Consider the following 57671-nt stretch of genomic DNA (forward strand, 5'->3'; position numbering starts at 1 on the left):
TTTCAAGGTTTTGCGGCGGTCATGGCCCAGGGGAGACGCCCGGTCCCATTCCGAACCCGGAAGCTAAGACCTGGCACGGCGATGGTACTGCACCCGACAGGGTGTGGGAGAGTAGCACACCACCGCATCAAAACGTTATAAGCCCGGTGATCGACACGATCACCGGGATTTTTTTATGTATACCTGTCTTTCCCGCTGATCCTTTGTCGTATCGGGTGGGGTCCATTCGACCACATTGGTCGAGGATTCTGGTTTGTACGAAACATATTCGGTTCTCTTGAATAGCGGCAAACTACCGGTTCAAGGAGGACACCATGACTCAGAACAACGATGATCATCGTCGAATGCGGCTGTTCCGATTGCTGCGGGGGCGAGATCGTGAACGGCAACGGCAACGAAGAAATCTGGTTACCGGATTGCTGCTCGTTATGCTGACGTTCATGGGATTCGCTGCTTTCCCGTACGGGGATCTTGCATATGCGACGATGGGATGCGGGATGGGGTTCGGCTGGCCGATCATGGTTGAAGGGAATCCGAATCTTGTTCAACGGTTTGACAATCCACCGAAACCTTGGCTTGCCGGACATCGCGGCCTTGATCTTCAAGCGTCATCGGGAACGGAATTGTTTTCGCCGTCATCGGGGATATTGACGTTCGCCGGACAGGTCGGTGGGAAGAATGTGCTGACCATCGATCATGGGGATGGAATATCGACAACCTATGAGCCAGCAACGACGATGTTGCCGGTCGGAACGATATTACGGAAAGGGGAGTCCTTCGGCAGGGTCGATGGGCATTCCGATCATTGCGACGGGAATTGTCTTCACTGGGGGCTGCGCCAAGGGAAGCGGCAGTATCGGAATCCCGAGCACGCGGTCAGGCCGCAGCGTATCGCGTTGAAACCCGTAGATGACAATTCATGAGCGTATACATACGAAAACGGCTGTGATGCATTTCCGCAATAACGGGCATCACAGCCGTTCCCATGTACGATCACGAAACGATTTCAGGAAAATCAGATCTGCTCGTAGGGGGTCACCGCTACGCCGCAGCGCTGGAATTCCTTGACATCGATGTAGCCGGTGTAGGCCATCGCGCGACGGAGCGCGCCGATGTAGTTCATCGTGCCATCGGTGCGGTCGCTCGGCCCGAATAGGATCTGGTTCATGTCGCCGACGGTGCCGACATGGTAGCGGCATCCGCGCGGCAGTTCGGCGTGACGGGCTTCGGCTCCCCAATGTTCGCCATGGCCGGGGGCCTCGGTGGCACGGGCCAGCGGCACGCCCAGCATAACGGCGTCCGCGCCAAGAGCGAAGGACTTGACGAAATTGCCGGAGGTTCCCATGCCGCCATCGGCGATCACGTGCACGTAACGGCCGCCGGATTCGTCCATGTAGTCACGGCGCGCGGCAGCCACGTCGGCGATGGCGGTGGCCATCGGAGCGTGCATGCCGATCGTCGTGCGCATGGTGGAGACAGCGCCGCCGCCAATGCCCACCAGCACGCCTGCGGCACCGGTCCTCATCAGGTGCAGTGCCGCCTGATAGGTGGCGGCGCCACCGACGATCACCGGCACGTCGAGTTCATAGATGAACTTCTTCAGGTTCAACGGCTCATGCGTACGAGAGACGTGCTCCGCGGAGACCGAAGTGCCACGGATCACGAACAGATCAACACCGGCCTCGATCACGGTGGAATAGAACTCCTGCGTACGCTGCGGAGTCAAAGCACCGGCCACGGTGACCCCGGCCTCACGAATCTCATGCAGACGCTGCGTGATCAGGTCCGCCCTGATCGGAGCCGTGTACAACTGCTGCATGCGAGCCGTGCTCTCCTCGGCGGGCGCTTCGGCGATCTCCTTGAGCAGCGGCTCGGGATCGTCGTAACGAGTCCACAGACCCTCGAGATCAAGCACTCCCAGGCCGCCGAGCCGTCCAAGCTCGATCACGGTCTTCGGGCTCATCACGGAGTCCATCGGTGCACCGATGACCGGAATGTCGAACTCATAGGCATCGACCTGCCAGGAGGTGGAAACATCCTCGGGATCGCGGGTTCGGCGGGAGGGGACGATGGCGACATCATCCAGCGAATAGCACATGCGGCCGGACTTTCCCAGGCCGATTTCAGTCTCTTGAGTCATGCATCCTAGGCTAATGCGGCGTAGCGACGGAAAAGTGCGAATCTTACGATTTATGGACGTTTCCGACGAACGAAACATGAATCCGGTATGAAGGACACTGTCATTGTGACCCAATCAATGATCGTGCCTTGAGTAAAAGGAGCAACGTTCATGGCGAAAATCAAAGTCGAAGGCAAGGTCGTCGAACTCGACGGCGACGAGATGACCCGCGTCATCTGGAAGGACATCAAGAACCGTCTGATCCTGCCGTATCTTGACGTCGATCTCGACTATTACGACCTCGGCATCGAAAACCGCGACGCCACCGATGACCAGGTGACCATCGACGCCGCCAAGGCCATCCAGCGCGAACACGTGGGCGTCAAATGCGCCACCATCACGCCGGACGAGGCCCGCGTGGAGGAATTCGGACTCAAGAAGATGTGGAAGTCCCCCAACGGCACGATCCGCAACATTCTCGGCGGTACCATCTTCCGCGAGCCGATCGTCATTTCCAACATTCCCCGACTCGTACCCGGTTGGACCAAGCCGATCGTCGTCGCCCGTCACGCATTCGGCGACCAGTACAAGGCCACGGACTTCCGCGTTCCCGGAGAAGGTCGTCTGACCATCACCTTCACCCCCGCGGACGGCAGCGAGCCCATCGAACACGTCGTCTTCGACTATCCCGGCTCCGGCGTGGCCCAGGTCCAGTACAACCTCGACGAGTCGATCAAGGGCTTCGCCCGCGCATGCTTCAACTACGGCCTGCTCCGCCACTACCCGGTATACCTGAGCACCAAGAACACCATCCTGAAGGCCTACGACGGACGATTCAAGGACCTGTTTGCCGAGATCTTCGAAACGGAATACAAGGAACGTTACGAACAGGAAGGCCTGACCTACGAGCACCGTCTGATCGACGACATGGTGGCCAGCTCCCTGAAATGGCACGGCGGCTATGTATGGGCGTGCAAGAACTACGACGGTGACGTACAGTCCGACACCGTCGCCCAAGGCTTCGGCTCCCTCGGCCTCATGACCTCCGTGCTCATGACCCCCGATGGGCAGACCGTCGAAGCCGAAGCCGCCCACGGCACCGTCACCCGCCACTACCGTCGCTGGCAGAAGGGCGAAAAGACCTCCACCAACCCGATCGCCTCCATCTACGCCTGGACCGGCGGCCTCAAGCACCGCGCCAAGCTCGACGGCACCCCGGAAGTCGCGCACTTCGCCGAAACCCTGGAACACGTCATCGTATCCACCGTCGAATCCGGCCGCATGACCAAGGACCTCGCCCTGCTCATTGGCCCCGACCAGCCATGGCTCGACACCGAAGGCTTCATGGACGCCCTCGACGAGGAACTCGCCAAGGCCCTCGCCTAGGACACACCCGACCAGCGACCCCGCTGATCAGCACGACACCAGAATGCCGGTCGACAGACAATGCCGACCGGCATTCATTGTTCCGAGTCGGGAAAATGCCCTAGAATGCCCATAGCCAGCTTTGACAGACACGGGATGACCCGGGTCCTACCGAAGGAAGTGATGTTGTGCGCGGAAGGAACGATTGGGGTGCGAAAATCATCGCGCTGCTAACCGGAACGGCAATGCTATGGTCTCTCACAGCCTGCGGCCAACAACAACCCGACCCCACACCAACCACCACGGCCTCCACAACCACCGACACCGGACAGGCCGCAATCCTCCTGCCCAACGACGGCATCACCCTCTCACAGAGCACCCCGCTGAACAAATGGACCAAACTCAGCGCCGCCCTCGAAAACGCTCTGAACGACGACGGCTTCTCCGACAAGGACATCACAACCGTCAAATCCAAAACCCTCGACGACCAAACCAAAGCCGTCACCGACTACATCGACAACCGTGACGACAACCGACCCGCAACCATCATCATCGCACCCGTCGCCCAGCCCGACGACACCACCCGCCAATACGGCGACTACATCACCCAAACCCTACGGACATCCACCGACGACACCACCGGCGACGACACCACCCAGGCCCAACAGGCAGCCAGCCTCTCCCAGGCCCTCGCCAAAGCCAAAGACGACGGAATCCACGTGATCCTCGTATCCAACACCATCGACGGCTACACCCCCGACGCCTACGTCGGCATGTCCACAATCCGGGAAATCGCCCACACCCAGGCATCCCTGCTCGCAGACAAACTCGTCCTCTCCAAAGCCACTAAAGACAACCCCAAAAGCATCGAAATCCTCCTCCCCTCCAACGGCGACGACACCGCCGACCAGGAAGCCTTCGCCGGCATATGGGAAGTCCTCGGCCCCTACTTCGCCACCGGAGCCGCCGTCAGTCCATCCGGCCTCCTCAACACCACCAGCGACGAAACCAGCTGGAACCAGATCACCTTCACCGGAACCGACAAAGACTCCGCACAAGCGGCACTCACCACCCGACTGAAAACCGACACCCACACCCATCAGCCCATCGACGGAGTCCTCGCCATGAACGACCTGGTCGCCTCAGGAGCCACGGCCGCGCTCGCGGACCTCGGCTATGAGGGAACCGCGGCCGACATCAACCCGAAGATCACCATCGGCGGCATCGTCGACAACATCGCCGGCAACAAGGATCTGAAGAAGGAAAAGGTTCCCGAGCCCCAGAAGACGGAATCCGAGCAGACGGAGGAGCCGGACGGCGCTGAAGACACGTCCGGTGATGATCAGAGCACTCCGGTCGTGGATGATCCGGCATGGCCGATCGTGACCGGATACGGCGCCTATCCGTCGAATCTTGCCGCGGTGGTCAACGGCCAGCAGTGGAGCACCGGTCTGGAACGTCGTGACGACTATGCGAAGGCCATCGCCACAGCGAGCGTAGCCCTGAACGACGACAGAAAGCTGACGTCGGTGAAGGACCTGTCGTTGTCCGGCACCACCGAGATGAACGGCACGCAGGTGCCGACCATTCATCTGTCGCTGCAGAGCGTGTCCGCCAGCAATCTCAAGAGCGCTCTGATCGACGCGGGGTACATCAGCGCCGCCGACGCCGGGCTCTGATCGTCGATTCATTACTAGACGTCGTGTTGTTCGGTAATGAATCGACGGTCCGAAGCGGGTGTTGACGGCGCGCCGGCGCCCGCGAAAATGTGATCTTGCGGACAAAGCACGGAAATATCCTGAGATTTATCCACATTTTATGAAGCGCGAGTTGACCGAGACCGGCAAAGGGGGCAATCTGTGGACGAAGGGGGATGCACGGGCAGTTCCGCTTGCGTGTAAATCCCCCTATAAAGGAGGACCGAGATGAAGGGCAAAGAGCCTGATTCGGCAGAGCAATTCAATTCACGCTTCAATGAAGAAGACATGGCGTTTTCGTTTGTCGTTCCGAATTTCTATGGGGAGAATGCGGAGGGCGGCGTCCGTATGAGGGTAAGCCGCCTCGTGCCGAAGGACATCGGCATCCAGGAAAGCATGGATCTCGCGGTCAAGGCGTGCCGGCTGGCATGTCTGGGAGCCGATGTCATTCGTGGCCGTCTTCCCGGACGTATGCTGGAACGCTTCGTCACCAATGACAGCCTTGACCGCATTCTGTACTTCTCGCAGCTCGTGCAGGGCGACGCCAACGAGGGGCCGCTGCACCGGCATATGCCGTCGGTGCCGACATATCTGTTCGGCACCGTGGTCAACCGCGACTGCTTCGATGCGTGCGTCGGCCTGTCGGTGGGGTATGACGACTACCGGGTGAGTCTGGTGTTGCGCCGCAGGGGCGGTCGCTGGCTGTGCACGGTGCTGGACTTCGGCTGATCGGCTTCCTCTCCTCGATCCGGTTTCCTTGCACGAAGATGCGGCGCCATCGACGCCGGTGAAGCTATGATGGTGCCTATGCTGCGTGAATATTCGGTGGATGTCATTCATCCCACCACGGAAAAGGACACGATCTATTCGCTGCTTGCCCACAGGGTCGAACGGGATCCGGATGATCTCATCGCCCAGTGGCAGGATGAGTCACGACAGTGGCATGATGTCAAGGCGGGGGAGATGCTCGATGCGGTCCGTGGGGTCGCCAAGGGCCTGATGGGTCTTGGCGTTCACCCCGGGGATCGCATCGTGATCTATTCGCCCACCTGCTACCAATGGGGTGTCGTCGATTTTGCGTGCGCGGCCATCGGCGTGGTCAGCGTGCCGATCTACGAAACCGATTCCGCCAAGCAGGCGGCGAACATCATCGAGGATGTGGAGCCGCGAATCGCCTTCGCCGGCGATCATGAGCACGCGCAGACGCTGGAGCTGATCCGCAAGGATCACGATTCGTTGGGATACGTGTTCAACTTCAAGGCCGACGGCGTTGCCGCGATCTCCGACTTCGGCAAGTCGGTGAACGACGATGATCTCGACGAGGCCATCGCCCGCGTCAGGGCGGACGATCTTGCCACGATCGTCTACACGTCCGGTTCCACCGGCAAGCCGAAGGGGGCGATGCTGTCGCATCGCAACTTCACCCACACCGTGCTCAACGGCTATGAGGTGCTCAACGACATGCTCTACCAGCCCAGCAGGCTTTTGCTGTTCCTGCCGCTGGCGCACTGCTTCGCCCGGTACATCCAGTACGTGGCGATCGGTTCCCATGGCGTGGTCGGCTATATTCCCGGCGCCAAGCATCTGCTGGCGGATCTGCGCGGGTTCAAGCCCACCTATCTGCTCGGTGTGCCCCGAGTCTTCGAAAAGGTGTACAACGCCGCATCGCAGAAGGCCGGAACCGGTATGAGCGGCCGAATCTTCGCCAATGCCGTCAACCATTTCGTGCAGTGGTCGAAGCAGGAGCAGGAGAACGGGCATCATTCGGTGGCCGACCGGATCCGTCATGCGTTCTACATGAAGACGGTGGGCTCCTCGATTCGTTCCGCGCTCGGACCGAACCTCAAGTATCTGGCATGCGGCGGCGCTCCGTTGAACATCGATCTGGCGCATTTCTTCAACGGCTTCGACGGCATCACGTTCATTCAGGGCTACGGCATGACCGAGACCGCGGCGCCGTGCATGGTGAACTTCCAGGATGCGAATGAGATCGGTTCTGTCGGCCTTCCCGGATGCATGGAGGTGAAACTGGCCGATGACGACGAGCTTATGATCCGTGGCGCGAGCGTGTTCTTGGGCTATTACCGTCAGCCCGAGCTCACCGCCGAGGTGCTGCAGCCCGACGGATGGCTGCACACCGGCGATCTCGCCCGTATCGACGACCGCGGCTTCACCTTCATCACCGGCCGCAAGAAGGACATCATCATCACTGCGGGTGGCAAGAACGTCTCTCCGGCTCCGCTGGAGGACACCATCGCCACCTGTCCGATCGTGTCTCATGCCGTCGTGATCGGAGATGGTCGTCCGTTCATCTCCGCGTTGATCGCATTGGATCCGGACATGCTCGCCTCGTGGATGGAATCCCAGGGGCTCGATGGCTCCATGACCCCGGAGGAGATCGCCGACAGCGATGCTGTACGCGCCTTCGTCCAGCAGTACGTGGATCAGGCGAACGCCACGGTCTCCCGTGCCGAATCCGTACGCAAGTTCGTCATCCTCGATCGCGACTTCAATCAGGATGACGGCACGCTCACCCCGAGCATGAAGGTTGTTCGTCCCGCGGTGCTCAAGCGGTATGCCGAGGTGATCGACAAGGTGCTGTATGCCCCGAAGTCCGGTTCGCGTCCCCAGCCGACCGCGTCCGCCCAGTTCCTGGAGAGGGTGCAGGAGAACGCGCTGCCCCGCATCAAGGAGGCCGGCGAGCGTCTGGAGCCGGTCATCGATCAGGCGAAAAGCATGGGCGATTCCCTGAACGTCGTGTCGAAACGACTCAAGTCGTTCGATGAGGACCAGGAGGCCCGGGCGGGGGAGTCCGGTACGCTGGAGGATGGCGAAAACGCCGACAAGACGAGTGACAAGGAGTAATGCCCCGTGGCTATCAGGCAGATCAGAGTGGTTCCCGACCCGGTTCTCCGCACCCCGTGCGATGAGATCACGACCATCACTCCGGCGATTGAGAGACTGGTGACGGATCTGCTGCAGACCGTGGACGATCCCGGACGTGCGGGTCTGTCCGCCAACCAGATCGGTGTGAGCCTGCGTGCGTTCTCATACAACATCGAGGGCAGGATCGGTTATGTGCTCAATCCGGTGCTCGAGGAGACGAGCGGCGAACAGTACGGCGACGAGGGATGCCTGTCAGTTCCCGGCCTGTGGTACAAGACCCGTCGCGCCGACTACGCCAGGGTCACCGGCATCGATCTGGACGGCAAGCGCGTGGTGCTTGAGGGCAAGGGGCTTATGGGCCGCATGCTGCAGCATGAGTGCGATCATCTTGACGGCCATGTCTACCTCGATCGTCTGGAAAAGGAGGAACGTCGCGAGGCGTTGCGACTCATGCGCTCCAGGTGACATTCCAGCGTGTCTCATGATATAATCGTGACTTGCGTGTCATTTTGGTCATCCGTGTAGTCGCAGACGTGGATGACCTCCCAAGTATTCCCTAACCGGCACGTGATTACGCGCCATGTCGGCGACGGCCTGTGTCGGTCGGCTTCCCGTTGGAAGTTGCACGCAGGCGCGCATGGCCAGGAAAGAACCGACAAGAAAGGTATATCATGGCACAGATCACCATGAGCCAGATGCTCAAGGCTGGCGTTCACTTCGGACACCAGACCCGCCGTTGGAACCCCAAGATGAAGCAGTACATCCTGATGGAGCGCAACGGCATCCACATCATCGATCTGTTCAAGTCCCTCGATCTGATCGACAAGGCCTACGACTTCATCAAGCAGACCGTCGCCCACAACGGCACCGTGCTGTTCGTCGGCACCAAGAAGCAGGCCGCCGAGGCGATCAGCGCCCAGGCCACCCGCGTCAACATGCCGTACGTTTCCGAGCGCTGGCTCGGCGGCATGCTCACCAACTTCCAGACCGTGAGCACTCGCGTGGCCCGTATGAAGGAACTCGAGGAGATGGACTTCTCCGACGTTCACTCCTCCGGTCTGACCAAGAAGGAGCTGCTGCTCCTCGAGCGCGAGAAGGACAAGCTGGTCAAGCAGCTGGGCGGTATCCGCAACATGAACCGTACCCCCTCCGCTCTGTTCGTGGTCGACATCAACAAGGAATCCCTGGCCGTCGAGGAAGCGCACAAGCTGCACATCCCCGTGGTCGCCCTGGTCGACACCAACACCGATCCCGATCTCGTGGACTACCCGATCCCGGCCAACGATGACGCCATCCGCGCCGTTGAGCTGCTCACCTCCCTGATGGCCGACGCCGTGGCCGATGGTCTGCTGGAGCGTTCCGGCAAGGCCGGCGCCAAGGCCGACGGCAAGGCCGACGCTCAGCCGATGGCCGAGTGGGAGACCGAGCTGCTGAAGAAGGAGGGCGCCGAGGAGGCTCCCGCCGCCGAGGCCGCCGAGGAATCCAAGGCCGAGTGACCTGACTTCAGCCGTCCGCCGAAAAGGGGACGGCTGATGTTTATGATGGTAGCGACCGTGATAACACGGTCGCCTATGTACTGAGGAGACAACAAGCTATGGCAAAGATCACTGCCGCTCTCATCAAGCAGGTTCGTGAAGACACCGGTGCCGGCATGATGGACGTCAAGAAGGCTCTTACCGAGGCTGAAGGTGACGTCGCCCGCGCCAAGGAAATCATCCGCGCCAAGGGCATCCAGGCCGCCGGCAAGCGCGAGGGCCGCAAGGCTCAGGAAGGCACCATCGCCTCCACCGTGGTCGATTCCGCCAACGGCCAGGTCGGCTACGCCGCCGAGCTCAACTCCGAGACCGACTTCGTGGCCAAGACCCCGAAGTTCGTGGAGTTCGCCGATGGCATCCTCGCCGACGCCGTCAAGGCTGAGGCCGCCGACGCCGAGGCGGTGCTGGCCGCCCCCGCCGAGGATGGCACCGTCAAGGAAGCCATTGAGGAAGCCGCCGCCCTGTTCGGCGAGCACGTCAAGCTCGGCCAGTTCGCCAAGCTCGAAGGCCCGCACGTGGAGATCTACGCCCACAAGAAGTCCGCCGAGATGCCGCCGAGCATCGTGGCCATGATCGCCACCGACGAGGCCGGTGCCGCCGTGGCTCACGAGGCCGCCCTGCAGATCTCCGCCATGGATGCCAAGTGGCTGACCCGCGAGGACGTTCCGGCCGACATCGTCGAGTCCGAGCGTCGCGTGGCCACCGAGAAGTCCCTGGCCGAGGGCAAGCCCGAGAAGATCGTGCCGAAGATCGTCGAGGGTCGTCTCAACGCCTTCTTCAAGGAGAACGTGCTGCTGGAGCAGCAGTTCGTCAAGGATCCGTCCAAGACCGTCGGCGACCTGTTCAAGCAGGCCGGTGGCCAGGCTCTGGCCTTCGCCCGTCTCGAGGTCGGCAAGGGCGCGGAGGCCTGATCCTTCGCACGCGGCAACATCGCGACCGTCGGATGCCGGTGATCCATCGACAACCGTCCGGTGAATGAGAGGACGATTCCGTCTTGTGCGGGATCGTCCTTTTTCGTAGTGTCGGTACCGATGATGTCAGCGTTCACGGTTACGATTAAATACGGTTTTTGCACAGACGAAAGGTGTGGTATGTCTGACAACTGTTCCCATGACACGCATAGCGGCGGTCAGAACGGACGCAGGGTTCTTCTCAAGCTTTCCGGCGAGGCATTCGGCGGCGGCCATGTGGGCATCGATCCCAAGGTGGTCCGTCGTATCGCTTCCGAGATCGCCGCTGCCGTCCGACAGGGCGTGCAGGTGGCGATCGTCGTGGGCGGCGGCAACTTCTTCCGTGGAGCCCAGCTGCAGCAGGCCGGTATCGACCGTTCCCGCGGCGATTATATGGGCATGCTCGGCACGGTGATGAACTGCCTCGCGCTGCAGGACTTCCTGGAGCAGGAGGGACAGGCCACCCGAGTCCAGTCCGCGATTCACATGACCCAGGTCGCCGAGCCCTATATTCCGCTGAAGGCCATCCGCCATCTCGAGAAGGGTCGTGTGGTGATCTTCGGCGCCGGCGCCGGCATGCCGTACTTCTCCACGGACACCGTGTCCATCCAGCGCGCCCTGGAGATCCACTGCGATGAGGTGCTGATGGGCAAGAACGGTGTGGATGGCGTGTACACCGCGGATCCGAACAAGGATCCCGAGGCCCGCATGTTCACCAAGCTCAGCTACAATCGCGCGCTTGTCGACAATCTGGCGGTGATGGACGCTTCGGCGCTGTCCATGGCCAGGGACAATGCCATGAACATTCGCGTGTTCGGACTCGAGGGCGCAGGCAACGTCACCGCGGCGCTCACCGGTCAGCCTCTGGGCACGCTGGTCGGCGCGGTGGACTCCGAGACGAAGTAGTCCTCGTTCATAAAGATTTCAATTGTACGCCTATGGCGTACCGGCAATAAGGAGACAACATGGCAACCATCGTTGATCAGGCGACCACGCAGATGGGCAGGACGGTCGAGTCCACCAAGGAGAACTTCGCGGGCATCCGCACCGGCCGTGCCAATCCGGCGCTGCTCAATGGCATCGTGGTGGACTACTACGGCGCCCCGACTCCGCTCAAGCAGATGGCGACCATCGGCGTTCCCGAGCCCCGCACCCTTGCCATCACCCCGTTCGACGTGTCCCAGGCATCCGCGGTCGAGAAGGCGCTGCGTGACTCCGATCTCGGCGTGAACCCGAACCGTGACGGCAACGTGATTCGCGTCACGCTGCCCGAGCTGACCGAGGATCGTCGCAAGGAATACGTCAAGCTCGCCAAGGGCAAGGCCGAGGACGGCAAGGTCGCCATTCGCAATATCCGCCGCAAGACCAAGGAATCCATCGAGGCCGCGGTCAAGGACGGCGATATGGGCGAGGACGAGGGCAATCGTCTGCAGAAGGAGCTCGACAAGGCGACCAAGAAGGTCACCGACGAGATCGATGCCCTGTTTGCCGCCAAGGAAAAGGAAATCCTCGAGGTCTGATCGTCTCGACACGCTGCAATGAGCACATCCAAACGCAAGGAAGAGGCCGAGGAGGCCATCGACTCCATCAACAAGCGCACCGGCAGGAACATGCCGCAGGCCATCGGTACGGGAGCATTGCTCGTCGTACTGATCCTGGCCAGCCTGTTGATGAGCGTCGATGTCTTCGTCGGCCTCGTCGTCGTCTTCATGATCCTGGCACTGTGGGAGCTGCGCGTCGATTTCGCGACGGTGGGCATCCGCATCCCGGTGTTGACGCTGTGGCTGGCGTCCGCCGTGACGCTGGTCTCCACCTACGCGTTCCCCAACCACATCGCCGCGATGTCGGCGACCGTTTCCGTGGCTCTGGTCGTCGTGGCGCTTACCGCCTCGACCCGGCTGAGCATGGTAGGACGCCGGGTGTCCATGGCGGTCGCGTCGAAACTGTCGAACGCGGACGCGCAGATGCGTGAGTTCTCGTCATTCAATGTCGATGCGGAGTCCCATCAGGTCGCCCGTCTGACGAATGTCAGCGTCTCGCTGTTCACCATGATGTATGTGCCGTTCCTGGCGTGCTTCATCGTTCTGCCGCTGACTTGGGAGCATCCGGTGGCCCACGCGTTCTTCCTCGTGTTCGTCCCCTCGCTGGGCGACATCGGCGGACTCGTGTTCGGAGCATGGCTGGGCCGGCACAAGCTGTCCCCACGCATCTCCCCGAAGAAGTCAGTGGAGGGTCTGCTGGGATCCATCCTGTTCTGCTTCCTTGGCTCTCTGGTCATCTTCCTGATCACCTATGATCAGGCGGTCTGGACGAGCCGCTGGTGGGTGACCGTGCTGCTCGGTGTGCTGGTCGGCGTGGTGGGCACGTTCGGCGATCTGTGTGCATCCATGCTCAAGCGTGATCTTGGCATCAAGGACATGGGACACCTGCTCAAGGGGCATGGCGGCGTACTGGACCGTGTCGACTCCATTCTCATGGCCGCTCCGTTCATCTGCATCACGCTGGCCGCGACCGGCCTGTGATAGGATGTCCGGTCGGTAAAACGCATATAGGTGATAAGGCGAATAGGGGAGAGCATGAACGAGGAGATCGAGACCGGCATCACTTCCGGTGGCGCCGAAGGCGCGTTCAGGGACATTCTGTCCAAGGACCATGCGCGACGAGGCAAGCCGCCCGTGCACTTCGCGGACATGACGCAGGACGAGCGCATCCAAACGGCCAAGGCGCTCGGTCTGCCGAAGTTCCGCGTCAAGCAGCTGGCGAACCATTACTTCGCGCACTTCGACGTCAACGCCGAGGAGTTCACCGATTTCCCGGCCGCCAAGCGGGGTGCGGCCGCGGAGGCGTTCTTCCCCACGCTGATCACGCCGATGCTCCAGCAGAAGGCCGATCAGGGCATGACGGTCAAGACCCTGTGGAGCCTGTTCGACGGTTCCCGTATCGAATCCGTGCTCATGCGATACCCCAACCGCGCCACGTTGTGCATCTCCAGTCAGGTGGGCTGCGGCATGGGCTGCCCGTTCTGTGCGACCGGCAAGCTGGGCCTGACCCGCAACATGTCCACCGGCGAGATCCTCGAACAGGTGCGTGTGGCCGCGGCCCAGATGCGCGACGGCGAGATCGCCGGGGGACCGGGGCGTCTGAGCAACGTAGTGTTCATGGGCATGGGCGAGCCCATGGGCAACTACCGTTCCGTGCTGTCCGCCGTCCGGCAGATCAGCGCTCCGGCGCCGGAAGGATTCGGCATCTCCGCCCGCAACATCACCGTCTCCACCGTGGGCGTGGTCCCCGGCATCAGGAAACTGGCGGCAGAGGGGCTTCCCGTACGTCTCGCGGTGTCGCTGCACGCGCCCAACGACAAGCTTCGCGACGAGCTCGTGCCGATGAACCGCCGGTTCAACACCACGCAGGTGCTTGACGCGGCGCACGACTACTATCTGGCGACCAAACGCCGGGTGAGCATCGAATACGCGCTGATGCGCGGCATCAACGACCAGGCCATCCACGCAAGACAGCTCGCGAACCGGCTCAACCATTACGGTGACGACTGGGCTCATGTCAACCCGATTCCCCTGAACCCGATCGAGGGATCCAAGTGGACGGCCTCGGACCCGCAGGACGAGCGCACGTTCCTCGACATCCTGCACCGTGCCGGCATCACGGCCACGCTACGCGACACCCGAGGCTCCGACATCGACGGCGCATGCGGGCAGCTCGCCGCCAAGACCATGGAACGGCACGCATGATCCCGGCGCGATGACGCGCACCATCCCGGCGGTTTCACCATGTGGGCATGAGCCCGGTGAAACCGCCGAACCGTCTGAGAGTGACGTTAACCTGTTGCCCAGTGCACACGATTACAAGCGCAAAGGGGTAAACATGTCGCTGGCGGTGAGAGTGATTCCATGTCTTGATGTGGATGCTGGACGTGTGGTCAAGGGCGTCCATTTCGAAAACCTGCGAGATGCCGGAGACCCGGTCGAGCTCGCCGCGGAATACTATCGGCAGGGTGCCGACGAGCTCACGTTCCTCGACGTGACGGCATCCAGTTCACACCGGCAGACGATGTACGACGTGGTCCGTCGTACTGCCGAGGAGCTGTTCATCCCCCTCACCGTGGGCGGAGGCGTGCGTACGGTCGACGACGTCGACATGCTGCTGCGCTGCGGCGCGGACAAGGTCGGCGTCAACACGGCCGCCATCAACAATCCGCAGATGATCAGCGACGTTTCCACCCGGTTCGGACGCCAGGTGCTGGTCCTGTCGGTGGACGCCCGCCGCGAGCGCGGCGAACGGCACACCAAGTCCGGATTCGAAGTGACCACGATGGGCGGTCGCAAATCCACGGGCATCGACGCCTTGTGGTGGGTCAGGCGGGCCGAGGAGCTCGGCGCCGGCGAGATCCTGCTCAACTCCATGGACGCCGACGGCACACAGAACGGCTTCGACCTCGAGATGATCGAAAAGGTCCGCAACGAGGTATCGATCCCGATCATCGCCAGCGGCGGCGCCGGCAAGGCCGAGGACTTTCCACCGGCGATCAAGGCCGGCGCCGACGCGGTACTCGCCGCATCGGTCTTCCATTTCGGCCAGATCACCATCAGCGACGTCAAGAAGGAACTCGCCGCCCACGGCTACGAAGTCCGATAACCAGCCGATATCCGTCCGTGATGTGCGACGCCGGACGTCGCATGGCAGACGATAGACGGACAGATACAACACACGATATAGAACGACAGTGCAGGACATGATGCAGGAACAGCGCAACGACTACGACAACACCACCAGCCTCGACCCCAGGATCGCGGCACGACTGAAAAAGGACGCCAAAGGACTGGTGGCCGCGGTAATCCAACAATACGACACTCGGGAAGTGCTCATGGTCGGCTACATGAACGAGGAGGCGCTCCGCCGCACCCTGACCACCGGACGCGTCACCTTCTGGTCCCGCTCCCGTCAGGAATACTGGCGCAAGGGCGATACCTCCGGACACCGCCAGTACGTCAAGAGCCTCGCCCTCGACTGCGACGGCGACGCCATCCTCGTCGAAGTCGACCAGGTGGGAGCCGCCTGCCACACCGGCAAACGCTCCTGCTTCGAGGAAGGCGGCCAGCTGCCCGTCGTCATCGGCGAGCGCGACCAGGACGACAACAACGAGGAGGCTCAGGCATGAGCGAGAACACCAACAGCGTGAAGAACCTGCACTGGGGACAGACCTGGCCGGATCGCGACACCTTCCACCGGCTCGCCGCCGAAGGCTACCGCGTGATCCCCGTGGTCCGCCGCCTGCTCGCCGACTCACTGACTCCCGTCGGCTTCTACGAACGTCTCGCCGCGGGGCGCAGCGGCACCTTCATCCTCGAATCCGCCGAATACGGCGGCTCCTGGAGCCGATACTCCTTCATCGGCGTCAACTCCATCGCACAGCTGCGCTCCAACAACGGCCAGGCCGACTGGCTCGGCACCGTACCGCTCGGCGTCCCCACCGAGGGCGACGTACTCGACGTGGCCCACGCCACCCTCCGACTCCTTACATCACCCCGAATCGAAGGACTGCCCAGTCTGACCAGCGGCCTCGTCGGCAGCGTCGGCTGGGATGCGATCCGCCACTGGGAGCCCACGCTGCGCGCCCAGGCCCCCGACGAAACCGGCCAGCCCGAAACCGTGCTCGCGCTCGCCACCGACATGGCCGTCGTCGACCACGTGAACGGCTCCGTATGGCTCATCGCCAACGCCGTGAACTTCGACGACCAGCCCACACGGGAGAGCGACGCCTACAACGACGCCGTACGCCGTCTCGAACACATGCAGCGGGACGCGGCCACCCCCACGGCCAACGAATCCAAGGTCAACGTCCTCGACCCGACCGTCCCGCAGCCCGAACTGCGCTTCCGCACCGCCAAGAGCGACTACGAGCACGCCGTCGAAACCGCCAAACGGCACATCGTCGACGGCGACGTCTTCCAGGTCGTCATCTCCCAGAGGCTCGACATCGACTCGCCTGCCGACCCCTTCGACGTCTACCGCGTGCTGCGCACCCTCAACCCCAGCCCGTACATGTACTTCTTCGCCCTGACCGACGCCCAGGGACGCGACTTCAACGTCATCGGCTCCAGCCCCGAAACCCTCATCAAGGTCGACGACGGCCACGCCATGACCTTCCCCATCGCAGGCTCCCGCCCCCGCGGCGCCACACCCGAGGAGGACGCCCGACTCGCCCGCGAACTGCTCGAGGACCCCAAGGAGCGCAGCGAGCACATCATGCTCGTCGACCTCGCCCGCAACGACCTGTCCCGGGTATGCGAACCCAGCAGCGTGGAGGTCGTCTCCCTCATGGACATCAAACGGTTCAGCCACATCATGCACATCTGCTCCACCGTCACCGGCAAGGTCCACAAGGACATGACCGCCTTCGACGTCTTCACCTCCGCCTTCCCCGCAGGAACCCTGTCCGGAGCCCCCAAGCCGCGCGCCGTCGAGATCATCGACGAGATCGAACCCGCCGACCGCGGCATCTACGGCGGCACCGTCGGCTACTTCGACTTCTCCGGCAACATGGACATGGCCATCGCCATCCGCACCGCCTTCCTGCGCGACCACGAGGCAAGCGTCCAGGCCGGCGCCGGCATCGTCCTCGACTCCGTGCCTGCCAACGAATGGCAGGAGACACGCAACAAGGCCGAAGCCTCCGTCGAAGCCGTGCAGATCGCCGCACAACTCAAAACCGTTAAATAAGACAACCGCACAGACCCCGGCGCAAACTGTGCTATAAGAAGGGTGACAACAAGCAAGCTCGCTAAAGGAGAACCATGTCGGTACTGGACGAATTGGTGGCGGGCGCACTGGAGGACCAGCAGTCCCGCGAGCGCACCGTATCGCTAGAAGCAGTAAAGAAGGCCGCGCTCGCGGCCCCTGCTCCGATCGACGCGACACGATGGCTCAAGCGCGCCGACGGCATCCCCGTGATCGCCGAGATCAAGCGAGCCTCCCCGTCCAAGGGACATCTGAGCGACATCCCCGACCCGGCCGCGCTCGCCCGCGAATACGAACGCGGCGGCGCCAGCGCCATCTCCGTGCTCACCGAGGGACGCCGCTTCCTTGGCTCCCTGGACGATCTCGACCAGGTCCGCGCCGCCGTGCACATCCCCGTGCTACGCAAGGACTTCATCGTCACCGACTACCAGATCTACGAGGCCCGCGCCCACGGCGCCGACCTGGTGCTGCTCATCGTCGCCGCACTCGACGACGACACGCTGCGTCACCTGCTCGCGCTCGCGCACGATCTGGGCATGACCGTGCTGGTGGAGACCCATACGCGTGAGGAGATCGCCCGCGCCGTGGCCGCCGGGGCGAAGGTGATCGGCATCAACGCGCGCAATCTCAAGAACCTTAGGGTGGATGTGCGCAAGTACGACGAGCTGGCCGCCGATCTGCCGGACGACGTGATTCGCGTCGCCGAGTCCGGTGTGTTCGGCGCGGTGGAGGTCGAGGACTATGCGCGTGCCGGCGCCGACGCGGTGCTGGTGGGCGAGGGCGTGGCCACCGCCGACGATCATGAACTTGCAGTGGAACGACTAGTGAAGGCAGGAGCAAGAGTGAAAGCATCCGAAACCACTCCGTTGAGCGAACATCAGGGACCGTGCTGGGGGCAGTTCGGCGGCCGATACGTGCCCGAGGCGCTGATCACCGCGCTGGACGAATTGGAACGCGTGTATGAGGAGGCCAAGGCGGATCCCGAATTCCACAAGGAGTTCATGACGTTGCAGCAGCGGTACGTGGGCCGTCCCAGCCCGCTGACCGAGGCTCCGCGCTTCGCCGCGCTCGTCAGGGAGAAGACCGGGCTCGACGCGCGCATCTTTCTTAAGCGTGAGGATCTGAACCATACCGGTGCGCACAAGATCAACAACGCGCTGGGACAGGCCCTGCTCGTCAAGCGCATGGGCAAGACCCGCGTGATCGCCGAGACCGGTGCCGGCCAGCATGGCGTGGCCACCGCCACGGTGTGCGCGATGCTCGGCCTGAAGTGCCGCATCTACATGGGGCAGATCGACGCCCGCCGTCAGGCGCTCAACGTGGCCCGCATGCGCATGCTCGGCGCCGAGGTCGTGGAGGTCACACTCGGCGATAAGATCCTCAAGGACGCGATCAACGAGGCGCTGCGCGACTGGGTCACCAACGTCAAGGACACGCACTACCTGCTCGGCACCGTGGCGGGACCCCACCCGTTCCCGGCCATGGTCCGTGACTTCCAGAAGATCATCGGCGAGGAGGCCAAGGAGCAGCTGCGCGACTGGTACGGCATCGACCACCCCGATGCGGTGTGCGCGTGCGTGGGCGGCGGATCCAACGCGATCGGCGTGATGAACGCGTTCCTCGACGACGATCGCGTGAACCTGTACGGCTACGAGGCGGGCGGCAATGGCCCCGAATCTGGCAGGCACGCCATTCGCTTCGCCCCCGGCACCGGCCAGCTCGGCATGTTCCAGGGCGCCAAGAGCTACCTGCTGGAAACCGACGAGGGTCAGACCCTCGACACCTACTCCATCTCCGCCGGACTCGACTACGCGTCCGTCGGCCCCGAACACGCCTGGCTCAAGGAGATCGGCCGCGTCAACTACAGCTGGGCCACCGACGAGGAGGCCATGAACGCGTTCCGCGATCTGAGCCAGACCGAAGGCATCATCCCCGCCATCGAATCCTCCCACGCCGTCGCCGGCGCCTACAAGGCCGCCGCCGATCTCAAGGCCAAGGGCTACGACAAGGCCGTGATGATCGTCAACATTTCCGGCCGAGGCGACAAGGACATGGCCACCGCAGGCAAGTGGTTCGGATACCTTACCGACGACCAGGCCGCAGCACTCGACGTCACCGGCGCCCACGGCAACACCGTCGCCTGAAGACCAGACAAGGCTAGACAAGGAACGTGAACATGACCAATACAGCAACCACGCCATCAGGACAGCCGTTGGGCATCAGCCACAAGCCCAGCGCCACCGAAACGATGTTCGACAAGCTCGCCGGCGAAAACCGTCCGGCCTTCATCGGATACCTGCCCTACGGATTCCCGAACCCCGACACGTCTCTCGACGCGCTACGCACCATGGTCGAACACGGAGTCGATGCCGTCGAAATCGGCCTGCCGTACTCCGACCCGGTCATGGACGGCCCGGTCATCCAGGCCGCCAGCCAGATCGCCCTCACCAACGGCGAAAGCATCACCAACGTGTTCAAGGCCGTGGAAACCGTGGCCAACGCCGGCGGCGTCCCCCTGATCATGAGCTACTGGAACCTCATCTACCATTACGGTGTGGAACGCTTCGCCACCGACTTCGAAAACGCCGGCGGCGCCGGCCTCATCACCCCCGACCTCATCCCCGACGAGGCAGGGGAGTGGATCGAAGCATCCGACCGCCACGGACTCGACCGCATCTTCCTCGTCTCCCCGGACTCCTCCGACGAGCGACTCGCCATCGTCTCCCGCAACGCCCGAGGATTCGTCTACGCGGCCTCCCGCATGGGCGTCACCGGCGAACGCGCCACCATCAGCTCCTCACCCGAACAGCTCGTCGAACGCACCCGCAAGGCAGGAGCCAAGCACGTGTGCGTCGGCATCGGCGTCTCCACCGCCGACCAAGCCGCCAAGGTCGGCGCCTACGCCGACGGCGTCATCGTCGGATCCGCACTGGTGCACACCCTGCTCAACGACGACAACAAGACCGCCCGAGACACCGCCGAAGGCCTCAGCCTGCTCGCCGCCAAGACGGACGAACTGGCCGAAGGCGTACGCAACGCCCGATAGGCGAACCGACAATCAACGACAACACCGTGCGGCGGCCGTGGACATCCTACGGCCGCCGCACACGTATGAGCACCATCAACAGACCAACAGGACAGACACGATGAACCTGGCGTATATCCCATCCCCAACCTTCTCCGAATTCCACCTCGGACCACTCACCATCCACATGTACGCGATCTGCATCCTCATCGGCATCTGCCTCGCCGTCTGGATCCTCACCACACGATGGAGGCGATACGGCGGCACCTTCGACCAAGTACTCGACACCACACTCGTCGCCGTCCCCAGCGGCCTGATCGGCGCCCGCCTCTACCACTGCGTCACCACACCCAGCGCCTACTTCCCCCCAACCGGCAACCCCATCAACATCATCAAAGTCTGGGAAGGCGGCATGGCCATCTTCGGCGGCATCATGTTCGGCGCGCTCGCCGCGTTCCTCTGGTGCCGACACAAGCACTACCCATTCGCACTCCTCGCCGACGCGCTCGCACCCGGCCTCATGGTCGCACAGGCCGTAGGCCGCCTCGGCAACTGGTTCAACCAGGAACTGTACGGCAAACCAACCACCCTGCCCTGGGGACTCGCCCTCAACGACGCCGACGCCATCGGCAAAACCCAGGTATGCTACGACGGCCAGCCATGCCCGGTGGGCACGCTGTTCCACCCCACGTTCCTATACGAGATGATCTGGAACCTGATCGGCGCCACGCTGATCGTGCTGATCGGCCACCGCCTGACCGGCGTGCTCAAGGCCGGCCAGCAGTTCGCCATGTACCTCATGTGGTACGGCGCCGGCCGCACCTGGATCGAAATGCTGCGCATCAACTACTCGACCATCATCCTCGGCCTGCGCATCAACGTATGGACCGCGATCCTCGTATTCATCCTCGGCGCCGCACTATTCACCCTGCTATGGCGGAAAGGCGCCGACACCAAGGAACTCTCCCGCCATCTGACAGCCATCACCACCGACGAACGCGAACGCATGGAAGCCGAACAGACCGCCAGCACGTCAGCGAAAAACAGCCGCTGATGCCAAATACCGAGAAGAAACACCATCACGGACGACCACTCGTCGCTCAACATCCCTAGAATGGGCCCTATGACGATTCAAATTGCACCAAGCATTCTGTCCGCTGATTTCTGCAATCTCGAACGCGATCTCAACGCGATCGCCAACGCCGACCTGGTCCACGTCGACGTCATGGACCACCACTTCGTACCCAACCTCACGCTGGGCGAACCCATCGTCAAGCGCATCTGCGAAGTAAGCCCCCTGCCCGTCGACGTACACCTCATGATCGAAGACCCGGACCGCTGGGCCCCCGAATTCGCCAAATGCGGCGCCCAGTCCGTAACCTTCCACATGGGCGCCACCCACGCACCCGTCCGCCTCGCCCGCCAGCTGCGCGACATGGGCTGCAAAGCCTGCTTCGCCGTCCGCCCCGCCGAACCCGTCGAACCTTTGTTCGACATCCTCGACGAATTCGACATGATCCTCATCATGACAGTCGAACCCGGCTTCGGAGGCCAGAAGTTCCTCGCCAACCAGATGGCCAAAACCCGCCGCCTGCGCGACGAAATCACCCGCCGCGGCCTCAACACCCACATCCAGGTGGACGGCGGCGTCAGCCGCAACACCGCCCACATCGTAGCCGAAGCCGGCGCCGACGTACTCGTGGCCGGCTCCGCCGTATACGGCGCCGACGACATCGCCGCCGAAATCGACCTGATCCGCTCCAACGCACAGGCCGCATACCGAAACTGAACGACACCCAACCGGGCATCGTCCACACGGCCGACGGACACCAACACCGCCGGCCGACCACCATAAAGGAGAACCCCAAGTTATGAAGACCTTCGATTCCTTGTTCGAAGAACTCAGCGCCAAGGCCGCAACCAAGGCCGAAGGATCCCTGACCGTCGAGGAACTAGCCAAAGGCACGCACTTCATCGGCAAGAAGCTGGTAGAAGAAGCAGGGGAAAGCTGGATCGCCGCCGAATACGAAGGAGCCGATCGCACCGCCGAGGAACTCAGCCAGCTGCTGTACCACATCCAGGTGATGATGATCGACCGCGGCATCAGCCTCGAGGACGTCTACAAGCACCTGTGACCCTCAACCCAACACGCGCCACAACGCACCAACACAAAGGAGATCGATTCCAATGCTGAGAATCGCCGTTCCTAACAAGGGAATGCTGTCAGAACCATCATGGAACCTGCTGCAAGAAGCAGGATACCGACTGCGCTCCAATTCCCGCCAACTCGTCGTCGAAGACCCGGACAACGGCATCGAACTGTTCTACCTACGCCCGCTCGACATCGCCGTATACGTCGGCCGCGGCACCGTCGACGTCGGCATCACCGGACGCGACCTGCTCCTCAACTCCGGCACCGAAGCCATGGAAACCATGGCACTCGGATACGGCGCCTCCACCTTCCGCTTCGCCGCACCAAACGAATCCGACATCACCGCGCTCGCCGACATTGACGGCAAGCGCGTCGCCAGCTCCTACGACAAGCTGGTCCACGATTACCTGGAGAGCCGCGGCATCCACGCCGACATCATCCACCTGGATGGTGCCGTGGAGTCCTCGGTCCACCTGGGCGTCGCCGACCTCATCGCCGACGTGGTGTCCACCGGCACTACGCTGCGCAACGCGGGACTGCGTATTTTCGCGGATCCGATCCTCCACTCCGAGGCGATCCTCATTCGCTCTCCGCGACTTGCCGAAGGCAACGACGAGCTCAAGATCCTCTCCAGGCGACTCAAGGGTGTGCTCACCGCCCACAGCTACGTGCTCATGGACTATGACATTCCCGTTGAGAAGGTCTCCGCGGCCGTGGCCATCACCCCGGGATTCGAATCCCCGACCGTCGCTCCGCTTCATGATTCCCAGTGGGCCGCGGTCCGTGTCATGGTGCCGCGTGCACAGGTAAACAAACTCATGGACGATCTCTACGAGGTGGGCGCACGAGCGATCATCGTCACCGCCATTCAGGCGTCCCGAATGTGATCACGACTCCATGAGCCGACAGCCAACACACACCAATGCGGAGGAGGAAGCGTTCAGTCCGGAGCCCCAGAACATCATCTGGACCGTGCCGAACGCCATCAGCTTCCTCCGCATTCTCTCCATACCCGTCATCGCCGTACTGATCTCCAAACGTTACCTTGTTTGGTCGCTCATCATTCTGGCCGTCTCCTCGGCATCGGACGGCGTCGACGGCTACATCGCCAGACGGTTCAATCAGGTCAGCCGCATCGGGCAGATTCTCGATCCCATCGCCGACCGACTGCTCATCATCTGCTCCATGCTCGCTCTTGGATGGGCCGATATCCTCCCATGGTGGCTGCTTATCGCCGTGGGATCGCGGGACCTTGTCATGCTGATCGAGGTGCTCATCCTCTCCAACAACGATTACGGCCCATTGCCGGTGCATTTCGTCGGCAAGGCGGGAACCGCGCTCCTGCTCATGTCCGTCCCAGTGCTCATCGTCGCCGACCTTGCCGTCACGCCATTCTTCATGGTGCTGCACTTCATCGGCGTCGCTGGCGCCGTATGGGGTGCAGCGCTCTACTGGACCGCCGGCATCATCTACATCACCCAAGGCGTCGGTCTCCTTGACACCGCACGCACCACCGCCGAAAGCCGTCATGTCCATGTCCGGTGACCGCGCCCCCATATCCTATCCGACAGACACCGGGAATGCGCCGATACACCGTCGGTCGGCGCACTCCCGTTCCGTCTTCGGTCTGATCAATCGCCACGCCATCCACGACGACACCCACGTCGTTGGACGATCACGCCGACGCCGTGTCGTCGACGAATCACTCCACCTCATCGATGACCTCACCAACCGGCCGATAGACCCGCTTTTCGAGGATTCCACGCTGGTCGTTCAGGAACAATCGCCGGCCATGATCTGGATCACCAAGATCCTCACATTCATCTTCTGCGTCATCGTCGGCGTATCCGGCTGCGTCATCGTTCAGGAACTGCATATGAACACCAGGCAGAAGGTGCGTCAGGAACTCGCCAGCCAGGTCGCCTCGCGAACCGCCGAACAGCATCAACTCGAATCCGACGTCGCCTCGCAACGCTCCCAGATCGATACCCTCACCCAAACCCTCAACACCGGCAACGAGGACTCGCAGACCACCAGAGACGCCATTGCCAATGGCACCATCGCCGTTCAGGGCAGCGGCATCATCGTCACGCTCACCGATCCCATCGCCGCCGAAGACCAGAAAGGCGACCTGCCCCGAGACAGCAACGGCCATGTCATCCGCGTCGTCTCCGACACCGACCTTCAGGCCTTCATCTCCCAACTCTGGGCGGCCGGCGCCGAAGCCATGGCCATCAACGACGTCCGCATCGGTGTTCAATCATCCGTACGCGTCGCCGGACAAACCATTCTCGTCGGCGTCACCTCCATACAAAGTCCGTACAAGATCCAGGCCATCGGGGATCAGAACGCACTGGCCTCCGCCGTGGGCAAGCAGAACAACGCCGACCTGTACCAAGCGCTGGGCGATGTCGGCATTTACCCGAATGTTTCGAAGTCGTCTAAGCTGTCATTGAAGGCCTCGGGAGCTCCCGACCTCAAATACGCGAAAGGGGTGAAGTAATGCCGGCAATCATCGGGCTCATCGTGGGCATCGTCGTGGGCATATTCATCAAACCGGACGTGCCCATCGCCCTGCAGCCGTATCTGCCGATCATGGTGGTGGCGGCCATCGACGCGCTACTCGGCTCGGCGCGAGCATATTTCGAACGAAGCTTCTCCGATCGTGTCTTCGTCATCTCCTTCCTATCCAACGTCGTCACCGCGGCGCTGCTGGTGTTCCTCGGCGATCAGCTCGGCGTGGGCTCTCAGTTGACCACGGCCGTGATCGTCGTGCTGGGCATTCGTATCTTCTCGAATGTGTCGGCCATTCGACGCTTCATCTTCCGAGGCTGATGCCGATGAAGCAGATTCAGCATGACGATGGGGGAAAGGCCTCGCAGAAGCCGGCGTTCAAACGATTCTGGCATCAGGAGATGGCCGATGAACTCAACGACGACCTGTCGACGGGTACGTTCCCCCAGGTCAAGAAGAAGCCGCCGAAGACCAGACGGTCCGGCCGGGCCAAGATCCTGACATCGATACTCATGACCCTGCTGTGCGCCCTGCTCGGATTCGGCTATGTCACTCAGCTGCAGAACTCGCAGTCATCGTATTCCACGCTCAGCGAGGACGAACTGGTGCGACTGCTCGACGAGACAAGCAAGCAGATCGACAATCTGGAAAGCCAGAAATCACAGCTGTCCGAACAGCTCAAATCCATCCAGTCCGCGGCCGACAAGCAGAAGGAGGTCGAGCGTGTGGCCAAGGAGAACGAGGAGAGCAGCGGCATTCTATCCGGCAGGCTTCCGGCACAGGGGGAGGGGGTCGTCATCACCATCGGGCAGAAGGACAAGCACATACCCGCATCCACCATGTTCACGCTGATCGAGGAGCTGCGCAACGCCGGGGCCGAGGTCATGGAGTTCGACGGAGTGCGGGTCGTGACCTCCACGTCACTGCTCGACACCGAAAACGGTCTCAACTGCAGCGGTCAGAACGTGGAGCCGCCGTATGTGATCAAGGCCATCGGCGATCCTTCGTCATTGCAGAACGCCGTGCAGATCGCCGGCGGTGTCGGCTCGCAGCTGCGCGTGAAGTACGGTGCCGGCGTGACCGTCAAACAATCCGACAATGTGCAGATCGACTCAGTGAGACAATCAACCGACTATAAGTACGCCAAGACTGTAGAATAGAACCATGACTGATCCGATTCCTACCGCCGGAGAAACCACCATCATCGGTATCCCGGCCATTCATATTCCGATTACCAGCACGGGGGACAGGCCCCTGACCCAGCAGGATCTGGACACCATCGCCCGCCTGAGCGACGACTCCGCACTGCTGATCTCCACCCGTGGCGCGGTGTCCGGATCCCGTTACCTGCTTGACGAGGACACCGTCAACGTGGGTCGTGATCCGCGCGCCGACATCCTGCTCGATGACTCCACCGTCTCCAGGGCACATGCCGTCTTCCATCGCGTCAACGGCCAGTTCACCGTCCAGGACGCCGGTTCACTCAACGGAACCTACGTGAACCGCCAGCGTGTGGACGAAGCCGTGCTGCACAACGGCGACGAGATCATGATCGGCAAGTTCCGTCTGGTCTTCTTCACCAAGTCGGCCGTCGTGACCGCCTGACCCAGTCGTCAGCCGATCTTCGAGGATCGAGAAACCCTGCCGTGTCGATTCGGCCGATGAATCGACACGGCATTGCTATATTCGGTGCGTTCCTACATGATGATCTAAACTGGATAATGCAGTCCGATTCAGCATCACGTGGAAGGGGCTTCAATGACCGAAGACTCCACGAACACCAGTTCCGCGATCCGATTCCGTCTGCATAGATCAACGAACGAACGGATGGAGGCGGCTCCTCGTCATGCCGTTCAGGGATATCTTTTCGAGATGGCGGGGGAGACCGCATGCAGCGGGGGATACCGGGGGAGTACTGCGGCCAAGGTGGCGGGAATTTCCCTTCGACAGCTTGACTATTGGGCGCGTAAACAGATCGTGACCCCCTCCATCAGATCACTCGGGCCGACTGCGCCGTCGTCGCATGGTGGCATGCAGGGTCTCTATGTCTTCAGGGATGTGGTGATTCTGGCGGTTTCCAAAAAATTGCTGGACGCCGGTGCGAGCCTGAGGAATGTGATCACGGTCATTGACAGCCTGAAACGGCATACGACCGATGATCTGTATGACATCATCATGGCGTGCGACGGCGAGACCGTATACGAATGCACGACGGACGAACAGCTGATGCGGCTGATTCATGATGGACGGACGATCTTTGGCATATCGGTGGGAACGGTATGCCGTCAGGTCGGTGAGGCATTAGCGTGCGAGGAATTCGTGGTGTCCGGGACGGAACCGAACTCCGTATCGGGCACCACATCATCCGCAACGGCGATGGAATCGTGCGAACCATTGGACGAGTTCACTGCACGGCGTTTGCGTAGACAACGGGAACTGCGTACGGAACAGGCCCGTAATGCTCGACTGCCGCAAGCCCAGAGGGAAGGACTCGAGGCATAGATATGACGGATATGCGTGACGATCGGGGATGACTCCAATATATAATCTGACATAATGTACATTATCGGTACGATAGATATCATGATGAACCTACGAAAAACGCGCTCATGCGATGTGGTGTCATGCACCATGATGAGCGCGTTTCTTTGTGTCAGATGTTGACGTATACGTCGACGCGTACCGGATGCACCGGTCGAATGAAATGATCAGTCGGCGAAATACTTCGTTACCGCGTCGAACAGCTGGTCGACGGTATCGATGATCAGCGTCGCCTTGTGCTTCTCGAGCTCGTTCGGCTCGGCGTAGCCCCAGCGGCAGCCGATCGATCCGATGCCCGTCGCCATGGCGCCGTCCATGTCGGTCCAACGATCGCCGACCATGACCGCCTTGTCGCCGGCCGATTCGTCGTAGCCGATATGCTCGAAGCAGTATCGGATCACCTGATCCTTGTCGAGACGCGACGTGTCCATGCTGGCGCCATACACGCCGTCCACCATGCCGGTCAGATGGAAATGCTCGCATACCGGAATGGCCTGCGGTTCGGGCTTGCAGGTGGCGATGGCGAGGTAATATCCGGCTTCGCGGAGCTTGGCCAGCTGCTCGGGAATGCCGGAATACACGGTATTGAACAAGCGTCCCGGAACCTTGTTGCCCGGCTCGTTCGGATCGTCGAACACCGCGGCGTCGGAATAGTAATGGCGATAGATCCTTACGGCACGATCAAGCTCATCCCCCGCCGGAATGCCATTGCGCTGGAAGGATTCCATGATCGACGGACCGATGAACCGATGCAGCTCATCATTGTCGGGCACCGGACGTCCCAGCTCTTCGAACGCCTTGGTCACCGAGGCGATGATGCCGGGATCGGACTTGGTCAGGGTGCCGTCAAGATCAAGCAGGACAACGCGTGACGGATGGCTGAGCATGAGAACTTCCTCTCTGTTTCAATTTGTTCATCGATTTGACATTGGTATGTGGCGTATGCGGAACATCGTCGCAGTGATCATCTCGGTGCTATGGGATTTCATATAACGATCCTGCTATTTGACGATAATCACGACAATGCCCGACCACAGTGATCGTGGCCGGGCATTGCAGTCCGCTTATTCGTAATCCGGGATCCAGCCCTCACGGTGCATCTTCAGACGCTTGTCGAGCAGCTCCTTGAGCTCCTCCTCGCTGCGGCGTTCCAGCAGCATGTCCCAGTGGGTTCGCGTCGGCTTGGCGATCTCATTCGCCTCGGCATCCTCAGCGCCCTCACGGTGGGCGGTCTGACCGCAACGGCACTCCCACTCGGCGGGAATCTCCGCACCCTCGGCCAGCGGCAGAATCGTCCTGTGGCCCTTCGGGCAGACATATGCCACATCGTTACGCGCGGCGAAATCGACGTTGTCGTCCGATTCGAGTGATTTGGCACCGATGCTCATACCACGAAGCGAGCGTTCAGCCATGCTAGTTCCTCCTGTACCTGTACAACCGTATCCACGCTACAAAACAGTGCAGACCTTGATATTATTCCCGGCCTTCCCCGAGGACGGTCCCGTCAGTCAACGCCCGAGTAGGCGACGATGCCGCGATTGATCAGATCCGCGGCCTGACGCGCCGTCGTGGCCACGTCCTCGCCGTCGACAGCGAGATACGGACCCGTCTGCGCCACCTGACCGAGAATGTCGGCCAGACGCTTGCAGGTACGGACGAAATCACCGCCGGTCATATCGCTATTCTGCAACACGACGGACAGATCACTGCCCTTGGCCCATTCGTAGGCGATGTCGACCATGCCGAAATCCAGCTGACGTGGCGCGTCGAGACCGGCATCCTCGCAGATGACGTTGATTCGCGACCAGACCCGCTTGGCCTGCATCGCCACCTGCTCCAGATTTCCGGGATAGCGACGAGGCTCCCCCGAACCGCCACGTCGAGCCTCGTAGACGAACGCGCTGCACAACGCGGCGACCTCGGCGGGCTTAAGATCGGCAAACAGACCGGATACCAGGCACTGCGCCAACACCAGATCAAGCTCGCTGTACAGGCGACGCAACAACTGTCCACGTTCGGTCAGCACGTAATCGGCGGGACGATCATCGAGAGGCTCCCCCGTGGCCGAAGACGCCGCCACGCCCTCCAAATACCCCAGATTCTCAAGAATCATGCAGATCGCATCGAATCGGCGTGCAACCGAACCGGTTCTTGAGTCATACCGGTGCTGCACACGCTCCAGTTCACGACTCTCCCTCATCCAACGATGTCCCCAACGCATATGCTGAGCCAGATCCGGACAGGAACGGCAAGGATGATCACGATCCTTCTCGCGAAGCTCCGCGATACGGCGATCCAGATCACGGAACGCCTGGGAACGTTCCTGCTCGGAACGGAAGTTACGGTGCTTGAGCGCCTTGCGCTCACCACGCTCCAGATCGGTCAGACGCATCCGCACCTGCAGAAAATCACGGAAGTCTCCCCTGTCGCAGACGAACGCGCGTTCATATCCATCCAATGCGGTGCGTAACGTAACGATCTGCGACTCCAGCGTTTCGGCGGACTCATTGGCCTCCCACTGCGCGAAGGAATGATCCAACGTGGCGCGCGCCGTCCGATAATCACTCGAATCCAGCAGATTCACCGCCATGTTGAACGTCGGGCGGAAACTCGAATGCAACGGGTACACGCGCTTCGACGACAATGCCGCCGCCGTAGCCGCCTGAAAATCACGATGATCCACCACCACCGCATGGCCAATGGAATCGATGCCTCGTCGGCCCGCACGGCCCGTCAGCTGGGTGAACTCCCCCGGCGTCAGCGGCACATGACCGGTACCGTTGAACTTGTCAAGCTTCTCCACCACCACGCAGCGCGCCGGCATATTGATGCCCAACGCCAACGTCTCGGTGGCAAACACCACCTTCACCAGACTCTCTTCGAACAGGCGTTCGACGATCTGGCGAAACAGAGCGATCATACCCGCATGATGCGGCGCGAACCCCTCCTCCAACGCAAACCGGAAATTGGCGAAATGCAACGTGCGCAACTCATCACGAGTCAGCTGCCCATCGACCATCTCATCCACGATCTGACGGATACGACGGGCCTCCTGCGGCGTGGTAAGCTCCAGACCGGCATTAATGCACTGCTGAACCGCCATATCACAGCCATTACGGGAGAAAATGAAATATATGCCGGGCAGCAGATCGAGATAATGCAGCTCATCGACCACAGCCCACCGTTTCGGCGTATACCGTTGCGCACGAGACTCACGACGGTCAGAATGCCCGCCACGACCCCGACCATGGGACCCGCCACGACCCCCGACACGTCGTTCCGCAATACGATCCAACTCCGAAATCCGCGACACCAGATCCGGATTCAACTGCGTACTCGTTGCCGAACGATACAGGTCATAGATCTCCGGTTCATGACGCTCATCCCGCTGCACCATCACATGCTGCTCCAACGGCACAGGACGCCGCTCCGACACCACCAAAGCGGTATCGCCCCTTGTCGACTCTATCCACGCGGAGAAATCCTCCACATTGGACACCGTCGCGGAAAGGCCCACCACACGCACCTGCCGGGGAAGATGAATGATGACCTCCTCCCACACCGGTCCACGGAACCGGTCGGCAAGATAATGCACTTCATCAAGCACCACATATCGCAACGCGGTCAGCGTCGTGGACTGCTCATACAACATATTGCGCAACACCTCGGTGGTCATCACCACGATGTCCGCCTCGGAATTGATCGATGTGTCACCGGTCAGCAGGCCGACCCTGTCCTGACCATACAGTTCAACCAGATCATGATACTTTTGATTGCTCAGCGCCTTGATAGGCGTGGTATAGAACGCCTTGACATTGCGCTCCTGAGCCAGAAACACGGCGAAATCCGCGACGATGGTCTTACCCGCACCGGTAGGCGCGGCAACGATCACATTATCCCCCGCCTCCAAGGCGTTGATCGCATCAAGCTGAAAATCATCAAGCGGGAAATCAAGCGTCTGCGCAAAACGGTGCGCCGCGCTCGCGGAATGCTTCTGGCGCTCGCGGAATGCCTGATACCGTGCAGCGGGACTGTCGGGCTGCTGCATCGTGTTGTCGGCCTCGTCGGTGCCGCTGCCGTGCTTGTGTCGATGACGACGTGCCATCAGTGTTCCTCCCCCGTATGGCGATTGTCTTCGATGGTGTTCCAGCGCTCTCGCACCATGGGAGGTACGAGTAGCCGAAGTGCCTTGCCGTGTGCATCCACAGTGACCGGCAACATGCCGATGCATTCGCCGTCCGACATCAGCACCGGTGGGGTCTTTCCCTCATCGATGGCGTCGATCGTGATCGAACGGATACGCCGATAGCCGATCACCGGTTCGTTGAGATGCATGCCGCGATACGCCTTGGCGAGAATTCGCAAAGCTTCGGAGGCGGTGGGAAGCCATTTGGCCCACAGCATTTCCAGCAGCCCATCGGCGAGATCGGAATCCGGCGACGCCTGAATGCCACTGCCGATATACGGCGCATTGGCCACGGCCAGCAACGGTGTGAGCAGATCATGGTCGTTGACGGAATGATCCTCGTTCGTGACCGAAACATGGAATCCGTAGTTGCCTACGTGTGATGCCTCACGGATGCCGGCCTCCAGATAGCGAAGCGTACCAAACGGCAGACTCGACTGGTTCGCTCGATCATTGATGGCCGCGTCGATAGAACAGTTCAGCATGCCGGCAAAGAACGTATCGATGCGGTGTCCGCCATCCTCCGGGGAATAGGCGTGTCCGAGATCCAGCACGATCGTCGAATCATAGGAGAGCGCGGCTGCGATGCCCTCGGCGCTGGTTTCGATACGGCCGATCGGCAGATCAAGTCCTCTGGCGAAATCATTGCCCGAGCCGCATGCGATGATGCCGAGCGGCACGTCACAGTCGGCCACGGCGTTGACGCCGATCGATACCATGCCGTCGCCTCCGACGACGATCAGGGCCGCGGCATAAGTGATCGCACGACAGGCATTCTCCAGCGATTCCTCACGGCTATGGCCGGTGATGTCCACCACACCGAAGCCGTGCCGTCCACAGGACTCTCTCAGTGCGGAGATGGCATGGGAAGCCGCACGTGATCCATGTCCGTTGTTCGCTGCGGGATTGGTCAGCACTGCGACGATGCCACGACGATGCGACCGGACCTTCCCGGTGTCGTGGTCAGCGACCGAGGTCATTGAACGTCTTCCAGCGCTTCCAAACGGTAGCATGCCTGCTCCTTGTTTCCTCCTGATGCCTGATCACCGCGGAATGGGCATCGGCGTATCGATCGGCCGATACCTCAAGCGGCAGAATAAACGACGGCGCCTCGGCATCCCCCGTCGTCGGTTCCTGATCAAGACGCGCGAATATATCGGCGATGCGACCGCCCGTCTCATTGACCGCGTGCAGCGCCGCCAATGCACGTCGAACCGCATATACGGATCCCGTGATCAGCATCGCGAGCAGAAAGATCACCAGCAGTACCCATACCCATCCCGGCATTCGTGCGTCTCCTTACTTCAAGGCCAAAACCAAATTGGCCCATCATTCAGACTACTTGGTCCTCCTGATGGGCGTGATGTCGTTCGTCACTGGGCCGGCGATGACGATTGCGTGGACGATGCATTATCGCCCAGCGACAGCTCTCTGGTGGCCCGAGCCGTGATCATGGAACGCAGTGTTCCCGGTGACACCGCCACGATATGACGGGCATGGGCGATGCAGAACGCGACGAACCACGAATCGGACGAGACCGTCAGATACACCTTTTCGCCATTGCCGCACTTCTCCACACGAGCATCCTGCAACGAATCGATGAACGGCAGATCAGGCTTGTCGGTGACGAACGACGCCGCAGTACCGTTGTCGAAGCTCCACTGCCGCAGTTCCGAGATCGGCACATCGGGCACTTCGATCGGCTGATCGGGCTTGACGACGTCGGCGCGACTGATACGGGCCAAGCGCAGCACCTGCCAGTCCCGGTGCCGCTGATCGGCGACATCCGCAGCCGGAATGTTGAACGACGATTCGGTGGCACCCTTCCACACGGCCGTGTAGTACACGCCCTCGTCCACGAAGATCTTCGCCGGAGCGACGAGCTTCTCCCTGACGCGGCCAGCGCCGTCGGTGTACTCGATATTGAGCAGCGACTTGGAATGAATCGCACTGTCCACGGCCTGGAAGCACTGCGGCTCCATTTCGTAGCCGGTCAGCGACAGCCACGGGGTCTCCCCCGGTTCGGTATGTTCACGCAGCCGGGCATACAGGGAACCGGCCTGACGTCGCGACTGCGGCGGCAGGAGCGGCGAATGGGCAAGATAGCTCACCGAGGCGGTCAGCAGACTCAGATACTGGGGTGAGATGCCGGCAAGGCGTTCCAGTCCCAAGGAATTGGTGGCGCTGATAATGCCTTCGGCCTCGAGCAGGGACCAGTCGATGTCGAAGAACTGGCTGCCCGCCATTTCGCCGTCATCGGAAACCGTGGTCAGCGTGCCGATATCCTTGCGGATCACGGCGACAGACTTCTTCAGCTCGTCCTCGTTCTTGGCATGACCGATAAAACGTTCCGCCAGATCGGTCATGGGAAATTCCTCACCGATATGCGCGGAAAGGAACAGCATGAGACGCAGTCGACGATCCACCTCAGAACCGGTCTGGAACGACGCGCTCAACGCCTTGCGCCCCTTCGACTTGCTCTTGGCGTCCTCGGTCTCGGCATTGTGATCGTTCGCAATGGCCAGATCGCGCCTGGCCTGAATCGCCTCCTCGGGATGATCGGCCGACCCCAGCTGGGTGGCTGCATGAAGACGGCGATTGAACGCGTCGGCAGCCTCCTGAGGGCTGACGATCGAGGAACCGGGATGCTCAAGCACGAACATCGCAAGATCATCGGAATCGGTGTAGGCCACGTTGATGTGCTCGCCGTCCACGTCAACGGTCGCGGCGAAGCGGCGGGAATCGATGACCTTCACCAGCACGTCAGGAATCGTCTGCGTGCCCAGACCGGGCGCAATGGAGTCCAGACCAAGGCCGGGAACCGGCATCTGCGGTACGCGCGGTGCGGTTCGAGAAACCTTGGTGTTCTCCTGGGACTCCATGCGCTGCGAGGCGGATGACAGCGAGATTGACTGTGCGAGATAATTGGCCGCGGCGAGAACCGGAAGATCCTCCTGCTCGAACCGCATGCGAATCCTGGGCTCGTCACCGAGCTGCAGGCGGTACGACGCGAAATCCTGTCCTTCGGACTTCGACGAGTACTCCGGCTGCCGGGACTCGATGGCGATGCCCATAGCCGCCAATTTGGCGCGATCTCGCTGGAACTGCTTGGCGAACGCCGCCTTGGCCGCCTGATCGGCCAACTCACCATATGAATCGGCATATGCCTTGACTCGTTGGGCGATTTGGCGAGAAGTCAGCCATTGGGGGAACGCCGATGAAAGTACGGCCAGCACATCCAGCTCATGCTTGCCCCATTTATCGGAGAAACGGCGCCTTCCGTTTGAAGCTCCCTCAGCCATCTGTCCTCACGTCTCGTTAACGTTGATAGTTGTATGTAGGCGCAAGAGCGCCTGTAGACATTCTACGGGTATTTCTTCGTAAAACCATGGTTTTTATGAAAAATTACCCTAATGGGCGATTTCTCGCCCATTGTCATTTACAACCAGTCGTCCGGTTCGACGCCCAGAGGCCCGATGAATTCGCCGTTTGGCACGTACGCCGGATCTCCCTTGTCTTCGAGCAATGCGTCCGAGAAGCATTTCACATTCTGACCGAACGTCCAGTCGCCCTTGACGGTGAAGGACTTGGCTGCGGCCAGGGACGGCACGCCATAGGGGAAACGCTCGTCGAAATCGGCGATGTTCTTGTAATAGCGAGGATCAAGGTCGACCTCGGGGAAGATGTAGTTGCCATCCTCCATCTCATAGGAATCCGTCAGGTGGAAGCGATCGGAACGCATGATGAACAGATCGTTGGTCGTCTTCACCGGAAGGAATCGAGGACGGTCCACCTCGATGCAGGTGGCGCCATCGAACAGCGAGATGGCGGCGCCCATGGCGGTCTCAAGCTGGATGACCTTGGTGGTGGAGGAATCGGTGGGGTCCACGGTCTTGCGATTGCGGATGACCGGCAGCTCAAGCACGCCGTTGGTGGCGGCCAGCTTCTCACGAAGATCACGCACACGCACCCAGATGTTGTTGGTGTTGAAATACGGGTGCTTGGCGATATTGGTGGCATCCGCCTTGTCATCCGGGTGCACCTGGCTCATTTCGCGCAGCGAAAGACGACCGGTCTTCTTGTCGCGCACGATGTGACCGCCCTTGCGGTCGGCCGGAGTCTTATGCGCCACTTCGACCATGAACGGGGCTCCGGACTGGGCGAATGCGCCTGCCAGCGTGGTGGACGGGCGGGCACCCAGATTGTCGGAGTTGGAGATGAACAGGTATTCGATGCCATGCTCCAGCAGGGAGTCCAGCAGACCGGATTCCCACAGCGTGGCGAACACATCACCGTGTCCCGGCGGACACCATTCGAGTTCGGGATTCTCCGGATGCTCGACGGGGGCGCCGGTGGCGGCATCGATCTTCGGTTCCACATGCTGGATGATCTCCATGGGAATGTCGTCCTGGTGGAAACGACGGTTGTGATGCAGCACGGCCATGGATTCCTTCGAGGTGCGGAAGGAGTTCATAAGCGTCAGCGGCAGCTGCACGTTCTCGCGGGTGCGTGCCGTGATGACCTGTCCCAGAATAATGTCAAGGAAGCGCATGCGCTTCGCCTTGTGACGGCGGACGGGCAGCAGCGACTTCGGGCCGGCCAAACCCATTGAGGTTCCCAAGCCGCCGTTGAGCTTGAGGAATGCGGTCTTGCGGAACGCTTCGAGCGCCTTGTCGTGGTCGATGGTGTGATGGATGTCGCGTACGGCCGGAATGTCGGTCAGAGGCTCAACGTCCTCCTCGCGGATCCACTCGGACTGATCGGCCTGCCATGTGCGGTAGAGTCGCTCGAACTGCGAAATGGCGATCTCGCTCATGCCATGTTCGCGCATCTTGGCGGCGGACAGGCTAAATGAATCGTTGGACACGGTTCCCCTTTCGTTTGGACACAGGATTTTATTTTATAGGACAAAAGCGAATAAGGGGGTATGGATTGCCAAAAAAGATGGTTGTCGTTCACCGTCCGTTGGTTTTGAATGAATGACGACGTGGATGGAATGCCGTGTCGAGGATCGGACGGCTGCCCGGCAACGGACTCGTGGATGAAACAAAAAAGCCCGGAATCATTCAGATTCCGGGCTTCCTGGTCGGACCGGCGGGATTTGAACCCGCGACCCCTTGACCCCCAGTCAAGTGCGCTACCAAACTGCGCTACGGTCCGATGTTGCCGTGGCAACGAGTAGATAATCTAGCACATCATTTCCGAAGGTGCAAAATCGTGTGTCGCTGTCGGAGTGTTGCAAGGAATTGCAACGTTTTCCTGTCATGGATCAGACTCCGAACCGTATGAGTTCGCTGGCTACCATGCAGATGGTGTCGTCGATCAGCACGCTGTTCACCGCCCTCTGATCGAACATCTCATCGACCCATACCCGATAGGCGTCGTAATCCGGGTCGTCCGGCAGCGGACTGTGGGAATGCGAGTCCATATACGCCCGCCAGGATTCCTTGGTGTAATGCATTGGATTGGGAAATGCGCGAACCGTAGGATTGCGAAAGAACAGGGACTTCGTATCCGAGAAGTGCTGGATGCTGCCCGTGATGACATCCCCGTATTCGTCGCGCCGTTCCCTCCTCATCGCTGAGTCGAAAGACGTGACGTTGTATAGCGAAATCAGCAGATACCGTCCGTCGCGCGCAATACGACGACATTCAACGGCGAAGTCATCGGGGTTGAACCAGTGCATTGCCTGCGCCACCGTGACCACATCCACGCCATGTACAGGCAGAGCGGTGTGAGCGGCGGTGCCGGATACCACGGTCACGTTGTCGAGTCTTCGCGTATGGTCGATCAATTCCGCGCGCATGTCCGCATCCGGTTCGACCGCGTACACCGGCAGGCCAAGACGGGCCAGCGGAACGGTAAGTTTGCCCGTGCCGGCGCCGATATCCGCGATCGTCGTCTCGCTGTCGTCGATCGCAGAAGGCTCCTGCCGGATCAACTCGTCGATGTATCGGATCGCGACCGCAGGATAGTCCGGTCTTCCGGCATCGTACGCCTGCGCCTTGCCATGAAATTTCGTGTTCCCCATGCACTCCAGCATAGGAGCGATCGCTTGTCATGATCCGTTGATAATCGGGTTTCCGAAGTGGGATTGACGACATTTTGCCGGCTCCGCTGTTGTCTGCGCCGGGGTCTGATTGCCGTGGTCTGGTGTCGGAGGATACAGGAATGCCCCCGTACATGGCATGACGCATGAACGGGGGCATTCTCCTGCGGCTGACCGCTACTTGCGGCGCTTCTTCTCCCTGATCTTGACGGAGATCTGGATCGGTGAGCCTTCGAAACCGAACTCCTCGCGAAGGCTGCGCTCGATGTAACGGCGGTAGCCGTGCTCAAGGAAGCCGGTCGCGAAAATCACGAAACGCGGAGGACGGTTCGACGCCTGCGTGGCGAAGAGAATACGCGGCTGCTTGCCGCCGCGCAGAGGATGCGGATGCGCGGCCTGCAGCTGGCCGAGGAACGAATTGAGCTTGCCGGTAGGCACGCGCTTGTCCCAGGAATCCAACGCGGTGCGCATGGCCTTGGCCAGACGGTTGGTGTGCCAACCGGTCTTGGCGGACAGGTTGACGCGCTGCGCCCACGTCACACGGTCGAACTCGGTGGCCCACAGACGCTCGACGCGCTGACGGCCGAAATCATCGAGCGCATCCCATTTGTTGAACACCAGCACGACGGCTCGTCCGGCGTCCACCGCCTGACTCATCACCTTGAGGTCCTGATCCGAAATCGGCTGGGACACGTCGAACAGCACCAGGGCGAGTTCGGACCGTTCCAACGCGGCCTGGGTGCGAAGCGTCGAATAGTATTCGGCGCCCGACAGCTTGTGCAGACGACGCTTGATACCGGCGGTATCGATGAACAGCCAGTCCTCACCGTCCACGGCCACGATCTCGTCGACAGGATCGCGAGTGGTGCCGGCCAGATCGTTGACCACGGCACGGTCCTCGCCCGCCAGACGGTTCAGCAGGGACGATTTGCCGACATTCGGACGGCCAACCAAGGCGACACGGCGCAGATGCGACGGCGTAAGCAGACCGGAGGTCTTTTCAGCCTTCTTCAGCTTGTCCAACGCGGCGTCGAGCAGGTCTCCCACTCCCCTGCCGTGCATGGCGGACACCGAATACGGCTCGCCCATGCCCAGCTTCCAGAAATCGGCGGCAAGATACTCGTTGGCCTGCGAATCGACCTTGTTGACGGCCAGCGTCACCGGCTTGCCGGACTTGCGCAGCATTTTGACGATACGCTCATCGCTGGCGGTCATGCCCACCAGACCATCGACTACCAGCACTACGGCGTCGGCCATCTGCACGGCGATCTCGGCCTGATTGGCGATCGACGATTCGATGCCTTCGACGTCCGCTTCCCAGCCGCCGGTGTCAACCAGTTTGAAATCGGTTCCGGCCCATTCCGCATCGTAGCTGACGCGGTCGCGGGTCACACCGGGGGTGTCCTCCACCACGGCGGCGCGACGTCCCAGAATACGGTTGACCAGCGTGGACTTACCGACGTTCGGGCGTCCCACCACGGCCAGTACGCCCACGGCCTTGGGGCCGGTCTCGCGTCCGCCTTCGTGGAACGCGCCGTTGATCAGGCTTTCGTCCTCGGCGTCGAGCTCATAGTCGGCGAGATTCGCAGCATAGCTCTCATATGCCTGAGCCTCCATGGCGTCCTCGACCAGCTTGACGAGCACGTCCAGCGTCTCTCCGAAATCCAGATCGGAGTTGTCGACGGTGGTCACGCCGTCCGCGGCGCTCAGGAAGTTGGTGACCTTCGAATCGGCGCGGTCGCGGGCGGCCACGTCATCGACGCCCACACCGCCTTCGGCATGTTCGGACTGGGCCGACTGTGCGGCACGGCGCTGGGCGCGCACCTCCTCACGAGCGGTCAGCAGTACGCGAACCTCCGCGTCGGGAGCCACCACGGTGGTGATATCGCGCCCTTCGGCCACAATTCCGGCGCCGTTCGAGAAGGAATCGGGGCCATCTTCACCGGCGATGAACGCACGCTGCGCGGCGATCAGCAGACGACGGACGGACGGGATCGAAGACACCACCGAAACGTGCGACGACACTTCGGCGGAACGGATCTCCTCGGCGATGCTCTCGCCATCGGACAGCACATCGGGGTCATCCGGGTCCACGGAAATATCGAAATGGTCATCGGTGAAGAACCGTCCCACGGTGGCGGTGATGAGATCGGCATCCGGCTGTTCCGCATCAAGATCCACGCCCTGATTCAGACACCACCACGTCGCTGCGCGATACATGGCGCCCGTGTCGAGATACGCGAATCCGAAGTACTTGGCCAGCGCCTTGGACGTGGACGACTTGCCTACGCCGGCGGGACCGTCGATCGCAACGCGGATCACAGGCCGACCTCCTTCTCCAGGGACTTCACTTCGGTGGCGGACAGTACACGGTACGAACCGGGCTTGAGCTCACCGAGCTTGATCGGGCCGATCTGCGTGCGGATCAGACGACGGACCGGGAAGCCGATCGAGCCGAAGATGCGACGGACGATGCGGTTGCGCCCGGAATGCAGCACGACGCGCACCATGGTGAATTCGCGGTTCTGATCCAGGATCGAGCACTTGTCGAGCTTGACCCAGCCGTCGTCGAGCTTGACGCCGGTACGCACCAGACGTCGGCAGACATTGCCGCCAAGACGTCCTTCAACGGTGGCGATATAGGTCTTCGCCACCTCATACTTGGGGTGCATGACGTGCTGCGACAGCTCGCCGTCGTTCGTCATCAGGATCAGACCCTCGGAATCATAGTCGAGCCTGCCCATGTGGAAGACGCGCTCGTACTTGTCACCGATGATGTCACGCAGCGTCCAACGGCCCTTCGGGTCGCTCATGGTGGACAGCACGCGCTTCGGCTTGTTCAGGGCAAGCGTCACATGATGGTCGTCGATGTGGATGCGGGATCCGTCGACGAGAATCTTCTGACGCTTCGGATCGACTCGGGTTCCCAGCTCGGTCACCAGTTCGCCGTCGACCTCCACACGGCCTTCGGTGATGATCTCTTCGCACTTGCGACGGGATCCGAAGCCCGCCTGGGCCAAGACCTTCTGCAGACGAATGTTTTCGGAATCTCGATCGGAGCGACCGGATGATTTCTTGGAGGATGAATACTGTTCTGGCATCGTTCTCCCAACGTGGCCTTTCATAACTTGCATATCTACTGCTGTTTTCACAGATGATTCTCAGGAAATCACAGTGGTTACATTCTATCGGTACGCCTGAACCACTGGTAGCATATGAGACGTTTTGTCGGACTATCAAAGGACTTTCATGTCACAGACAACTCCGTCGGCACCCGTGCAGGAAACGGTGCCGGACACCGAGGACACCATCGTCGAACAGCCCGTTTCCGCGGTCGGCTCCCCCGTACCATCGGCCGACGCCATTCCGGCACTGAGCGCCTCCCCCATTGCCCGCGCGCTCGCCGAGTTTGCAGGTACGTTCTTCATCTGCTTTGCCATCTATGCCGTCAGCACCTATGGCACCGTGCTGTACGGCATCAACATTCTGCTCATCGCCGCGGTAATCGGCGTGGCCTATGCCGCTGCCACGGCCGCGTTCTCCCGTTTTTCGGGAGCGCACTTCAACCCCGCCATCACTCTGGCCGCAGCACTGACGTCTCGGATCTCCTGGCTCGACGCCCTGCTGTATCTGGTGGCTCAGGTGCTCGGCGGCATTGCTGCAGGCGCCGTGATCATCGCGATTCTGCCGACCACCGAGACGGTGGCGGCCAAGGCATGGCTCACCTATACGATCAACGGTTTCGATACCACGTCCCTGTCCTACCTGTCGAACAGCACACTGCAGCAGGCCGGATTGAGCTTCGGGTCCACCATGGCCATCGTCGTCGAGGTCGCCATGAGCCTGCTGGTGGTCGCCGCGGCCATCGTGACGATGCGCGAGGACGGCACGCCGTCGACCAACCGTACGACTGCCGTCGGTCTTGCCTATGGCGTTGCCGCAGCCGTCACCTATCCCATCACCGGAGCCGGTCTCAACCCGGTGCGATCCACCGGCATCGCGCTGTTCGCGCAGGGCAAGGGCCTGACCGTCGAGCCGCTGAGCCAGCTGTGGCTGTTCTGGATCTGCCCGCTGCTCGCCGGTGCCGTCGTGGCTCTGGTCATGCTGCTGAGCTCCACGTTCTCCGAAATGCTCGCCAAGAACGCCATGGCCAAGACGGCCGCCGCTGGTCTTGACTCCGTCGAGAACGTCGACGATGCGCCCGCTGACGACCAGTCGGAAGAAGCCGTTGCTGCCGTCGATGCTTCGGAAGCCGCCGACGCTTCCGATTCGACGTCTGCGACGAGCGAATCCGCGGATTCCGCCGAGTCCTCCGCAAACGAGTCGGCCAAGTAAAGCAATTCCAATCGCAAAAAGGGCTTGCACGATATTCTCGTGCAAGCCCTTTTTGCGTTTATCGGCATGGATCCGAACGGAAGATCACAGCAACACAATCGCCGCCCACGACGCCATCAGCCCGATCCCCAACGCGAATCCGAAGAAGGAATCGAAGCCGACGGATCGAATCTTCCACGGACTTCGCTCACGAAGCACCAGACGTACGGTGGCACAGACGATCGACGCTGCTGAAATAAGCAGCGTGGCCGCCAGCAGATGACCGAATGCGGCCAACACCGCGGAGACAAGCACGCAGGCCGCAACCCCCCATTCGAAGGGAGGCTTGCCTTCATGTGCCTCCGACACATACGGATGCGACTCCGCCCGAACTCCGTTCGGATCCTTCCGTGGTTTCACCTTCATACCTTGCCGAATCCCGCCGATCAGTGGAAGAAGTGACGGGTGCCGGTGAGGTACATGGTCACGCCGGCCTTCTTCGCAGCCTCGATCACCTCTTCATCGCGAATGGAGCCACCGGGCTGCACAATCGCCTTCACGCCGGCCTTGATCAGGATCTCGGCACCATCGGCGAAGGGGAAGAACGCATCGGATGCGGCAACGGAACCGGTGGTACGATCCGCGCCGTCGGCCAGCGTGTTCGCACGCTCGACGGCAAGGTTGCAGGAGTCCACACGATTCACCTGACCCATGCCGATACCGACAGTGGCCTGATCGTGAGCGACCAGAATGGCGTTGGACTTCACGCAGCGAATGGCACGCCAGGCAAACACGAGATCCTTGAGGGTCTCGGCATCGGCGGGCTCACCGGAGACGAGCTTCCAAGCATCCGGATCATCGCCGACGGCGTTGATGAGATCCGTGGACTGCACCAGCAGACCGCCGTCGATCTGACGGATCTGACGCTTGGCCTTCGGCGGCTCAGCCACCTTAAGAATGCGCAGGTTCTTCTTCTTGGTCTGCAGCAGCTCCAGAGCCTCGGGCTCGTAATCAGGGGCGACGATGACCTCGGTGAAGATCGGGCGAACGCCTTCGGCCATTTCCAGCGTGACCGTGGAATTGGCGGCGATCACACCACCATAGGCGCTCATCGGATCGCAGGCGTGCGCCTTCTTATGAGCCTCCGCCACGGTGGCACCGAGAGCCAGACCGCAGGGGTTGTTGTGCTTGACCACGGCGACGGCGATCTGCGGGGCGAAATCCCACACCGCACGCCACGCGGCATCGGCATCCACGTAGTTGTTGTAGCTCATCGGCTTGCCACCCAGCTGCTCGGCATGGGCGAAACCGTTACGGTTCAGCGGATCGAGGTACAGCGCGGCCTGCTGATGAGGGTTCTCGCCGTAGCGCAGCACGTGGGTGCGATCCCAGGTCTCGGTGAACGTGGCCGGGAACAGCTTCTCGTCGATCTGCGGTTCGTCGTTCGCCTCGTCCTTGATGAGGGACTGCGGCTTCGGCCACTGCTTGGACGTCCACTCGGTGATGGTGGCGTCATAGGCGGCGGTGTGGGCGAATGCCTTGGCGGCCAGGTAACGACGCTCCTCAAGCGTGAATCCGGTGCCGTTCTCCACGCGCTCGGCTACCAGGGCGTAATCGGCGGGATCGGTGACGATGGCCACGGTGGCATGGTTCTTGGCCGCGCCACGGACCATCGACGGGCCACCGATGTCGATCTTCTCGATGGTGTCCGCCTCATTGGCTCCGGAACGCACGGTGTCGGCGAACGGGTACAGGTTCACGACCACCAGGTCAAAGGGCTTGATACCAAGCTCGGCGAGCTGGTTCACATGCTCGGGGTTGGTCATATCGGCGAGGATACCGGCGTGAATGTGCGGATCCAGCGTCTTGACACGACCGTCAAGGCTCTCGGGGAATCCGGTGACCTGCTCGACGGGCGTGACGTTCACACCGAGTTCAGTGAGCTTCTTGGCGGTGGAACCCGTGGACACGACTTCGGTGCCGGCGGCCACGAAAGCCTTGGCCAGCACTTCGATGCCGTCCTTGTGGAACACGGACACCAATGCACGCTTGATGGGACGCGCGGTGTTTGACATTACTTGTCCTCCTTAGTTGTCGGATTGACGGATTCCGCCGAGGAAACGGTGCGGAAAGTCTTGGCTTCCACTGTAGAGGCAGTGGCGGATTGCGTGTCCGTCTTGCCGCCGCTGGCTACGGTGCGTGGCGTTCGCTCGTCGTCCGCCACGGCTTCCGTGGACTTGGTACTGGCCCTGTTGACGGAATCGGCATGCGTACGATTGCGGATGGTTTGCGACAGCTTGGCGATGCCGTATCGCGCCGCCACCGAGACGAGGCCAATAAGCCATGCGGCGAAGAATCCCAAGGCGGTGGGGCGAGCTAGCGCCTGAGTCGATGCGGCGACGTCCACACCGATGTGTGCCAGACGGTCATACCCCAATGAGCCATTGGACATGGCGAAGACGATCGGCAGCAGCACACTGATCAACACGCAGGTCAGACAGAATGCGATTGTCGGCGGTACGAACGTGTATACGGTCTTCCAGGAAACGAGCTGCGGCGTGTCGGCATCATCGGCATTTCGCGGCGGTGAGAAGGAGCTTCTCTGCTTGCGACCGAGCACATTGAACCGGCTGGAGGCAAACAGCTGCCACAGTCCGAGAATCATCGCCAGGGCAAAGGGGATGGCCATGAGCACGATTCGGGCCCATGGCAGTTCGACCGATTCGGGGAACAGGGCGAACACCGGGATGGTCGGCAATGACTGCGCCTGACCGTTCCACAGTGAGAACGTGGCAAGGGAACCGATAGAGAATCCCGCTCCGCTCACCCAGGACAGAGCCCATGCCATGAACGTCGGCAACCAGATCAGACTGGCGATCGTAGTCATGATCGCCGACCCCGTTTCCATGCCCATGCTGGAGAGCAGACGGCTCATGGCCGGATGATTCATTACGCTCCAGGTGCCTACCGTGATGAATGACATGAGGGTGAAGCATACGGCGATGATGACCGTCAACCGTACAGCGGCACGAACCGCCATGATCATCGACTCCGGCAGGAATGTGATGGCATCCCATGTGAAGTGTCGGGTCAGATTGGTACGGGGAATCAACGCCCATAGATACCCGACCGTGTACACGGCACCGGTCTTGAGCATGACGATGGGTATGGCGTCGATGATCACCATCTGTACCGTGGCGGCCATCCACGCGTGCATGGCCACCCAAAACACCAGCCCGGTCAGGAATCCCGACCATGAACACCCCAAACGGGCGGCCGCCGAACGAATCAGCACGACAAGCAGGATCGTCAGTCCCCAAGGAACCAATGTGAGTCGAACGGACTCGAATTCAAGTCCGATGCCCTGCGATAGCAGCATCACCGATTCGGTGAAGTCCATGGTGTAGTCGGTAACGCCCTGGCCGCCTTCCTCCATGGAGATGATCAGCAGCATCAGGGCGTTGAAACAGGCCAACGCTATGGCATACAAGGCAAGGGATAGTGCGGATACGCCCAGTCCCTTGCCAAAATCCTTCGGGGTCGGCCTCATGCGATGTTGTTCGCGGCCAGAATCTCGTGCATGATCTGGGCGGTCTGACCGGGAGTGCGGCCGACGCGGATGCCCACGGCCTCCAGCGCCTCCTTCTTCTCCTTCGCAGTGCCCTTGCCGCCCGAGACGATGGCGCCGGCATGGCCCATCTGCTTGCCTTCGGGGGCGGTGAAGCCGGCGATGTAGGCCACCAGCGGCTTGGTCATGTTGTCCTTGGCCCACTCGGCGACTTCCTGCTCGGCGCTGCCGCCGATCTCGCCGATCATCACAACGGCCTTGGTGTCCGGGTCGGCATTGAATGCCTGCACGGCCTCGAGCAGTGTAGTGCCCACGATGGGGTCGCCACCGGCGCCCAGCGCCGCGGTGAAGCCGATGTCGGACAGTTCGCCCATGAGCTGATAGGTCAGCGTTCCCGACTTGGACACCAGGCCCAGCGGGCCGCGCGGCACGATGCCATCCGGGATGATGCCCAGATTCACGCCATGCGGATCATCGCCGCTGCCGAAGGTGACCAGACCCGGGCAGTTCGGTCCGATGATGCGCACTCCCCTCTCCTGGGCAAGGGCCACGAAGTAGGCGGAGTCGGCGACCGGAATGCCTTCGGTGATGACCACGATCAGTTCGATACCGGCTTCGACGGCTTCGACGACGGCTCCCTTGGCAAAGCGCGGCGGGACGAAGACCACGCTGGCCTTGGCGCCAGTGGCCTCGCGTGCTTCGGCGCAGGTGCCGAACACCGGAACCTCAATCTGCTGGTCGCCCACGGTGAACGGTACCTTGGCACCGGCCTTACGCGGATTGACGCCGCCAACGATATGAGTGCCGGCCTTGAGCATGCGCGCGGTGTGCGTCATGCCCTGATGTCCGGTCATGCCCTGAACGATGACCGGAGCGCCATCTTCGATAAACAGTGTCATCGTGCATCTCCCTTGTTGTTCGCTGCGAGTTCGGCCGCCTTGGCCGCGGCCTGTTCCATGGTCTCGGCCACAAGAATGTGCGGATTGTTCGCCGTGGCGAGAATACGCAGACCCTCCTTGGCCTTGTTGCCATCGAAACGCACCACGATCGGTCGGATGCTGTTGATGGAAGAGATGGCCTCGAGAATGCCGTTGGCCACGTCCTCGCAGGAGGTGATGCCGCCGTACACGTTGATGAACGCCGAGTTGACCTCCGGGTCCGACAGCACGATCTCAAGGCTTTCGGCCATCACGGCCGCGGAAGCGCCGCCGCCGATGTCGAGGAAGTTCGCCGGCTTGATTCCGGTGCCCTGGCTTTCTCCGGCGCCGGCCACGGCGTCGAGCGAGCTCATGACCAGTCCCGCACCATTGCCGATGATGCCCACCTGACCGTCGAGATGCACGTAATGCAGGCCCAGTGCACGAGCCTGATTCTCCAGCGGGTCACCGGCGTTCGGGTCCACGAAGCGCTTCCAGCCATCGTGACGGAAGGCGGCGTTGTCGTCCAAGGAGATCTTGGCGTCAAGTGCGCACAGCGACTTCGAGGATTCATCGTCGGGATCGCCGATCTTCGCCAGCGGGTTGATCTCCACCAGCGTGGCGTCGGTGTCGCGGAATGCCTTCCACATGTTCAGCAGGATCCTGGCTGCCTGATCGCCATCGGCATGATAGAAGCCGATCTGCTCGGCCATGCGCTTGGCCGCATCCAGATCGAAGTCCTCCAATGGTTCGATGTGCAGACGCTTCACCGATTCGGGGTGGGCCTTGGCGATCTCCTCCACTTCGGTGCCGCCGTTCGCGGTGGCGAGCACGTCGTAGTCGCGAGACGTACGATCCACGGAAATCGACACGTAGTACTCGTGAAGAATGTTCTTTGCCTCGGCGACCAGCACGCCGTTGACCTTATGGCCATGGATCGTCATCGGGAACAGCTGCTCGGACAGCAGAATGGCCTCGTCGAGGTTATGGGCGATTTTGACTCCGCCCGCCTGGCCACGATGTCCGATCTTCACCTGAGCCTTGATCACGCAGGGGAAGCCGATCGTTTTCGTTGCCTCTGCCACATCATGGGAGTTCTGCGCGAAAATCGCGCGCGGCGTGGGGATGTCAGCCTCTTCGAGCAGCTCTCGCGCCTGGTATTCGTAAAGGTCCATGGGACGACCTCGTATTTCCTTTCGTCTCTAGCAAGTGGGAATGAGTCAATCTGCCGAACTCCGGAACCTTAAAAGATGAATTCCGGAAAACGGATTCCCGTCAGGCGGGCATGGTCAGCAGCGAAGACCGCTTGTGCCGACTGATGGACGCCGGCGTGGGAATGCCGGTCAGCTCCATGACAAAGCTGAATCCCGCCACGGTCGCACCGTGCTCCTGAATCAGCTTTTCAGCCGCCTGTGCGGTACCTCCGGTGGCAATGAGATCGTCGACGACCAGTACGCGTTCGCCGGGGCGAATGGCCTGATCCTCGACTTCAATGGCGGCGGTACCGTATTCGAGAGAATACTCCATACGCTTGGTGGGCGGCGGCAGTTTGCCCGCTTTGCGGATGGCGACGAATCCCTTGCCCAGATGAAGGGCCAGCGGAACGCCGATCAGAAAACCACGCGACTCCAGTCCGGCCACCACGTCGAATTCATCCGGGGAAACCGGCAGGGCCTTGGCCAGAGCGTCGATAAGAATGGAAAGCCCCTTCGCGTCGGCGAGAACGGGCATGAAGTCCCTGAAGTTGATGTCTTCCTTCGGGAAACCGGGAATGGTGCGGATCAGAGACAGCAGATATTCCGCGTTCTCCTCCCCCACGGACGACAGCTGGTTGACGGTGATATCGGATGTCATTGTCTTCACCCCTGACGAAATATATGGCCGGCACCCAAGGGAGCCGGCCACGGTTTGCCAATATATCGTTTGGCGGACCCGCGTCCTACTTGGCGGGCTCGTCCTTCTTGCCCTCGGTATCCTTGTCGGATTCCTCGGACGTTACGGTTTCGGTGTTCTCATGAGCGTCGGAAGGATTGACGTAATCGGCCGATTCGTTGGGCTCGTCCTTGGTGTCCGCGGCCTCGGCCTGATCGGCCTCCTCGTTCTTGGCCTTCTGTTCGCGCTCGTACTCCTCATCGGACACGTAGTTCGGCACCACCGGCGGTTCGGTGATCGCCTGAATGCGCCAACGGCTCAACGTGCCTTCGGAATTGATGACGATCTGGTCGGCATCGAGATCGACCTCTTCAACAACGCCGATCAGACCGGAGAACGTGGCAACCGGGTCGCCCTTCTTCAGGTTCGTGCGGAAGTCCTGCACCTGACCCTGCTTCTTCTTGGACTGGCGGGACTGGTACCACATCATGCCGGCGAAGACGACGATGATGGCGATGAGCATCATGGTGTTTGAATTACCACCCATAATGTTTTGATCTCCTTTGCAGGCTAGTCGTGATGTTCCCAAGTGGTTGAAAACCCTCAGGAACCAACCCATTCAGGCTAAAACAGCACATTGACATCATCTGGTGGGGTAATCCCCAGATGCTCCCATGCGCGGGAGGTGGCCACGCGCCCCTTCGGTGTGCGAACAAGAAAACCCTCGCGCACCAGATACGGTTCGCAGACGGTCTCCACCGTCTCCGATTCCTCACCCACCATGGCCGCAAGATTGTTCAGTCCCACCGGGCCGCCGTTGAAGCTGCCACAGATGGCTCTGAGTACGGCGATGTCCAGCCGGTCCAGCCCCTCCACGTCGATCTGATACAGGTCCAGCGCCTCCTGCACGGCTGTCGCATCGACATGATCGAGATCATGCACCACGGCCCAGTCCCGCACTCGACGCAGCAGCCGGTTCGCGATTCGCGGCGTTCCTCGAGAACGGCGCGCCAGCTGATCGGCGGCGTCCTCGTCGATGCTCACCCCCAGCACGCCTGCCGAACGCAGGATCAGCTTGCGCATCTCGTCCTTCGGATAGAAGTCCAGATGCGCAGTGAAACCGAATCGCGCTCGCAACGGCGACGGCAGCATGCCCTCACGGGTCGTGGCACCCACCACGGTGAACCTTGGCAGGGTCAGCGGGATGGACGAAGCGCCCGGTCCCTTGCCCACCACGACGTCCACGCGGAAATCCTCCATGGCGATGTACAGCAATTCCTCCGCGGCACGGGGAAGGCGATGGATCTCATCGATGAACAGCACCTCGCCCTCTTCCAGGGACGACAATATGGACGCCAGATCCCCGGCATGCTGGATGGCCGGACCCGAGGTGATACGAATCGGGGAATCGAGCTCGTTCGCCACGATCATGGCCAACGTGGTCTTGCCCAGACCGGGAGGGCCGGCCAGCAGGATATGATCCGGCGGCACCCCCCGCTTCATGGCGGCGTTGAGGAATAGTTTCATCTGCGCCTTGAGGCGCGGCTGGCCGATGAACTCGTCGAGCCCGGACGGGCGCAACTCTTCGTCGCTGACCTGATCGGTCCCCATGGGAGTCGCGGAGACCATGCGCAGGGACTCTTCCCTGGCGCCGTCGTTGGTCTGCATGTTGTCGTCCATCATCATCGACTACCTCCCCCTATCCATGGATGCCAGCGTGGTCTTGAGCAACTTCGGCACGTCCTTGGACGTGATCGGACCTTCATGATGCTCGCTTTGCAATACGCGACGCACCGCCTGCACGGCGTCACGCTGCTGCCAGCCCAGCGAGACCAGCGCCTCGACGACCTGCTCGGTACCGGAATCCTGCGCCTCCTCCGGCACCTGCGCTCCGCCTTCGATCTCATCGAGGTCGATCGAGCCCTTGAGCTCGAGAATGATCTTTTGTGCGCCCTTCTTCCCCAATCCCGGGGCCTTGGCCAGAGCGGCGGCATCTCCGCTCGCCACGGCGCTCATCAGTTGCGTGGGGCCAAGTGTCGAGACAATGGACAACGCCACCTTCGGGCCGACTCCACTGACCTTCTGCAGACTGAGAAACAGATCCTTCGACGCTTTGGACAGAAATCCGTACAGAGCGATGGCGTCCTGCGAAACGGTCATGCGGGTGAAGACCGTCGTTTTCTGCCCGATGTGCATGGAGGCCAGATCACTGCCCGGCATGCGAACCTCGTAGCCCACTCCCCCCACTTCGATGATCGCGGCGTCCTTCATGACCGCCGCAATCGTGCCGTTCAGGCTTGCGATCATCGGCTACCTCATTTCCCAACGATAGATTTCGAACATCTGTTCGTATTGTAGCGGAAGGTGAGAACGGTGTCTACATGCCACGATGAAGCATGTTGCCCCCACGGTTCGCCTTGCGCGTCGCCTCGGCCCACTGCCGTTGCGCCTGGGTGAGATGCTGTTCGCGCTCGCCACCCTGCAGAGCCCCGGATGGACGGAGGGCATGGCAGATGGCCAATGCCAGAGCGTCGGCGGCGTCCGCCGGTGTCGGCATCGTGTTGAGATTGAGAATGCGGGTGACCATGCGCTCGACCTGGATCTTCTGTGCCTGTCCGTTGCCCGTGATGGCCAGTTTGGCCTCGGTCGGCGTGTGCAATGCCACGGGAATGCCGCGCTGTGCCGCAGCCAGCATGGCCACTCCGGCCGCCTGGGCGGTGCCGAGCACGGTATTGCGGTTGGCCTGGGCGAACACGCGCTCGATCGATACCGCGTCGGGGATGAACTCGTCGAGTTTCGTGCACAGTCCCCGGTATATCTTGAGCAGTCGCAGATCCTGCGACTCGTGTGGATCGGAACGGACGACATCGACGTGAATAAAGGAAAGCCGGCGGGATGCGCCGGCTTCCACAACGCCGACTCCGCACCTGGTGAGTCCGGGGTCGACTCCAAGAATGATCATGAAATGAATCCCTTGGTTGTTTGCTGGAGGATCGTATTACTCCTCGTCCAGCTGGGCCATGATCTCGTCGGTGGCCTTCCACGTGCTGTAGATGTTCTGCACGTCGTCGAGGTCGTCGAGGGCGTCGATCAGCTTGGACACCTTGCGGGCGCCTTCGAGATCGAGCTCGATCTCGTTCTGGGCGACCATGGCGGTTTCGGCGGAATCATAGTCGATGCCGGCATCCTGCAGGGCCTTGCGGACGGGGATCAGGTCGCTCGGGCTGGTGGTGACGGTGAACACGTCGCCGTCCTCGGTCACGTCCTCGGCACCGGCCTCGGCGGCGATCTCGAACAGGTTGTCGAAGTCCACGCCTTCGGCCGGGACCTCGATGAGGCCCTTACGCTCGAAGTTGAAGCTCACGGAGCCGTTCTCGGCCAGGGAGCCGCCGTTCTTGGACAGGGTGGAACGCACGTCGGCGGCCGCACGGTTGCGGTTGTCGGTCAGGCATTCGATGATCAGGCCAACGCCGCCGGGAGCGTAGCCCTCGTAGACGATGTCCTCATAGTTGGCGCCGCCGGCTTCCTCACCGGAACCACGCTTGACGGCACGCTTGATGTTGTCGGCCGGCATGGAGTTCTTCTTGGCCTTGACGATGGCGTCGTACAGGGCCGGGTTGCCGTTCGGGTCACCGCCGCCCTGACGGGCCGCGATCTCGATGTTCTTGATGAGCTTGGCGAAGAGCTTGCCACGCTTGGCGTCGATGGCCGCCTTCTTGTGCTTCGTAGTCGCCCACTTGGAATGTCCTGACATGACTCTCCTAAGAATTATGAATGGTTAAACAGTGCGATTTTATGGTGGTATGCCGACAACGCCGGCCCAGGGAACGCATATGGTCGTCTTGCGGACCAGGGGCCGGCGTTGTCGGGTGCCGGAATGGATACCGGCATGAAAGCGGTCGAGTGATCAGTCCTCGGTCGCCGCGGCGAAGTCGTCGGCGGAGTTGACCTGCACGCGCTTGGCGATCACCTTGAGGATCGAGGCCTTGGCCTGGTCCACCGGCACGCCGTTGAGCTGGCTGCCGTCGCGGAAGCGGAAGCTCACCGCGTTCTTGTTCATGTCGTCCTCGCCCACGATGAGCGTGAACGGCACCTTGGACTTGGAGGCGTTGCGGATCTTCTTGCCGAAGCGATCGTCGGAGGAGTCGATCTCGCAGCGCACCATGTTGTCCTCCAGCTCGTGGATGAACTTCTCCAGATGCGGGGCGAATTCGTCGGCCACCGGGATGCCGGTCACCTGCACGGGGGCGAGCCATGCCGGGAACGCGCCGGCGTAGTGCTCGAGCAGGATGGCGAAGAAGCGCTCGATGGAGCCGAACAGCGCGCGGTGGATCATCACGGGGCGCTGGTGCGTGCCGTCCTTCGCGATGTACTCGAGCTTGAAGCGCTCGGGCAGGTTGAAGTCCAGCTGGATCGTGGAGACCTGCCAGGTGCGGCCGATGGCGTCGCGGGCCTGCACGGAGATCTTCGGACCGTAGAAGGCGGCGCCGCCCGGATCGGCCACGAGTTCGAGACCGGACTCCTTGGCGACCTCGGCCAGCGTGCTGGTGGCCTCCTCCCAGATCTCGTCCGAGCCGACGAACTTGTGCTCGTCCTTGGTGGACAGCTCCAGGTAGAAGTCGTTGAGGCCGAAGTCCTTGAGCAGGCCGAGCACGAAGTTCAGCAGGCTCTTGAGCTCGTCCTTCATCTGCTCGCGGGTGCAGTAGATGTGGGAGTCGTCCTGGGTCAGGCCGCGCACGCGGGTCAGGCCGTGCACCTCACCGGACTTCTCGTAGCGGTAGACGGTGCCGAACTCGAAGAGACGCAGCGGCAGTTCCTTGTAGCTGCGCTGGCGGGACTTGAAGATCAGGTTGTGCATCGGGCAGTTCATCGGCTTGAGGTAGTAGTCGAAGCCCTGCTTGGTGATGTTGCCGTTCTCGTCGCGCTCCTCGTCGAGGCGCATCGGCGGGTACATGCCGTCCTTGTACCACTGCAGGTGGCCGGAGGTCTCGTACAGGCCGCCCTTGGTGATGTGCGGGGTCTGCACGAAGCTGTAGTGGTGCTTGCGGTGCTGCTCGCGTGAGTAGTCCTCCATGGCGTTGATGATCGCGGCGCCCTTGGGGTGGAATACGGCCAGACCCGGTCCGATCTCATCCGGGAAGGAGAACAGGTCCATCTCCTGGCCGAGCTTGCGGTGGTCGCGCTTGGCGGCCTCCTCCAGCTTGGTCTGGTAGTCCTTCAGCGCCTCCTTGGTGAAGAAGGCCACGCCGTAGATGCGCTGCAGCATCGGGTTCTTCTCGCTGCCGCGCCAGTAGGCGGCGGCGCTGCGCTCCAGCTTGAACGCCTTGATGAAGCGGGTGTTGGGCAGGTGGGGTCCACGGCACAGGTCCTTCCATACCACGTTGCCGTCACGATCCACGTTGTCGTAGAAGCTCAGCTCGGATTCGCTCACCTCGGTGGCTGCCTCCGGGTCGAGATGCGCCTCCTTGTCCTTGATCAGCTCGATCTTGTACGGCTGATCCTTCTCCTCCTCGAGGGCCTCCTCCTCGGTGACCGCGCGGCGGCGGAAGGTCTGGCCGGACTTGATGATGCGCTGCATGCGCTTCTCGATCTCCTTGAGATCGGCAGGGGTGAACGGTTCGTCCACATCGAAGTCGTAGTAGAAGCCGTTCTTGATCACCGGGCCGATGCCGAGCTTGGCCTCGGGGCGGATCTGCTGCACGGCCTGAGCCATCACATGGGTGGCGGAGTGGCGCATGATCGCCAGACCGTCCTCGCTATCCAGGGCGACGGGCTCGACCTTGTCGCCGTCATGCAGCGGCGTGTACAGGTCACGCAGCTCGCCGTTCAGACGCACGGCGATGATGTTCTTGTCGTCGGCGAACAGTTCGACGCCGGTGGTGGTTGCTTCCACCTCCTTCGCCTCATCGTCGACCGTGATGGAGATGGTAGCTTGCGCCATGGTATGTCCTTTGCTATCGGGGGTCCGCGTTACTAATGTGCAGGCCTGGACTGAACTTGACGATGCAACTGTATGTGTCGTCGGCGACAATCGCCGCGCCTCGTGTGAGCGTGCGCAATCGTTGGAATCACGCTCAGAGCTGCCGGTGGATATAGGCGGCCATGCTGCCGCGGGACAACACCACGCATCCCAATGTGAGCAAGGTCACACAAGTCAGCATCGATGCCATCGCGAACATGGCCGATCCCGTCGGCTCGAATATCGTGCGTTGCACCCAAGCAAGGATCAGCATCGCCCACGCCAAGCCAATGCCGTGACCAAGCACCGTCAGCAGCGTGTTCGCCACAATATAGATCAGAGCCGTGGGATTCTTTCCGGCACCAAGACTGCGGTACAGGGCGAACTCATGCCGACGGAACACCAAGGGCAGAAACAGCAACAGGAACGCCAAAGCGCCGCCAGCCGCCCACAGGAACCGGGTGGGACGGGACATGTACCGGTCAAGTAACTTGCCGGCGTCGGACTGCGTCATCGGCGTGACCGATATGGTGGACCGACCGTCGTCCAACGCCGCCGACAGCCATCCCACCGCCTGTTCGTCATCCGTCATCGCACCGGGAACAAACTCCACATAACAGTCGGTGAGACTGCCCTGCGGCGCCGTATACGACCACAGCTGCGTCGTATCGGCAAAGCCGCGTTCCGCCTCGACCACATGGGCCGTGGCGGTCTCAACGGAACCGTCATCCATTCTGATCCGCACATTATCCCCATCGGATACGCCGATCTCCGCGGCCGTTCGACGTTCGATGAAGAATCCATCGTCGTAATCGGAGGCATTCTCCGCCGACAGGATTCGGGTGATGTCGCCAACCACGGGAACATAGGAGAAATGCCGTCCGGGAGCCTTGACGATCGTCACCGCCCGGGATCCGAATACCCCAGCCGCCGCATTCACCGACGGATTCGTGTTCAATGACGCGCACAATGCGGCGCTGATCCGTCCGGTACCATCGTCACCCGCGGCATGCGCATGATACACGTTCAGCCCTGCCGAGACCGCCTGATCATGCTCGGCCATGATCTCGTACCGCGACGAAGCGTCAAGAAACGCGCACGCACCCGTAAGCACGGCCATCGCAGCCACCAGCAGCAACGTCATCAGCCGTTGCGCGGCCAACGTCCGTCCCACCTGACGCAGCACCACGCGAAACGACCACTCAACATCATGTTGTTTAGTAATATTTCGTGTCACGACACCGTTCCGGGCATTACGTCGCCCATGCCGTCCCCGACCAGCATCTGAGCTACTCATCGGAAGCCTCCGCCACCATGTCGCAGTCATCCATCCGATGTGCATCCCCACCCTTGACGGAATGAATCCGCCCATCCTCCAGGCGCACGACGCGCTCGCAGTACGAGGCCACATACTCGTCATGCGTCACGATCACCATCGTCGTGCCATGGCCGCGCGCCTTCGCGATCGCATTCATCACCAACGTGGTGGTCGCGTGATCCAACTGGCCGGTCGGCTCGTCGGCCAACACCACAGGCGGCCGACACGCTAGGGCGCGGGCGATCTGCACGCGCTGCTGCTGACCGCCCGACAACGTGTTGACCCGATGATCGGCATAGCCATCCAGACCCACATCGGCAAGCATCTCCTGTACACGGGCCTCACGGGTCCGCGCGTTCCATGGCGCGGTGCTGATCGCGATGTCGATGTTCTGCCGAACCGTCTGCCGGGCCAACAGCATCGGCGTCTGAAAGATCCACCGCATACGACCAATCGACGTATCGCAACGAACCACGCCTTCACTTGGCTTCAGAATGCCGCCGATGATCTGCAGCAACGTCGTCTTGCCCGACCCGGAGGGACCGACCAACGCGATCATCTGACCATCCGGAATCGTCAACGTCACCCCATCCAGCACCGCCGGGCCCAGCGGCGAATACCGGAAGCGTACGTCAATCATTTCGATGGGCATTGCGCGCCCTCCCCCATGATCGCCAACGGATCGGCCAGCACATAGAAGCCCGCCAGATCGTCGGTATACTGCACGTGCGTCTTCCCCAACGTGCCGCTGGTCACCGTCACCGAAACGGCACGATACTTCGCATCCTTCGACGAATACTTGCCATACACGCACGTACCGCCACCATCCTTATCGGTCAGCACGGCGGCGGACGGCACCGACAACGCCTGAACCGGCTGCTCATACCGCAACGACACCTGATACTGCCTCGCATCGGCATTCGACGAATCATCCGCCTGCAAACGGCTCAGCAGATCCTGATTCACATCCTCGGCCCTGCTCACCGTGGCCACATCCTGCCCATTCTGACTCAACACATATGTGCCGTTGAACGCGAACGGGCCACCAGCAGTGGCCGTACTGATCGCATCCAACGACGAAGCCGAAACGAACACCGGCTCCCCCACGGCCGGCGCCTGCTGATTCACCTGCACGTTCACCGAACCGACCGCCAGCTGATCGGCCGGAAGCCACACCAGCCAACCCGGATCGAACACTCCGGACGGGTCCGTGACCCCGATACGCTTCTCCAACGCGATCACCGCAACACGCGTGGCATCATCGAACACCGTATTCGGCTTGCGCTTGAAATACCCCAACGTCTGCAGCACCGACTCCAGATCGCGCACATCCTCGCCCTTGTCGTTCACCGTCAACGACCGGTAGAACGGGGACGCGCTCGCCGCGGCCAGACGAGCCACGCCATCGATTTTCAACAGTTCGGTTCCGGTGGACACAGTGGCGCCAGGCGCAATGGACACGCCGGTGACCGTTCCCTGCCATGACGGCGCGAACACGGTCATGCCCTGCTTATAGGTGGCGGTGATGGTGGCGTTCACCGATCCATCATCGGTGATGGTCGTCGGCTTCTGGAGAATCGCCGTGGGTTTGGGCGCCAGTTCCTCGGGATCCTGCGCCTGCACCCAGGAGAACACGCCCACTCCTACCAGTGGCACTACCGCCAGCATCACGATGATCAGCCACGACACCACACGCTTCATTGCGCTAATCCCCCTTGTCGCCGTCGGTTTTCGTCGGTATTCAGACGGCTGCTGCGTCATTGAGACTGTTCCGACAGCTGCCCTTTGGCTATCAGGTCCTTACGTTCCTGCTCAGTGAGCTGATCCAATGGTTTGGATGCGACGCCGAAGGTCTCCGGTGCCGTCGTGTAGTACGTCTGGCAGTTGGTGAGTGCAGTCTGATCCTCTGAGGGAAGATCCTTCTCATGCGAGGAGATGAGTTCGCTGAGTT

The 57671-nt window shown here is 61.4% G+C and carries 55 protein-coding genes, 1 tRNA gene and 1 rRNA gene (1 of these 57 running past the window's edge); 29 read left to right on the forward strand and 28 right to left on the reverse strand.

Annotated features, from left to right (window positions below; all coding sequences use genetic code 11):
- Positions 1-11 precede the first annotated feature (11 nt).
- Both rrf and D2E23_RS00010 read left to right on the forward strand, forming a co-directional pair.
- Positions 12-128 (forward strand): 5S ribosomal RNA (gene rrf / locus D2E23_RS00005).
- Positions 129-314: 186 nt separating this feature from the next.
- Positions 315-923 carry a M23 family metallopeptidase gene (locus D2E23_RS00010; RefSeq protein ID WP_126028990.1) on the forward strand — a complete coding sequence of 203 codons (609 nt, stop codon included), beginning with the start codon at positions 315-317 and terminating at the stop codon, positions 921-923.
- Positions 924-1015: 92 nt separating this feature from the next.
- Here D2E23_RS00010 and D2E23_RS00015 read toward each other — a convergent pair whose 3' ends face one another.
- The gene (locus D2E23_RS00015; RefSeq protein WP_126028991.1) at positions 1016-2140 is read right to left on the reverse strand and encodes a GuaB3 family IMP dehydrogenase-related protein; all 1125 of its coding nucleotides are present in this window, start codon (positions 2138-2140) and stop codon (positions 1016-1018) included.
- Between the two features lie 150 nt (positions 2141-2290).
- On the opposite strand from D2E23_RS00015, the gene D2E23_RS00020 reads away from it, so the two are divergent.
- The 26 genes from D2E23_RS00020 to D2E23_RS00145 all read left to right on the forward strand — a co-directional run bounded on the left by D2E23_RS00020 (position 2291) and on the right by D2E23_RS00145 (position 27498).
- A complete protein-coding gene (locus D2E23_RS00020) occupies positions 2291-3505 on the forward strand; it encodes an NADP-dependent isocitrate dehydrogenase (RefSeq protein WP_126028992.1) in 1215 nt (404 codons plus the stop codon).
- 224 nt (positions 3506-3729) lie between these two features.
- Complete coding sequence (locus tag D2E23_RS00025; protein ID WP_126028993.1) at positions 3730-5163, forward strand: substrate-binding domain-containing protein; 1434 nt, start codon at positions 3730-3732, stop codon at positions 5161-5163.
- Between the two features lie 246 nt (positions 5164-5409).
- Complete coding sequence (locus tag D2E23_RS00030; RefSeq protein ID WP_126028994.1) at positions 5410-5910, forward strand: hypothetical protein; 501 nt, start codon at positions 5410-5412, stop codon at positions 5908-5910.
- A 78-nt stretch (positions 5911-5988) separates the two neighbouring features.
- A complete protein-coding gene (locus D2E23_RS00035; RefSeq protein WP_126029343.1) occupies positions 5989-8046 on the forward strand; it encodes an AMP-dependent synthetase/ligase in 2058 nt (685 codons plus the stop codon).
- 6 nt (positions 8047-8052) lie between these two features.
- Positions 8053-8532 carry a peptide deformylase gene (def, locus tag D2E23_RS00040; RefSeq protein WP_126028995.1) on the forward strand — a complete coding sequence of 160 codons (480 nt, stop codon included), beginning with the start codon at positions 8053-8055 and terminating at the stop codon, positions 8530-8532.
- Between the two features lie 206 nt (positions 8533-8738).
- Positions 8739-9563, forward strand: coding sequence for a 30S ribosomal protein S2 (gene rpsB / locus D2E23_RS00045; RefSeq protein WP_093961539.1), 825 nt, complete (start codon positions 8739-8741; stop codon positions 9561-9563).
- A 98-nt stretch (positions 9564-9661) separates the two neighbouring features.
- Positions 9662-10513, forward strand: a complete 852-nt coding sequence (gene tsf, locus D2E23_RS00050) for a translation elongation factor Ts (protein ID WP_126028996.1) — start codon at positions 9662-9664, stop codon at positions 10511-10513.
- A gap of 180 nt (positions 10514-10693) precedes the next feature.
- Positions 10694-11458, forward strand: a complete 765-nt coding sequence (pyrH, locus tag D2E23_RS00055; protein WP_126028997.1) for a UMP kinase — start codon at positions 10694-10696, stop codon at positions 11456-11458.
- Between the two features lie 59 nt (positions 11459-11517).
- The gene (frr, locus tag D2E23_RS00060) at positions 11518-12072 is read left to right on the forward strand and encodes a ribosome recycling factor (RefSeq protein ID WP_126028998.1); all 555 of its coding nucleotides are present in this window, start codon (positions 11518-11520) and stop codon (positions 12070-12072) included.
- A gap of 18 nt (positions 12073-12090) precedes the next feature.
- On the forward strand, positions 12091-13074 hold the full coding sequence (locus tag D2E23_RS00065; RefSeq protein WP_126028999.1) for a phosphatidate cytidylyltransferase: 984 nt from the start codon (positions 12091-12093) through the stop codon (positions 13072-13074).
- A gap of 54 nt (positions 13075-13128) precedes the next feature.
- Entirely contained in the window at positions 13129-14298 is a 1170-nt protein-coding gene (rlmN, locus tag D2E23_RS00070) for a dual-specificity RNA methyltransferase RlmN (RefSeq protein ID WP_126029000.1), read from the forward strand.
- 133 nt (positions 14299-14431) lie between these two features.
- Positions 14432-15202 (forward strand): imidazole glycerol phosphate synthase subunit HisF, encoded by a 771-nt coding sequence (gene hisF / locus D2E23_RS00075; protein WP_126029001.1) that lies wholly within the window; start codon positions 14432-14434, stop codon positions 15200-15202.
- 100 nt (positions 15203-15302) lie between these two features.
- Positions 15303-15725, forward strand: coding sequence for a phosphoribosyl-AMP cyclohydrolase (gene hisI, locus D2E23_RS00080; RefSeq protein ID WP_126029344.1), 423 nt, complete (start codon positions 15303-15305; stop codon positions 15723-15725).
- Positions 15722-17287 (forward strand): anthranilate synthase component I, encoded by a 1566-nt coding sequence (locus D2E23_RS00085; protein ID WP_126029002.1) that lies wholly within the window; start codon positions 15722-15724, stop codon positions 17285-17287. Before hisI ends, D2E23_RS00085 begins: the two co-directional genes overlap by 4 nt.
- Positions 17288-17361: 74 nt before the next feature.
- Entirely contained in the window at positions 17362-19449 is a 2088-nt protein-coding gene (locus D2E23_RS00090) for a bifunctional indole-3-glycerol phosphate synthase/tryptophan synthase subunit beta (protein WP_126029003.1), read from the forward strand.
- A gap of 32 nt (positions 19450-19481) precedes the next feature.
- Complete coding sequence (gene trpA, locus D2E23_RS00095) at positions 19482-20351, forward strand: tryptophan synthase subunit alpha (protein ID WP_164520592.1); 870 nt, start codon at positions 19482-19484, stop codon at positions 20349-20351.
- 100 nt (positions 20352-20451) lie between these two features.
- Positions 20452-21384: a prolipoprotein diacylglyceryl transferase gene (lgt, locus tag D2E23_RS00100; RefSeq protein ID WP_126029005.1), complete on the forward strand. Its 933-nt coding sequence runs from the start codon at positions 20452-20454 to the stop codon at positions 21382-21384.
- Positions 21385-21453: 69 nt separating this feature from the next.
- Positions 21454-22119, forward strand: coding sequence for a ribulose-phosphate 3-epimerase (rpe, locus tag D2E23_RS00105; protein ID WP_126029006.1), 666 nt, complete (start codon positions 21454-21456; stop codon positions 22117-22119).
- An 82-nt stretch (positions 22120-22201) separates the two neighbouring features.
- A complete protein-coding gene (locus D2E23_RS00110; RefSeq protein WP_126029007.1) occupies positions 22202-22465 on the forward strand; it encodes a phosphoribosyl-ATP diphosphatase in 264 nt (87 codons plus the stop codon).
- Positions 22466-22517: 52 nt separating this feature from the next.
- Entirely contained in the window at positions 22518-23369 is an 852-nt protein-coding gene (hisG, locus tag D2E23_RS00115) for an ATP phosphoribosyltransferase (RefSeq protein ID WP_126029008.1), read from the forward strand.
- A gap of 10 nt (positions 23370-23379) precedes the next feature.
- Entirely contained in the window at positions 23380-24027 is a 648-nt protein-coding gene (locus D2E23_RS00120; RefSeq protein ID WP_126029009.1) for a CDP-alcohol phosphatidyltransferase family protein, read from the forward strand.
- A 247-nt stretch (positions 24028-24274) separates the two neighbouring features.
- Positions 24275-24985 (forward strand): DUF881 domain-containing protein, encoded by a 711-nt coding sequence (locus tag D2E23_RS00125; protein ID WP_164520593.1) that lies wholly within the window; start codon positions 24275-24277, stop codon positions 24983-24985.
- Positions 24985-25317 carry a small basic family protein gene (locus D2E23_RS00130; protein WP_093961576.1) on the forward strand — a complete coding sequence of 111 codons (333 nt, stop codon included), beginning with the start codon at positions 24985-24987 and terminating at the stop codon, positions 25315-25317. Before D2E23_RS00125 ends, D2E23_RS00130 begins: the two co-directional genes overlap by 1 nt.
- A gap of 5 nt (positions 25318-25322) precedes the next feature.
- A complete protein-coding gene (locus D2E23_RS00135; protein WP_164520594.1) occupies positions 25323-26156 on the forward strand; it encodes a DUF881 domain-containing protein in 834 nt (277 codons plus the stop codon).
- A 4-nt stretch (positions 26157-26160) separates the two neighbouring features.
- Positions 26161-26601 (forward strand): FHA domain-containing protein, encoded by a 441-nt coding sequence (locus D2E23_RS00140; RefSeq protein ID WP_126029011.1) that lies wholly within the window; start codon positions 26161-26163, stop codon positions 26599-26601.
- 153 nt (positions 26602-26754) lie between these two features.
- Positions 26755-27498, forward strand: a complete 744-nt coding sequence (locus D2E23_RS00145; protein WP_126029012.1) for a MerR family transcriptional regulator — start codon at positions 26755-26757, stop codon at positions 27496-27498.
- A gap of 206 nt (positions 27499-27704) precedes the next feature.
- Here the strand turns inward: D2E23_RS00145 and D2E23_RS00150 are convergent, their stop codons facing one another.
- The 11 genes from D2E23_RS00150 to D2E23_RS00200 all read right to left on the reverse strand — a co-directional run bounded on the left by D2E23_RS00150 (position 27705) and on the right by D2E23_RS00200 (position 40873).
- Positions 27705-28424 (reverse strand): HAD hydrolase-like protein, encoded by a 720-nt coding sequence (locus D2E23_RS00150; protein WP_126029013.1) that lies wholly within the window; start codon positions 28422-28424, stop codon positions 27705-27707.
- Between the two features lie 177 nt (positions 28425-28601).
- Entirely contained in the window at positions 28602-28949 is a 348-nt protein-coding gene (locus D2E23_RS00155) for an RNA polymerase-binding protein RbpA (protein WP_126029014.1), read from the reverse strand.
- A 92-nt stretch (positions 28950-29041) separates the two neighbouring features.
- The gene (locus D2E23_RS00160; protein WP_420897280.1) at positions 29042-31642 is read right to left on the reverse strand and encodes a DEAD/DEAH box helicase; all 2601 of its coding nucleotides are present in this window, start codon (positions 31640-31642) and stop codon (positions 29042-29044) included.
- On the reverse strand, positions 31642-32703 hold the full coding sequence (locus tag D2E23_RS00165; RefSeq protein WP_164520595.1) for a diacylglycerol/lipid kinase family protein: 1062 nt from the start codon (positions 32701-32703) through the stop codon (positions 31642-31644). Before D2E23_RS00165 ends, D2E23_RS00160 begins: the two co-directional genes overlap by 1 nt.
- Positions 32687-33010, reverse strand: coding sequence for a hypothetical protein (locus tag D2E23_RS00170; protein ID WP_126029016.1), 324 nt, complete (start codon positions 33008-33010; stop codon positions 32687-32689). The genes D2E23_RS00165 and D2E23_RS00170 overlap by 17 nt, the downstream gene beginning before the upstream one ends.
- Before the next feature lie 86 nt (positions 33011-33096).
- A complete protein-coding gene (locus D2E23_RS00175) occupies positions 33097-35025 on the reverse strand; it encodes a helix-turn-helix transcriptional regulator (RefSeq protein ID WP_126029017.1) in 1929 nt (642 codons plus the stop codon).
- A 137-nt stretch (positions 35026-35162) separates the two neighbouring features.
- Positions 35163-36554: a UTP--glucose-1-phosphate uridylyltransferase gene (locus tag D2E23_RS00180; protein WP_126029347.1), complete on the reverse strand. Its 1392-nt coding sequence runs from the start codon at positions 36552-36554 to the stop codon at positions 35163-35165.
- A gap of 252 nt (positions 36555-36806) precedes the next feature.
- A tRNA-Pro gene (locus tag D2E23_RS00185) sits at positions 36807-36883 on the reverse strand.
- 109 nt (positions 36884-36992) lie between these two features.
- Positions 36993-37754, reverse strand: coding sequence for a class I SAM-dependent methyltransferase (locus tag D2E23_RS00190; RefSeq protein WP_164520596.1), 762 nt, complete (start codon positions 37752-37754; stop codon positions 36993-36995).
- Positions 37755-37949: 195 nt separating this feature from the next.
- The gene (gene der, locus D2E23_RS00195; RefSeq protein WP_126029019.1) at positions 37950-40094 is read right to left on the reverse strand and encodes a bifunctional cytidylate kinase/GTPase Der; all 2145 of its coding nucleotides are present in this window, start codon (positions 40092-40094) and stop codon (positions 37950-37952) included.
- A complete protein-coding gene (locus tag D2E23_RS00200) occupies positions 40091-40873 on the reverse strand; it encodes a pseudouridine synthase (protein ID WP_126029020.1) in 783 nt (260 codons plus the stop codon). The genes der and D2E23_RS00200 overlap by 4 nt, the downstream gene beginning before the upstream one ends.
- A gap of 148 nt (positions 40874-41021) precedes the next feature.
- On the opposite strand from D2E23_RS00200, the gene D2E23_RS00205 reads away from it, so the two are divergent.
- Positions 41022-42107: an MIP/aquaporin family protein gene (locus tag D2E23_RS00205; RefSeq protein ID WP_126029021.1), complete on the forward strand. Its 1086-nt coding sequence runs from the start codon at positions 41022-41024 to the stop codon at positions 42105-42107.
- Between the two features lie 84 nt (positions 42108-42191).
- Here the strand turns inward: D2E23_RS00205 and D2E23_RS00210 are convergent, their stop codons facing one another.
- From D2E23_RS00210 to D2E23_RS00285, 16 genes are all read right to left on the reverse strand, one after another.
- Positions 42192-42512, reverse strand: coding sequence for a DUF3017 domain-containing protein (locus D2E23_RS00210; RefSeq protein ID WP_126029022.1), 321 nt, complete (start codon positions 42510-42512; stop codon positions 42192-42194).
- A 20-nt stretch (positions 42513-42532) separates the two neighbouring features.
- Complete coding sequence (gene purH, locus D2E23_RS00215) at positions 42533-44161, reverse strand: bifunctional phosphoribosylaminoimidazolecarboxamide formyltransferase/IMP cyclohydrolase (protein ID WP_126029023.1); 1629 nt, start codon at positions 44159-44161, stop codon at positions 42533-42535.
- A complete protein-coding gene (locus tag D2E23_RS00220) occupies positions 44161-45636 on the reverse strand; it encodes a cell division protein PerM (protein ID WP_126029024.1) in 1476 nt (491 codons plus the stop codon). The genes purH and D2E23_RS00220 overlap by 1 nt, the downstream gene beginning before the upstream one ends.
- Positions 45633-46553: a succinate--CoA ligase subunit alpha gene (gene sucD, locus D2E23_RS00225; RefSeq protein WP_126029025.1), complete on the reverse strand. Its 921-nt coding sequence runs from the start codon at positions 46551-46553 to the stop codon at positions 45633-45635. Before sucD ends, D2E23_RS00220 begins: the two co-directional genes overlap by 4 nt.
- Complete coding sequence (gene sucC, locus D2E23_RS00230; protein ID WP_126029026.1) at positions 46550-47746, reverse strand: ADP-forming succinate--CoA ligase subunit beta; 1197 nt, start codon at positions 47744-47746, stop codon at positions 46550-46552. The genes sucD and sucC overlap by 4 nt, the downstream gene beginning before the upstream one ends.
- 100 nt (positions 47747-47846) lie before the next feature.
- Positions 47847-48425 carry an adenine phosphoribosyltransferase gene (locus tag D2E23_RS00235; RefSeq protein WP_126029027.1) on the reverse strand — a complete coding sequence of 193 codons (579 nt, stop codon included), beginning with the start codon at positions 48423-48425 and terminating at the stop codon, positions 47847-47849.
- An 85-nt stretch (positions 48426-48510) separates the two neighbouring features.
- A complete protein-coding gene (locus D2E23_RS00240) occupies positions 48511-48990 on the reverse strand; it encodes a preprotein translocase subunit YajC (RefSeq protein WP_164520597.1) in 480 nt (159 codons plus the stop codon).
- A gap of 77 nt (positions 48991-49067) precedes the next feature.
- Positions 49068-50129, reverse strand: coding sequence for a Holliday junction branch migration DNA helicase RuvB (ruvB, locus tag D2E23_RS00245; protein ID WP_420829304.1), 1062 nt, complete (start codon positions 50127-50129; stop codon positions 49068-49070).
- 3 nt (positions 50130-50132) lie between these two features.
- On the reverse strand, positions 50133-50750 hold the full coding sequence (gene ruvA, locus D2E23_RS00250) for a Holliday junction branch migration protein RuvA (RefSeq protein WP_126029029.1): 618 nt from the start codon (positions 50748-50750) through the stop codon (positions 50133-50135).
- Positions 50751-50820: 70 nt separating this feature from the next.
- On the reverse strand, positions 50821-51405 hold the full coding sequence (gene ruvC / locus D2E23_RS00255; protein ID WP_126029030.1) for a crossover junction endodeoxyribonuclease RuvC: 585 nt from the start codon (positions 51403-51405) through the stop codon (positions 50821-50823).
- A 36-nt stretch (positions 51406-51441) separates the two neighbouring features.
- Positions 51442-52197 (reverse strand): YebC/PmpR family DNA-binding transcriptional regulator, encoded by a 756-nt coding sequence (locus D2E23_RS00260; protein ID WP_093959522.1) that lies wholly within the window; start codon positions 52195-52197, stop codon positions 51442-51444.
- 153 nt (positions 52198-52350) lie between these two features.
- Positions 52351-54384, reverse strand: a complete 2034-nt coding sequence (gene thrS, locus D2E23_RS00265) for a threonine--tRNA ligase (protein WP_126029031.1) — start codon at positions 54382-54384, stop codon at positions 52351-52353.
- A 133-nt stretch (positions 54385-54517) separates the two neighbouring features.
- Entirely contained in the window at positions 54518-55591 is a 1074-nt protein-coding gene (locus D2E23_RS00270) for a hypothetical protein (RefSeq protein ID WP_126029032.1), read from the reverse strand.
- A 100-nt stretch (positions 55592-55691) separates the two neighbouring features.
- Positions 55692-56372: an ABC transporter ATP-binding protein gene (locus tag D2E23_RS00275; RefSeq protein WP_126029033.1), complete on the reverse strand. Its 681-nt coding sequence runs from the start codon at positions 56370-56372 to the stop codon at positions 55692-55694.
- A complete protein-coding gene (locus tag D2E23_RS00280; protein ID WP_164520598.1) occupies positions 56357-57421 on the reverse strand; it encodes a peptidoglycan-binding domain-containing protein in 1065 nt (354 codons plus the stop codon). The genes D2E23_RS00275 and D2E23_RS00280 overlap by 16 nt, the downstream gene beginning before the upstream one ends.
- Positions 57422-57477: 56 nt before the next feature.
- On the reverse strand, positions 57478-57671 hold the 3' end of the coding sequence (locus D2E23_RS00285) for a hypothetical protein (RefSeq protein ID WP_126029035.1). Its footprint extends 715 nt past the window's final position; 194 of the gene's 909 nt are visible here — the last part of the coding sequence; its start codon lies beyond the right edge, outside the window; its stop codon occupies positions 57478-57480.

The sequence above is a fragment of the Bifidobacterium callimiconis genome, assembly GCF_003952005.1.
Taxonomy (GTDB): domain Bacteria; phylum Actinomycetota; class Actinomycetes; order Actinomycetales; family Bifidobacteriaceae; genus Galliscardovia; species Galliscardovia callimiconis.

Coding starts and splice junctions, on each gene's coding strand:
- D2E23_RS00085 (WP_126029002.1), top strand. CDS start 15,722: ATGAGCGAGAACACCAACAGCGTGAAGAACCTGCACTGGGGACAGACC.
- D2E23_RS00260 (WP_093959522.1), bottom strand. CDS start 52,197: ATGTCAGGACATTCCAAGTGGGCGACTACGAAGCACAAGAAGGCGGCC.
- D2E23_RS00020 (WP_126028992.1), top strand. CDS start 2,291: ATGGCGAAAATCAAAGTCGAAGGCAAGGTCGTCGAACTCGACGGCGAC.
- D2E23_RS00280 (WP_164520598.1), bottom strand. CDS start 57,421: ATGAAGCGTGTGGTGTCGTGGCTGATCATCGTGATGCTGGCGGTAGTG.
- D2E23_RS00200 (WP_126029020.1), bottom strand. CDS start 40,873: ATGCCAGAACAGTATTCATCCTCCAAGAAATCATCCGGTCGCTCCGAT.
- D2E23_RS00235 (WP_126029027.1), bottom strand. CDS start 48,425: ATGACATCCGATATCACCGTCAACCAGCTGTCGTCCGTGGGGGAGGAG.
- D2E23_RS00205 (WP_126029021.1), top strand. CDS start 41,022: ATGTCACAGACAACTCCGTCGGCACCCGTGCAGGAAACGGTGCCGGAC.
- thrS (WP_126029031.1), bottom strand. CDS start 54,384: ATGGCGCAAGCTACCATCTCCATCACGGTCGACGATGAGGCGAAGGAG.
- trpA (WP_164520592.1), top strand. CDS start 19,482: ATGACCAATACAGCAACCACGCCATCAGGACAGCCGTTGGGCATCAGC.
- D2E23_RS00275 (WP_126029033.1), bottom strand. CDS start 56,372: ATGCCCATCGAAATGATTGACGTACGCTTCCGGTATTCGCCGCTGGGC.
- hisG (WP_126029008.1), top strand. CDS start 22,518: ATGCTGAGAATCGCCGTTCCTAACAAGGGAATGCTGTCAGAACCATCA.
- rpe (WP_126029006.1), top strand. CDS start 21,454: ATGACGATTCAAATTGCACCAAGCATTCTGTCCGCTGATTTCTGCAAT.
- purH (WP_126029023.1), bottom strand. CDS start 44,161: ATGTCAAACACCGCGCGTCCCATCAAGCGTGCATTGGTGTCCGTGTTC.
- D2E23_RS00220 (WP_126029024.1), bottom strand. CDS start 45,636: ATGAGGCCGACCCCGAAGGATTTTGGCAAGGGACTGGGCGTATCCGCA.
- D2E23_RS00140 (WP_126029011.1), top strand. CDS start 26,161: ATGACTGATCCGATTCCTACCGCCGGAGAAACCACCATCATCGGTATC.
- D2E23_RS00155 (WP_126029014.1), bottom strand. CDS start 28,949: ATGGCTGAACGCTCGCTTCGTGGTATGAGCATCGGTGCCAAATCACTC.
- D2E23_RS00035 (WP_126029343.1), top strand. CDS start 5,989: ATGCTGCGTGAATATTCGGTGGATGTCATTCATCCCACCACGGAAAAG.
- D2E23_RS00175 (WP_126029017.1), bottom strand. CDS start 35,025: ATGGCTGAGGGAGCTTCAAACGGAAGGCGCCGTTTCTCCGATAAATGG.
- rpsB (WP_093961539.1), top strand. CDS start 8,739: ATGGCACAGATCACCATGAGCCAGATGCTCAAGGCTGGCGTTCACTTC.
- D2E23_RS00125 (WP_164520593.1), top strand. CDS start 24,275: ATGATCTGGATCACCAAGATCCTCACATTCATCTTCTGCGTCATCGTC.
- D2E23_RS00240 (WP_164520597.1), bottom strand. CDS start 48,990: ATGGGTGGTAATTCAAACACCATGATGCTCATCGCCATCATCGTCGTC.
- pyrH (WP_126028997.1), top strand. CDS start 10,694: ATGTCTGACAACTGTTCCCATGACACGCATAGCGGCGGTCAGAACGGA.
- D2E23_RS00170 (WP_126029016.1), bottom strand. CDS start 33,010: ATGCCGGGATGGGTATGGGTACTGCTGGTGATCTTTCTGCTCGCGATG.
- hisI (WP_126029344.1), top strand. CDS start 15,303: ATGCAGGAACAGCGCAACGACTACGACAACACCACCAGCCTCGACCCC.
- D2E23_RS00190 (WP_164520596.1), bottom strand. CDS start 37,754: ATGGGGAACACGAAATTTCATGGCAAGGCGCAGGCGTACGATGCCGGA.
- sucD (WP_126029025.1), bottom strand. CDS start 46,553: ATGACACTGTTTATCGAAGATGGCGCTCCGGTCATCGTTCAGGGCATG.
- ruvB (WP_420829304.1), bottom strand. CDS start 50,129: ATGATGATGGACGACAACATGCAGACCAACGACGGCGCCAGGGAAGAG.
- D2E23_RS00025 (WP_126028993.1), top strand. CDS start 3,730: ATGCTATGGTCTCTCACAGCCTGCGGCCAACAACAACCCGACCCCACA.
- D2E23_RS00145 (WP_126029012.1), top strand. CDS start 26,755: ATGACCGAAGACTCCACGAACACCAGTTCCGCGATCCGATTCCGTCTG.
- D2E23_RS00150 (WP_126029013.1), bottom strand. CDS start 28,424: ATGCTCAGCCATCCGTCACGCGTTGTCCTGCTTGATCTTGACGGCACC.
- D2E23_RS00165 (WP_164520595.1), bottom strand. CDS start 32,703: ATGACCTCGGTCGCTGACCACGACACCGGGAAGGTCCGGTCGCATCGT.
- D2E23_RS00015 (WP_126028991.1), bottom strand. CDS start 2,140: ATGACTCAAGAGACTGAAATCGGCCTGGGAAAGTCCGGCCGCATGTGC.
- D2E23_RS00130 (WP_093961576.1), top strand. CDS start 24,985: ATGCCGGCAATCATCGGGCTCATCGTGGGCATCGTCGTGGGCATATTC.
- hisF (WP_126029001.1), top strand. CDS start 14,432: ATGTCGCTGGCGGTGAGAGTGATTCCATGTCTTGATGTGGATGCTGGA.
- D2E23_RS00180 (WP_126029347.1), bottom strand. CDS start 36,554: ATGCGCGAACATGGCATGAGCGAGATCGCCATTTCGCAGTTCGAGCGA.
- tsf (WP_126028996.1), top strand. CDS start 9,662: ATGGCAAAGATCACTGCCGCTCTCATCAAGCAGGTTCGTGAAGACACC.
- D2E23_RS00135 (WP_164520594.1), top strand. CDS start 25,323: ATGAAGCAGATTCAGCATGACGATGGGGGAAAGGCCTCGCAGAAGCCG.
- D2E23_RS00090 (WP_126029003.1), top strand. CDS start 17,362: ATGTCGGTACTGGACGAATTGGTGGCGGGCGCACTGGAGGACCAGCAG.
- D2E23_RS00120 (WP_126029009.1), top strand. CDS start 23,380: ATGAGCCGACAGCCAACACACACCAATGCGGAGGAGGAAGCGTTCAGT.
- ruvC (WP_126029030.1), bottom strand. CDS start 51,405: ATGATCATTCTTGGAGTCGACCCCGGACTCACCAGGTGCGGAGTCGGC.
- sucC (WP_126029026.1), bottom strand. CDS start 47,746: ATGGACCTTTACGAATACCAGGCGCGAGAGCTGCTCGAAGAGGCTGAC.
- D2E23_RS00110 (WP_126029007.1), top strand. CDS start 22,202: ATGAAGACCTTCGATTCCTTGTTCGAAGAACTCAGCGCCAAGGCCGCA.
- ruvA (WP_126029029.1), bottom strand. CDS start 50,750: ATGATCGCAAGCCTGAACGGCACGATTGCGGCGGTCATGAAGGACGCC.
- D2E23_RS00030 (WP_126028994.1), top strand. CDS start 5,410: ATGAAGGGCAAAGAGCCTGATTCGGCAGAGCAATTCAATTCACGCTTC.
- frr (WP_126028998.1), top strand. CDS start 11,518: ATGGCAACCATCGTTGATCAGGCGACCACGCAGATGGGCAGGACGGTC.
- D2E23_RS00160 (WP_420897280.1), bottom strand. CDS start 31,642: ATGGCACGTCGTCATCGACACAAGCACGGCAGCGGCACCGACGAGGCC.
- D2E23_RS00065 (WP_126028999.1), top strand. CDS start 12,091: ATGAGCACATCCAAACGCAAGGAAGAGGCCGAGGAGGCCATCGACTCC.
- rlmN (WP_126029000.1), top strand. CDS start 13,129: ATGAACGAGGAGATCGAGACCGGCATCACTTCCGGTGGCGCCGAAGGC.
- lgt (WP_126029005.1), top strand. CDS start 20,452: ATGAACCTGGCGTATATCCCATCCCCAACCTTCTCCGAATTCCACCTC.
- D2E23_RS00210 (WP_126029022.1), bottom strand. CDS start 42,512: ATGAAGGTGAAACCACGGAAGGATCCGAACGGAGTTCGGGCGGAGTCG.
- D2E23_RS00010 (WP_126028990.1), top strand. CDS start 315: ATGACTCAGAACAACGATGATCATCGTCGAATGCGGCTGTTCCGATTG.